Raw genomic sequence first — 57,671 nt, 5'->3', positions numbered from 1 at the left:
ATCTGCAGGAAGATAACGGTATACAAATTCCGGTTGTGATCTGGAATGATACCACTGTTGGTATTGAAGTAAATACCGAGGTAAGCAGCTGGTTTTCTGATTTCCTGAAATTTAAAGTAAAACTGGTAAAAATGCCAGTGGCAGAAAAAAGAATGGTAGACCCAAGATATGCATCGAATAATGAAGTAGTAAGTTTTGCTGATGGTTATCCTTGTCTGCTGATTGGTCAGTCTTCTTTAGATGGATTGAATGAAAAGCTTCAAAGCTCCATCAAGATGGACCGTTTCCGCCCTAATTTTGTATTTACTGGCGGCACACCACATATTGAAGACCGTTTTAATACTTTTTATATTGGCGAAACCTTATTTTCTGCTGTGAAACCCTGTTCCAGATGTGTACTCATTACCATTGATCAGCAAACAGGCGAAAAAGGACAGGAGCCGCTGAGAACTTTGGCCGGCTACCGCACCATTAATAAAAAAATCCTGTTCGGGCAAAATTTGTTGCACCAGTCTTCAGGAATTATTAGTGTTGGCGATGAACTAAAGATTGTTGATTGGAGGATCGAAGATCAATAAGATTCCCGATTACGCTTAATGTTTTATCCTTAACGCTTTAAAGAAATAAAACAATCTAAGGTTACAAACTTTTTAGTGAACCATGCGTTTACTAGCTGCGCTCTCCATCATTACAGGGGCAAAATAATTTAACGTATACTTAATTATTGTTCTATGACAAAAAAAATCATCATTGCAGTTCTCGCAGTCTTTATTATTTTATCCGGCGTAACCTTTTGGATTTTCAACACTTTCGATCAAACCACCAACGAAGCAAATACACGTACAGAAGCTGATTTTACCACGAAAAAATTTTTGGTGAAAGAACTTTGGGTAATGGAAAAAAAACAGAACGACCGCGTTTTGATTTCCTATCTGTTTATTAAACCCGAAAAAGAAGAAATTAGCCTCCGCTTACCATGGCAGGGCAATACTGATGATGAAAAAGCATTGGCTGAGAAAATTAAGCAAGGAGATACGGTAGAGGTAAAAGTATTAAAATCGCAACTTTCAGCGGCACGTGAGGGTGGTGTAGGCAAAGCCATATCCCGTTTTATAATGGGCGACAAACGAGAAGTAACCATTTTTAAACTGACTTTAAAAAATGAACTTTTGGTCGAAAAAGACATCCACGATTGGGACGATGCCAAAATCACACTGTTGGGGAGATTAAGCGATAATCCGTGGATACTGCTTATACCGTTCTTTATCCTGATGTACATTATTGGTGTTGTTAAAAGAAAAAGGGCAAAGCAACAGCGCTTATAAGTTATGGCAAAGTATTATCATATCGATAAACAATCCATTACGGTTAAGCCATTTGCATTTTTAATTCCTGTTGGCCTGTCCGTTGTTGCGCTGTTACTGGCAATGCCCTTAACTATAATCCTAATTATGGTTAAAGGTAATATTGGGGACATCGAGACTCAATATTTTGCAGGCTACATTATTATGCTACCACTGATCCTGGCATGTATCCCATTTTTTACCTATGGTAAAAGAAAAGTGATTTTCGATGCTTTTAACCAAGCTGTTTATCTTAAAACCATTTATAGCAAAAAGCAGTTGATGAGCTTTGATCAGGTGGCCTCAATTGATCCACAAGTCCGTTTCGGACTGGCTTATTACCTCAAAAGTAAAGATGACCGCTTTGGTAAGGGTTACCGCATTTCCCCATCATTCAGCAATGAAGGCGATAAGGATAAAAAGCATTACGATAGCCTGATACTAAGCGCCATAAAAAACATGATCAGTTTAAAAGCTGTAAAACAGGTAATTGTGCAACCTAATCCGATTGATTTGGGCATATTGACTTATTACATTGCTGATCATAATAATTTTCGTTTAAAGCATGGTGGCAGTGTAAAATATTTGCCTGCGCTTATATTTTTCGGCTTTTTTGCCTGTTATTTTTGGTATAACCTCTTTACCAAAATGCAACTAACTGACAGCGACCGGCAACTGTCTGTTATTGTGTTAATTCCTATTATGCTCTTCGTGCTCACCATCACCAAAAGAATTGTTTTCGATGTAGATACGCAAAAGATTAAGGTATACCGGATTGGATTATTGTTTAAAAGCTATACTTTCGATAAGTTCGCAGGATTCAGTATTGTACGCAAAACTTATAACGGGCTTTATAACGGTACTGATGTGCGCTTAAAGTTTAAAAAACCATCAGGCACTTCCGAACTCACTTTAGCCGACTTTGGCAAGACCAATCCGATAGAAAATTTTATTGCTGAAACTGAATATATATTAGATAGAATGAAAAACCATGAAAGAAGTGTTAATTGAACCGGCGGGCAAAAAACAGTACGAAAAACTGATTACATTGTGGGAAAGTTCGGTTAGGGCAACACATCATTTTCTCTCTGAAAGTGATATTATTACCTACCGCTCGTTGATTTTAACTGAATATTTTGATCAGGTACAACTGTACGGTATTAAAGTTGAAGAAGAGATCATGGGTTTTATAGGTTTAAATGGTAAATTTATCCAGATGCTTTTTATCCATCCCGATGCCAGGGGGAAAGGACTCGGCAAAACGCTGATTGATTTTGCCAAAAAGGCACATGGTGCCAACACGGTTGATGTAAATGAGCAGAATGACCAGGCGGTAGGTTTTTATGAAAAACTTGGTTTTGCAACCATCGAACGAAGTGAGCGGGATGGGGCAGGAAAACCTTTTCCTATACTTTCGATGGCTTTACAGATGTAAAATTCAATAATCGCTAACAAGCAGCTTTTATCTAAATTATGCTCGAAAATATCACAGGAAAACTGTTAATGGCCATAGCAATAGGTGCTGCATTTGGATTATTTTACACCCAACTGCTCAACATGCATGGATTTACCAAAATCAAATATAAACATGTAGCGCTTAGCATTGGGGCAGTTATTTTTCTACTGGGGCTATACAGCTTTGAGGCCGCAGGTATTGCCTGTTTTATCATCGGTATCGGAATTTTTGTGCTTGCCATTGCGCTTATAGCAAGGGGTACCGCCGATTCGCTTAAATCACTATCTGCTAAATTCTCATCAGGTAACAAACAGCAGACTACCGAAGTCCAGCAACTAAACAAACCCGGTTTAAGTAATTATGCTGGCTTCATATTTCACCTTGTGGTTATTATACTTATCTCGTTATCGATATTTACCTATTCGAACGATACCTTACTTAATCAGGAAAAAATGGAGCGGCTGATCAATGATGCCATTTTTCAATTTATGAGTACGATTATGCTTATACTTTTAGGCATGTTCAATCCCTTTGTACCTCCATCTGCTAAATTATTGGGAATCGCTAACCATGTTGACAGCGTTAAATACCCTAAATTATACCTGCTACTTTCAGGCGAAAAATTCTGGATAGTTTTTAAAACCCTGATCTGCCTCGGAATCATTGCTTATTTTGGATCCAAAGGATATTTCAACCTATTGAAATGGGATAATGCCACGCCCTATATGAACGTTTACGTGCTGCTTATCGGCTTTTTCATTATGGTCAATCTGGCACAGATGATCCGCAACCCCGAATATTTCTTTCAGGCTAACCTATTCAGGATCACAATGTTACTACGCTCGGCCTTTATCAGTATATTTTTGAGCGCAATACTGGTTTTCTCTACGCTGTTTATTTCTTCTATTTTAGGAGTTGATATCAATAGATTGAAAGTGAGTTCGGAGACGATCATTCTCCTCGGATTTAATATTATAATGTGTTATAATGAGTTTAGGCTGGCGAGGGCATAGTTTTGCTGGAATAATTTATCTCCTCATAATCAATAAGAGATCATTTGTTTATTTTTAAATCGGGGATTTCATTTTTCATCGGATTCTTCATTCTCGCTTATTTTGCTTCTTGTACGCTTCATCAGATAACGATCGGATCTATGTGGGGCAGCCTATACGAAGATTATGGGCTGGCATTTAAAGCATGAAGGAGGGTTTAGGGTTTTGTGCAACAACGCTTGTTCAATAAACCCGGTAGTAGCGGGCATCCCGATTATTTCTATCGGGATAAAGCGAATAACGGGGCCGCTGTTCCCGAAGTACTACTAAACACTCATTTCTAAAAAGAATAGAAAGGATTTTAAATTAGCTTGTCGCCAGCTTTTACAGCAATCAATACTTTAATCCAAAAGAGGAAAAATCAGCATATTGATTAACACTTCCATTAAAATGAAGACCAATACGCGGGCATCTATCCCATTGTGGTAAAAAGTTAACTGTAATTTTTTCCTTGGCCGGCATATTTTTCCATTCCTGGTTTCCCTGCTTAAAAAACACCATTAAGCTTAAATCTTCTGCGGTTTTCATTTTAAGCTCAACCGGAACTTTTGTTGATACTTGTAGCTTTGAAAGCACTGTTCTGGCTTTATTTTCAACTTTCCAAAATTCTATTTCATTCCCGGATATGCCAATGCCTATAGCCGAGCCTGCATCGCCATAATACACTAAACCTTTTAAAGCGTTATTGGTATTTGTTACGGCAGTAGTTGCTTCAAAAATCCCGGATACGGGCCTTAGGGTTAATGCAATACCTGAAAGGTTATCTTTATTGATACGCCCAGATAAATGAAGCTGACCGTTTTGCTGCAGAATTTTGGGAGTTGAATTTCTAAAATCCCACTGCCATCTTTTATTGATTTCAGGCCTGGTGAAGTTCAATTTCAAATCCCGGTTAAGGGTTGGTCCGGATTGTTCTTTTAAAACCGGCCATCCACCTTTCGCTGGCCAGCTCAATTGGGCCAACATGCCCTGTCTGCCCGAGAAAACATTGGTCTTTTTGTTGTAGGCATGGTAGAGGTAATAATCTTTTCCATCTGTGGCTTTTACAAACGTGCCGTGCCCTGAACATTTCCAGTATTCATTTTCCATTAACAGGGGGTTGGCAGCATAAAGCTCGTAAGGTCCGGCAAAAGATTTTGATCTGGCCACCCTTACATTATAATCGCATTGCGTTCCACAGCAGTTTCCGGCAGAATAAAAAAGATAATAATAGCCATCTTTTTTTAGAATACTCTGTCCTTCTAAGCCTATCTTTTGATTGTCTTTAAGCAAAGGGAAAGGCTTTCCCTTAATTGTAAGTCCGTTTCTGGCTAGCTTATAGGCTAAAATTTCAATTGGTCGTTTGTCCAAACCATAAGCTTTAAAAGTAATGTAACGCGTATTACCCTCAAGGTAAACAAAAGCATCAATTGCTTCTTTTCCATAATCGATAATAATACCCTGATCAACAAAACCTCTATCTGGATATTTCGAGGTAGCCACCCCAATGCAAGAAACATTGTCTTTTTTTCTTCTCGCGGTGTAATAAATGAAATAGGTTTTATCATGATAATCAAACTCAGGCGCCCAGAAAGAACCCGAAGTCCATGCTGGTGCCTTGGCAAAAACATAACCTGTCTGTTTCCAGTTCAGCAGATCTTTTGAACTATAGATAGGAAAATGAGGTGCCCACTCCGAAGAGGTGCCCACAGCATAATATTGATTATTGGCCCGGATAATAGATGGATCGGCAAAGTCTCCGGCAATTACAGACTCTATTATAGTTTGTGCCGATAAAATATTCGTAATCAAGAGCAGTTTAGCGATTACCGCCAAGGCAGCATACCACGAAAGGTTTATTTTTTTTCTCATCAATATCATTAATAAATCTATTCAAAAAAAATCGTCATTCAGAGTGGTAATTTATTGTATAAAAATCAATATGAGTGACAGCTTTTTTACTCAGAATTTTAGACTGCAAGAGATCGTCATTTGCAACCCGATAGCCTAGCTATCGGGTCGATTGGGACCACGGAGTGCTCATGAATGCCTCTGAGTAAAAAGGAAAACTGATAAATAATCGTAATGCAAGCGCTTTAAGATTCCCGCATGCGCGAGAATGACGACCACACTAGTGGATGCTGTCAATAGAGCGAAGAGCAGCACAGTTGATATGACGATTTTATAGCATTTTATTTCTGCACCGGTACGTTAATCTGATATAATTTATCATGCAAAGCTTTCATCTGTGCTTCTGAAAATTTGATGTCTTTCCTATCGTAGGTCATTAATCCGTTGGTTTCTACCTCCACATCAGTAGTCTGGGTGTAAACTCCGGCCGAAAGTCCTAGCGGGATCAATTGCTCCAAACGTTTGGCAAACTCTGCGTATTTGTTAAATAAATCAGTCTTATTTTTGAAACTTTGATAACCCCAGTTATTTTTCTGTTGCCACACATGCCCGTCGATAGGAAGACCAAGACCTCCAAACTCACCTAACACCAACGCATATTCTTTTCCAAAATAATCAGGACTTGGCATTGCAGGATGTGGGTAGTTATGCAGATCGATAATGTCGCCTATTGGATGGAAATTACCCCCACTGGCCGTATTTACCAATCTGGTAGGATCTTTCTCCTTGGTCCATTTGGCAATTTCTACGGTTTTAAACTGCCCCCAGGCTTCATTAAAAGGTGTCCACACTACGATAGAAGGCACATTATAAAGTGCATCAATAATGGCGTTCCATTCTTTTTTGTAATAACCTTCTGATTCAGCAGTCCTGTTTTGATCCGAGCCATGGTCTAAAATACCCGGACGGTTTTCCCAGCCATTACCCAGATCGCCGCTCGGCATATCCTGCCAAACCAGCATTCCGGCTTTATCGCAATAATAGTACCAACGGGCTGGTTCTACCTTAATGTGTTTCCTAATCATATTGAAGCCCATTTCTTTGGTTTTATCCACATCGAATTTCAAAGCAGCATCGGTCGGTGCGGTGTACAGACCGTCCGGCCACCATCCCTGATCAAGCGGACCGTACTGAAAAACAAATTCGTTGTTCAATAACATTCGCTGTATGCCATTCTTGTCTTTCCCGATCGAGCTTTTACGCATGGCGAAATAGCTTTTCACCTCATCAACTTTTTTGTTTTTAGCCAGTAGCTCTACTTTTAAATCGTATAAAAACGGGCTCCTGGGACTCCATAACTTTGGATTAGCAATTTTTAAGGTAATTGCGGCATTGCCATCACCGGTTTGTTCGGCAACCTTTGTTGTGCCATCCCAGGCCGAAACTTTTACCTGGTCACCTGAAGCAGCCCCCGTTAAAACTGATGTAACAGCCAATGATTGATGATCAATGTCAGGGGTTATTTTAATGTGATCGATATGTGATTTGTTTACCGCTTCGATCCATACCGTTTGCCAGATACCGGTTACCGGAGTGTACCAGATGCCTTCAGGTCTTTTAACCTGTTTGCCCCTCGGTTGAGGTCCTTCATCTGTCGGATCCCAAACTTCTACAGTTAAGGTTTGGCTACCACTTTTATTTAAAAATGGCGTAATATTAAAACTAAAAGGATCAAAACCACCTTCATGTTTCCCCACCTCTTTGCCGTTAAGGCTTACAGTTGTTCTCCAGTCAACAGCACCGAAATGAAGTAAAATTTCTTTGCCTTTCATATTTGAAGGAACCGTAAATGTGGTTTTGTACCATAACAAACTGTCTTTCCCGACAGTTTTACCCACCCCCGAAAGTGCTGATTCTACCGCAAATGGAACAAGTATTTTACCCTGATTAATGGCCAGACGCTGCGATTTTTCAGAAATGGCATAATCCCAAAGGCCGTTCAGGTTTTTCCAGTTACCAGTGCGCTCAAGCTGAGGGCGGGGATATTCTGGTAATACATCCTTAGGGTTAACTTCCTGTGCCCATGGTGAAGAGATTTTTCCTTTCACCATCGACCACGATTTGTCTTGCTGCTGTGCGGACAGGGAAAGCGAAAGCCCCATCAGCGATAAGAAAATAGATACTTTTTTATTCATTGGTTTAAAATTTGAGTGTTGAGGTTGGGTAATGTTGCTAATTTGAGCAGAGAATAGTTTCCTGAGGGTTTACTTATTTCGTAAAAACCAATATAAATCACATTTTTTGAATTGATAGGCTGCGAGGAGTCGTCATTCCCAACCCGATTGGGAATCTTAATGCAATAAGCTTTAAGATTCCCGCCTACGCGAGAATGACGAACCCTATAGTGAAACCTGTCAATGGCAGCCTGTAGAAGGACTTTTTTTTCAACTAAGGGTCTTCGACTCCGCTCAGACTGACAATAATTTTTATAAAGTTCTTCTTCTGATCACCCTACTGATAATATTTATTTGTTATTGAGTTTTTTGATCAGATTAACTTCTTCCTGGCGGTAAGGCGTACCATCAGGCTGAAAAATTTCGTGGAACCATTCAATCGGATCAGATCCATCGGCAAGTGGGGTATCCCAGGCATATTTGGTATTGGTTTTACCTGCGGCAAAACCCCAGTTGATAGCGCCAACATTCTCGTTTTTAAGCATTGGGAGGATATTGGAAAAACGGCTGTTACGTGATCGCGCCATATATTCGGTACAGATCAATGGTCTTCCATTGGCCTTCAGCAGGTCGATGGTACGTTGGTGCCATTCTGGTGCCTCGTAATTATGGTAGGTGATGATATCCGAATTGGCGAGTTGTATGGCATTCAGTTTTTCGAAACCCCAGCTCCACAACCCAATGGAAATAGGCTGATCGGGATTAACTGCGCGTGCCCAGCTGATGGTTTTATTTAACAAAGGAATAGTTGCTTCCAATTTTCCGCTGTTTCCGGGTTCGTTATATAAATCCCAAAGTAAAATTCTTTTGTCGTGTGCAAAATGGGTAAGCACGTCTTTTACATATTTTTCCAGTTCGGGGAAGTTAGCTTCTTCTTTGAAAGCCGGATCGCCAGGATCCTGTAACCAGCCCGAATTATGGATGCCTGTTTTTGGTTCAGGTTGTTTGCCAATGGCCGAAGTTTTGTTCCAGCAATCATCAAAGAACACAAACATGGGCTTGATGCCATGTTTTTGGGTAATGGCTACAAACTGGTCTATGCGTTTTTTGAAACCTGTCGGATCCTGGCTCCAGGCTTTACTGTATAAAAACACACGAAGCGTATTAAAGCCGATACTTTCTGCCCAGCCCAGCTCTTTGTCGATCAGATCGGGGGAAAAAGTATCTGCCTGCCACATCTCCAACTGGTTGATGGCATTAGATGGAATGTAATTTGCGCCGGTTAACCATTTGTGCTCGCTATACCAGGCATTGGCTTTTTCTACTGACCAAACCTTTGCAGGTTCGGTGCTTTTTTTTGTTTTTTGTGCAAAGCCCGTGCTGATGCTTAGGCTCATTACAGCAAGGACAACATAGTTTTTTAGGTTCATATCGGTTATATCTGATTAGTTATTATGGTGGTTTGATGGTGAGGTTAAACTTTCGCCCGGTTTTACCGGAGTTCCAAAATTTGGTGTACCATCAGCATTCCAGGTAAATTTTTGTGCCCTTGGAGAACGGAAGCCACCACAGCCCTGCCCTGGTTTATCGTTTGCATGGTAAAGGATCCAGTCTTCTTTCCCATCAGGAGATTTAAAAAACGAATTGTGCCCCGGAGCGTAAACACCATCTTTTGGTGATTGTTGAAAAACAGGCTGATCGGCTTTCGTCCAGGATTTTGGGTCGAGCAGGTTGCTTTTTCCTGAAGCTGAAAGCATGCCCAGTGCATAAAAATCAGTCCAGCAGCCGCTGGCTGAATAGACGATAAAAATTTTACTGTCATGTACCAGAAACTGTGGCCCCTCGTTTACATCAACGTGGGCACCACCGCCCAGGTCGCCTATTTTTTCCCAGTCAAATTTTGGGGTAGAAATTTTTACGCGGTTCCCATCAACCGTCCATGGATTTTTAAGTTTGGCGATAAAAATTTCCTGCTTACCGTTCTGGTCTCCTTCCCATCCGGACCAGATCATGTATAACTGGCCTTTAAAATCGATTACATCGCCATCTATGGCCCATTTATTGGTAGGATCGGCAATCTTGCCTTTAAATACCCACTCCCCCTTCATCGGATCGATGGAAGCGTTTTCCAATACGTACATGCGGTGGTTTTCATTTTTGCCATCATCTGCAGCAAAATAAGCATACCATTTTCCCCTCAAAAACATCACTTCAGGTGCCCATATTTCTTTACTGTACATCGTGCCGGCAGGTGCTTTCCAGATGGTTTTCCGCTCGGCATTTTTAAGGCCATCAAGGGTTTTGGTTTTCCAAAGGTCTACGCGGTTACCAGTGGTATGGGTATAATAGTAATAACCATCTTTATAATAGCTATAAGGATCGGCACCGGATGGCAACAGGGGATTGGTAAATGTTTGTGCATTTAACCCTTCCATTACCAACAGGCACAGTACGAACAGTAATTTTATTTTCAATTTATTCATTTTTAACGCTTTACACCTGCTGTTTTTTTTTCAGACTACTGTATTTTCTCAATCTTTAAAAAAAGTGATTTCTTTTCTGAAACCCGCATTCTTTTGTTTCAATATTTCTACAAAAGCAATCAATTTACGCCCTGCATTAAAAAGCGAAAACTTTTAGGGTCGACCTGCATCTGTTCAGTACCATTTTTATCTTTCGCAAAAGCAGCCTTTATAATAGCTGTAGCCCTCGGCGATACTTTTTGATTGTTATGATGAGTGTGAAATACATACTGCATAGCCCCATTTTTATCGGTAAAAAAATCGCCATGACCAGTACCGTTTATTTTCAATAATTTTTTACTGATGATCGGGTTACCTGCATATTTTATCCAAGGCCCTGTGGGCGAACTTGAAGTGGCATAACCTACAGCATAATCGGGATTTCTAAAATCGTTTGCTGAATAAAAAAGGTAATAAAGCTGATCTTTTTTGAGTACCGTTGGACCTTCAGTTACCGGCCAATCGGTTTTTGGGGTATTTTCCCAAAATTCGGTTCCTGATAAACATTCTTTTGCGGTGTTTGGGATGACATCCGAAAAATCGGCCTTCAGTTCGGATACATAAATCCGGTTACCATTTGCCAGTTTTACATGATAAAGATAATTTTTCCCATCAGCATCGGTAAATACAAAGGGATCGATCTGTTTTCCCGTGCCAGAAATGGCTTTTAACGTTTCCTGTTTAAATGGACCTAAAGGACTTTTGCTCCAGGCAATAGCAATCTGTTCATCGGCGGTGTAGGCCATATAATAAGTATTTCCTCTTTTAAATACCTGTGGTGCCCAAAAATCTTTGCTCCCAAATGCATCGCCCTTTTTTAAAGCAAATCCATTATTTTCTGCCTTTTTACTCCAGGTTTTAAGGTCTTTTGAAAAATAAACCAAAAAACCCTGATCACTACTGGTACCATATAGATAATAATTGCCTTTATCAACAAAAATGGTCGGATCGGCTAGATAAAGGGTATCATTTAGCGGTTTTGCAAGTATTTCTTTGCTAATGGAACAGAGTGAGAAGCATAAAAAAAGGGCGTAAATATATTTCATTTAATATGATCTGCTAAGGGTAAGATACTGATTATTAAGACATATATGATATTCAAAAAGTATTATATCCAATTTTAGGATAGAATAGTATTTCGATAGTTCGTCATTCCCAACCTGATTGGGAATGACGACCGACCTCGCAAATAGGTCACGTTGAGCCCGTCGAAATGCCTCGCCTATAAGGAAGGTCCTTCGCCAGGCTCAGGATGACAATTCTACATTTACAATACGCTTACTCTTTTAACTAAAAACCTATTTTACTTACAGGTGTAAAAATCAAATCGTCAACACCGGCAATTTTAACGCCTATCCGGGCAAAAACATAATTTTGACTGGGTGTAATGTCTGGGATCGTAACACTCATGTTCAGGTTATTGAGGTCGGCGATGGCTGCACCACTGATCTGCTGGGTAGCAATATTATTGCTGCCATCAACAAATTGTGTTTTATTAATATACAACGATACGTTTTCTATATCCTTCCCATCGGCATTGGTAATGATTTTTTCGAGCTTGCAAAAAGCATTTATTTTGCCTGCTGCAGCGGTAATTGCGGCTCCGCGGATCATGTAGTAAGGCATTACCTCGATATCCATGATTTTACTGCCGCTAATGTTTACCGCAATGGTATCCTGTCTTCCGGCAGCATTCTTTTTCCATAAAAAAGGTCCCTGATTCGGCGAAAAAACCAATTTATAATCTCCACTGAATAATTTGGCAGAATAGGCTCCATCCTGGCTCACATTAACGTTCAGTGCAGAATAGTTACCAAAACCCGACTGCCAGAGTTCGAAATTAACCTGACCATACTGGACACTGATGGGTTCTCCTTTATAAACAATCCGTCCGGTAAAATCGGCTTCAGGTGCATCGTAGTTGTCTTTTTTACATGAAGCAAAAAGCACTGCAATAATTGCCCCTATCATGAAATAAAATCTAATTTTCATATCTATATCTGCTTATTGGTTAGGGTTTCTTACAATTTTAGGGTTTCCGTTAAGTACATCCTGCCCGATTGAAGAATAGTAATTTCCGATACGGAAACGGTGTGCAGCGGTTACACGGCTTGGTTTAATCACCTTAAAAACATATTTCAAATGGTTTGCGTTGCCAGGGTTATAATATTTGTACGGCCACAAACCAAATACCTGTGTACTGGTGCGTGTTGCGCTGCCAATATTGTTTGCATTAATGAAATCGGCTGCTGACATATTATTGCCGTTCCAAACTTTATCAGCCAGTCTCCAGCGTTTCATATCCCAAAGTTCATGTCCTTCAAAAGCTAATTCTACTTTACGCTCGTGTACAATACGGTCGAAAGTGATCTGCGCCGGGGTTAAAGCAACAGTTAATCCTGCACGGTCTCTCACTTGTTTAATGTAGTTAGCTGCTGTAGTGGGATCGCCCAGTTCAAAAGCTGCTTCGGCTGCATTTAGCAATACCTCGGCATAACGGTAGCGGATCCACCAAACATCACTCCGGGTACCGATCTGGCCTGAACCTGTTGCCGGATCTAAATATTTGCGTACATAAAAACCTGATTGTGCACTGAATTCGAGTCCATCTACAGGACCATCGGCACCAACCACCTGTACCGAACCTGCATTGCCCGGAAGTACATTTGTTTTGGTCTGTCCAAAATTATCACCTGTTACGATAGAGCCATCGGCTAATTGATAGCCAGCCCAGATATCAACGGTTTTACCTTTAAACTGCGTTCCCGGAAGAATCACGGTTCCAGCCAAACGTGCATCACGACCTACAAAAATATCAGTAATACCACTGTAATAAACTGGGTTACCACTTCCATCAACCGAAGCCAGCGATGCATAAGTGTTATCCAGTTTTTCGAAAGACTGCACCAGGTTTAAAGATGGGTTTAACCGCCCGCCCTGCGCTTCCTCTGCAGAAGAACGTGGCTGGTTATCGATGGTAAAACCATGAGCTTTATTGGTTTTCAATTTAAAATCTTTTGCAAAAATCACTTCCGGATTACTGCCTTTATCAGTAAAAAGCGCGGCGAAATTTTCAGATAGATTAGGGTTCTTTTTGTAAAGCGAATATTTGCCGCCATCGATAATCTCTTTTGCGGCAGCTAAGGATTTGGTAAAATAAGCATTGGCCAGACCCGATGATATACCCACTTCTCCACCTGGCAGGCTTAACTGTGAGTTGCTGTATTTGGCGATTGAACCCGCATATAATGCTGCTCTCGATTCCATGGCTAGTGCCGCAGCTTTTGTAGCCCTGCTCTGTACAGTCGGATTATCGGGCAGTATGGTTTTTACAGCTTCAAGTTCTGAAATTACAAAATCATAAATTTCGGTTTCTTTTGCCCTTGGAAACTGAAGGTAACTTGGATCGCCGCTGTAATTATAATCTAAAACGGTTGTGATTAACGGTACACCGCCCATTCTTTTTACCATTTCGAAATATACCCCCGCCCTGATAAAGCGCGCTTCAGCCAGGAAACGATCGCGGTCTTCTGCTTTCAAAGCGGTAGATTCCTGCCCACGTTTAATAAACATATTCAAGTCGCGGACATAACCATAAACACCCATATCCCAGTATCTCCAGGCATCATAACCATACTCTAAATTCTGGTGGCGAAAATAGTCACCACTAGCAGAGGCAAAACCTTCATCAAAATCTGTAAAAGCCCACCACCCCTCGATGGTCTGGTAATCCGGGTAACGATCGTAAAGATCGCCAACAACGGTTAGTACCAAATTAGGATCTTTCCATACCGCATCAATGGGCAAGGTACTGGTTGGTTGTTTATCTAAAAATTCTGAATCTTTTTTACAAGACTGCGCAAAACTCAAAAAGGCAATGGCAGCAAATGCATATATAATTTTTTTCATCTGATTAGTCTTTTTCATGTTACAGCGTTAGTTTAAGACCGATATTAAAGAACTTGTTCTGTGGATATTGTAGGCCGTTATCGTCTGCAATTTCCGGATCCACGCCATAATCGCTCAGGTTATCGATAGAAAAGAGGTTATATCCGTTTACATATACCCTGGCATTCTGGATCTTGATTTTCTCAGCCCATCTTTTGGGTATGGTATAACCAATCTCAAGCGTACGGGCACGCAGATACCTTACATTGTGTAGCCAAAAAGTGGAGTTTTTATTATAATTGCTGTGTCCGCCATCATTGAAGCGTAATGCAGGGTATTTCCCAGGGATCCATGCGCTGTTCAGGTCGTATGGGTTAGTACGGTGCCAGCTGTCATCAGCAAAACTCTGCAACAAAGCACCTGTATTCTGAAATGCCCAGCGCTGTTCCCAGTTCTGGTTCCAGGAGTACATCGCACCGCCAGAAAAATCGGCTGTAAAATCAAAGCTTTTGTAAGAACCACCAATGGTAAAACCAAAGCCGATGTTTGGCTGTCCTGTTGTGGTATATCCGATCGGTCTTTGATCCAGGTCGTTGATCACACCGTCACCGTTTTGATCCTTATAAATTAAATCGCCCGGCAATAAAGAGCGGTTTCCCTGCCCATCGATGTTTACTTTGTAGTTATTGATCTCGTCAATATTCTGGAACTGTCCGGTTACCTCATAGCCCCAAAAAATATCTGTATAACGCTGGTTATAGCTATTTCTGTAATTGTCCCACGAGTTGCCGTAACGCGGTTTATACTGATCTAAAAACTTTCTTCGGCTAATGGAAATGTTTCCTCCTACATTGTAGTTGAATTCTCCGATCTTATCCCTGTAATTTAAGGCGAATTCGGCTCCGAACTGAGCGTCACTTTCCAGGTTTTCTGCTGCCAGTGGGTATCCCAGTTCAATTGGCACCACCACATCATTTTTAACCTGCTTTAAACCAGTACGTTTTCTGTAGAAATAATCTGCAGTTCCGCTAAGTTTACTGTTAAACAATGAAAAATCTAAACCGATATCTGTTATTTTGCTTTTCAGCCAGCTCAGGTTATTGATGATCGGTCCTTTATCCCTTGAAGTGGTAATATTCTTCCCATCCAGAATCACAGTGCCTTGGTTATAACGGTACCCCGGGATGTAAGCGAAAGGGTCAATACCCAGATCATCATCTCCAAGTACACCGTAGGAAGCACGGAGTTTCAAATCATTTAAGACCGTGCTTTCACCTAAAAGCGATTTCATAAATTTCTCCTGAGTAATTCTCCAACCAATGGATGCAGAAGGGAAATAACCTACACGCCTATCTGGTGCAAACTTCCATGAGGCATCTCTACGGCCAGAAAGTTCCAGGTAATATTTGTTATCATAGTTATAATTTATCCTTGCAACGTAACCAATACGGGCTTCTTCTTCCTGGATATCGGCGAAATCCTGTCCATCCATATCTGCAAACTGCAAAACAGGCAGAATATTGGTCTGTGGTACGGCATGCTGGAAAGTATAGGTTCTAAAACGGTCTAAACGCTCTGCTACCAAGACACCACCAACGGTATGTTTACCAAAAGTGCGGTTGTAGTTGGCCTGTAACTGGTAGGTATTGGTGTAAATCTTTTCGTTTCTACGTTCCCTGTATGGGTTAGAACTTCCTACTTTTTCTTCGTAAACACCGGTTTCAGGATGATAAGTATACACGTTGTAGGTATACTCATGACCGTTGATTACATTATCGGCGATGTAATAAGAGTATAAACCTTTTATCTCCAAACCTTTAATAGGCGTATCATAACTTGCTGATAAATTGGTCTGTAAAACCCTCCAGTCAGATTTCCAGTAACCGGTTAAGGCCTTGCTCTGTACGGCAAACTGTTCAGTATTGTGTCCGATATCGTTCGGATAATTTGGATTGCCATTGGCATAAGCCTGTTCAGTCGGCCTGTTTCTCAAAAGTGCAAAACGGGCAGCCCAGTAATCATCTCCGCCCGGTACCCCTGGCTGATCGCGGCTTTCGATACGGCCGTTGATCAACATCCCAACTTTAAAACGGTCGGTTATTTTAGCTTCAATATTGCTCTGAATATTGGTCCTGTTGAAATCGAACTCACGTGCCGTTCCATACACCCCTTTCTGATCCAGGTGCGTACCCGAAAAGTAATAATTTACCTTGTCGCTACCACCGGAAGCACTTAAATTAATTGAAGATTGTGGCGCATTGGGCGCGATGATGATATCTCTCCAGTTCTGGCTCTGATAGCCATATTCTGTTCCTGCTTTCCATTTTTCAAGTTCTGCCGGAGTAATATCTGTTTTGCCATTCTGGTTTAGTTCTGCAGTAGCTTTTCCTAACATCCATTGGTAAGCATCAGTCGTTTCAGGGAAACGTACCCAGTTCTGCCATCCGGTATAAGCATCAACACTAAAAGTATTACGCGTACTGTTTTTACCTCTTTTGGTCGTTACCAAAACTACCCCATTAGCGGCCCTGCTACCATAAATAGCGGCCGAAGCGTCTTTAAGTACGCTAATCGTTTCAATATCATTGGGCGAAATATTATTAAACTGCCCTGCATCCTGCTGGATACCATCAATTACGTACAATGGATTACCCATGTTACGGATCTGGATGTTGGCACTCGATCCCGGTCTACCGTCAGGCATCCTGAACGAAACGCCGGGCAGTTTGCCAGCAAGGCCCGTACTTACAGTTGAACCGCCATGTACTTTTTCGAGGTCTTTGCTGCTGATGGAGGAAATGGCACCGGTAATGGCTTCTTTTTTCTGTGTGTTGTAACCCACTACCACCACTTCGCTAAGATCGTTGTTGGAAGGTTTAAGTTTAACATTAACCTGAAAACGTCCTGCCAGGGCGACTTCCTGATTAACATAACCTACATAAATAAAAATCAGGGTTGCATTTTTATCGGCCACCTGGATTTTAAATTTTCCGTCAGCATCAGTGGTTGCCCCCGTGCTGGTTCCCTTGATTTTAATGCTGGCACCTACAACTGTTTCGCCCTTCTCGTCAATAACGGTACCAGTAACGGTACTTTGTTCCTGTGCAATGAGCTGAAATGAAAGTAAGAGTAAGGTGATTGAGGTAAAAATAACAGAGAGAATTTTGCTTTTCAAAAACATCTTTTGAAGCAAGTACCAATCCGTACGTACAAAGCCGCCATAGGAGAATAAACTTCTTTTCATATTTGGTTAGTGATTTGGTTAAATACTAGAAGTAAATGGTTTTAGTTCAATTTAATTCTTGTCAAAGATTCGGTTTTTAGCATTAGCACGGAATACGTATTTGTATCAATCTTTCTCCATTTTGTCTCGATTTGTGTTTAAGGAGTCTGTTAGCCACGGAGGCTCAGAAACACGGAAAATGCCGCTTAATGCGTCATCCTGAGTTCAGCTCAGGATCTTTATAGTGACAGTTTTCTGGAAATGATGGGGCTGGCACATTTCGGTTAGGGAATCCCTGCTATCCCTCCTAGTCCTCACTCATGCTTCGCTCCGGGCTATCCGTTTTATCAGGTTTATTTAACACAGGTCGGTAGTCCTAATTTAGGTCAGACCTCGCAGGTTTAATTCGGCGCTGTATATTTATTTTAATGCCCTCATTGAGGGCTGCGCCGTTTAAAAACCTGCGAGGTTTATAAAACAGTGGGTTTTGCGTTAGGGATTGTAAGGGTTCAGTACCGATCCTTCATCGGTACCGGAGAGAAGCGCAGCCCTGAAAAAGCCCGACCTTTGCGCAGCTTAGGTAACGCCCATATCAGTTTGCAGTTGACAGTTGGCGTTGGCAGTTTCAGGTCTATAAAACTGAGTTTCGATCTTTAAGGCTTTCACAAATAAAAATCGAAAGGTTTCGTTAAGAAACATTATACAAAATAATTTATTTCATTGTTCGTGAACAGTTTTTATATAGATTTGAATAATCTATATAACACCTCTTAGATGAAAAAGTCTTTATTTACATCCTTGTTGATATTGTGGACAATTATTGGCTTTGCACAAAAAACCAGCATTACTGTAAGCATTGCAAATTCGAAAGCAGAAGAATTTTCGTTGCTGGATACCAAGCAAATTTTTCAAGCCGAATTCCCCGAACCCAAGGAGATGGTGGTAAACTTGAATAAGAAAAAATTAGCCAGTTTAAACCTTGAGCTAAAAAGAGCAGGTTTTTTCGGTCTCCGGTGTATGGGCAGGACCGACAGGGAATATTTATTTTATAACTTATATATTGAACCTGGAAACCAGTTAAACATAAAAATAGATTTTAAGCGGCCAGATTTCGGAATCACCGTTATTGGAAAAGGTGCCGAAAATAACCAACCATCAATTGCACTAATCAAAAAAACATTTAGTGTTCAAGAGTTTTATGGCGATACTACGCCTACTCGGGTAATTAGCGCCATCAAAAAAGAAGAAATTAGACTGCAGCAAAATTTCGATAATTATGTTAAAAAGTATAAGCCGACCAAAAAATTTATTGCAGACTGGCGATTAAACCAAAGGTATTTCGCAGCGGAAACCTATTTTTCATTTAAAGAGAATAATAAATTCAAAATTCAGGGTAGCCATAGCAGTACCATGTTAAGCTGGGAAAAAATCCAGGATAGTCTCATCAATGAAAAATCAATCAATAATGAACTGGCTGTTTATACCCCGAATTACCTGAGCCTGATCCAAGAATTTTTATTGCGCAAAAAAGAAAAACTATGGATGATGGCGTCCGATGAACCTGAAAACTTTTTTCGCGAATGGTACAATATGGATCAGAAAGAGGGTATGATTGCCTATTCTGATGATGCCACTAACCTTCTTGAGGAAAAAATAATCAATAAATACTTTTCAGGACAATCGGCAGAAATACTCTACATTACATTGTTTAATGACGCAATCGATGAATCCTATTATAAAAATGTCCCACAGATTTTCGACCGTTTTAAATCCCACTTCCCAAAAAGCAAATATATTAACTGGATTAAACCTTATGTTGAGGCTTATTTGATAAGAGAACAGAAGCCTTTGAATGACAAAATGATCATTGAGAAAAACAATGGATCAGACCTGAATACCTTCGAAGAGGTTTTAGCCATCCATAAAGGCAAAACAATGTTACTGGATATGTGGGGAACCTGGTGCGGCCCATGCAGATCTGAACTCGAAACCAACGGACAGGCCATAAAATACCATTTTAAAGATAAAGGTGTTGATTACCTGTACATTGCCAACCATGATCAAAATAATGAAAGTGACTGGAAAAAACTTATCCCTTATTTTAATATGGAGGGCTTTCATATCCTTGCAAATCTAAAATTAACGAAAGATATTATGCAAAAAGTGAAGGGCAATGGTTTCCCAACTTATGTAATCATTAAAAAGGATGGAACCTATGAGCTATCAAAAGCAGGTTACCCCATGAACAGAGAAATCCTGATTAAACAACTGGAAGAAGCATTAGCGCATTAAACCGATCTGTCTCCATCTTTCTACGTATCGGCTCAAATTCAATTTAGCCTGAAAGCAAAGCATTTCTTTAATATATTTGAAGCTACTGACCAATATATCTTGAAAAAACTCATCATCCTTGTATGTCTGTTACTTTCGGCCAGCCTGCTTTTGGCCCAGCCTTACTATTTCAGGCATTACCAGGTAGAAAACGGGCTTTCTAATAATACGGCCTTTTGCAGTGTGCAAGATGGAAATGGCTTTATGTGGTTTGGCACTAAAGATGGGCTGAACCGGTTTGATGGTTATTCTTTTAAAACCTATCGCCACGATACCGAAAAAGCTGGCAGTTTGGGCAACGATCTGATTTCTGCACTTCACCATGATCACGAACAAACACTTTGGGTTGGTACAAATAACGGTGTGTATCAATACAATCCAAAAAAAGAAAGCTTCGCCATTATTGCAGCAACTAAAGGGATGCGGATTACAGATCTGGCAAGCGATCTGCGTGGAAATTTATGGATTTTATCTTCATTTAAGATATATTTATATCAAAAGCGTACCAGGAAAATACAGGTTTTTGGCCATAATGCACGGTTCGATGCCTCACTGGTAACCATTTTAAAAGATGGCAGTGTATGGATCAGTACCGGAAAGGGAACATTAGAAAAATACAATCCCAAAACGAATAGTTTTCAGCAGTTTAATATTAATGGAAAAAATGCCAAAACCGAATATGGCTGGGTATCCAGAATTGCAGAAACTGAAGATGGAAATTTATTGGTCGGCACGACCAATCAGGGTGTTAAACTTTTCAACCCTGTTACCTTAACATCAAAAAATATACTCAAATTAAACGACGACCAAACGCCAATTTTTGTTCGGGACATTAAAAAAACAGGCCCGCATGAGTTTTGGATTGCTACAGAATCGGGCATTTACATCTATAATGATAAAAGTGGAGCAATTATCCACCTTAAAAAACAATATAATAACGATTATTCTTTAAGCGATAATGCCGTTTATAGCATTTGCCTCGATCGCGAAGGAGGGGTTTGGACCGGCACCTACTTTGGAGGAGTAAATTACTATTCGAGCCATACTTCGCTGTTCACTAAATACTTTCCGCAAAAAGGTACAAATTCCATCAGCGGAAGCGATGTGAGGGAAATTACAAAGGATCAGGATGGTAATTTATGGATTGGTACTGAAGATGCCGGACTGAACAAACTCGACGTAAAAACAGGGGTGTTTAAACACTTTTTACCCGACGGAAAACCCGGAAGCATTGCCTATTCCAATATCCACGGTTTATTGGTTGACGGAGACAAGCTCTGGATTGGCACTTTTGAACATGGATTGGATGTTTTAGACCTGAAAACAGAAAAGGTGATTAAACATTACCAGGCAGGTGTTGGAAATGCCTTACGTACCAATTTTATTGTTACTTTTTGTAAAACGCGGTCGGGTGAAATTTTAGTTGGAACCATTAATGGGATTTATCTTTATAACCGCAAAAGAGATGATTTTGAACCTATTGCAGGCCTCCCTTTTATCTTTTACGATTCGGTTATGGAAGACAGTAAAGGTAATATCTGGGCGGGCAGCTTTAACGACGGTATATTTAAGTTTAATTTATCCAGACCAGGCCATGTGAATTATCGAAATAACCCAACCGATGCGAAAAGTTTAAGCCATAACAGCGTAAACAGTATTTTTGAAGATAGTAAACAGCACATTTGGGTAACTACCGATGGTGGCGGACTTTGCAGGTTTGATCAAAAAATACATCAATTTAAGCGTTACGGAATAAAAAATGGTTTCCCCAGCAATTACCTGTTCCGCATCGAAGAGGATGCAGTGAATAAATTCTGGATTAGTAGTACCAGGGGTCTCATCCATTTTGATCCCGTTACGGGGTTAAGTAAGACCTATTCTAAAGCCAACGGATTGCTTACCGATCAGTTCAACTACAGTTCTGCCTATCAGGATGAAGAAGGCCGAACCTATTTTGGAAGCGTAAAAGGGCTGATAAGCTTTAATCCGGCCAATTTAAAGGCAACAAACTATGAGCCCCCGGTATTTTTAACCGGGTTTCAGATCAACAGTTTGGAAATAGGTTTAAATGGGAAAGATTCTGTTGCTAATACATCGATTGTTTATGCCGATACCATCGAACTTAACCATAACCAATCATCTTTTAGTATCGATTTTGCTGCATTAAGTTATTTATCTCCTGAAATGACGGAGTATGCCTACAAAATGACAGGGCTTTATAAAAACTGGGAGTATTTAAAAACCAACAGGAAGGTTTATTTTACCAAACTTGCCCCGGGCAATTACATTTTTGAAGTGAAAGCTTTGGTTGAAGGAAGCAGCATCTGGAGCACCAAAAATGTTAAACTTCTGATCAAAATAAGTCCTCCTTTTTACCTCAGCCCCCTGGCATATCTGCTTTATTTGATCGCTATAAGCGGAATAATTTTCTCCCTGGTGCGAAGGTACCATCGAAAAATTGCATTAAAGAACAGCAGGCGGATGGAAGTTTTTGAACATGAAAAACAAAAAGAAGTTTATCAGGCGAAGATCGAATTTTTCACCAACGTCGCCCATGAGATCAGGACACCGCTCACCTTGATTATCGGACCGATGGAAAAACTGATTAAACAGGCCGATGCCGTACCCGCAATAGAAAAGAATTTACGCATTATGGGTCGAAATACGGATAGGTTGCTCAAATTAACCAACCAATTATTGGATTTCAGAAAAACCGAAACCAGCGAATTTTCATTAAACTTTGTAAAAGCCGATATTTCTGAAATCTTAAAAGATATATTTTTGCAGTTCCAACCTGCCGCAGAACAGCAGGATATTAGCTACAATCTTCATTTACCTGAAAAAAAAATCCATGCCTATATTGATGTGGAAGCTTTTTACAAAATCATCAGCAATTTGGTAGACAATGCCCTAAAATATGGGAAAGCTAGTGTACAAATTCACTTATCATTACAGGATTACGATAAGTTTGTGGTGATGGTTAAAAACGATGGGAATAGAATCTCTAAAGAGATTAAGGATAAGATATTTGAACCTTTTTTTAGGGGTAAGGAAACCGAAATAAAGGCGGGAACGGGAATAGGTTTATCGATTTCGAAATCACTTGCGCAACTGCATCGCGGTGAACTTTATTTAGATTTTAATGATGGTGATTTTAATATATTTGTATTAGAACTGCCTATCCACCAACTTATAGAATTTAACCTGAACGGAAAATGGAAGAAATTATAGGCACGTTGATCATAAAAGATACTGAAGATATGGACAGATCTGTTGTGTTATTGGTTGATGACAATGAAGATATTCTTGATTTCATTTCGGATGATCTGGATGAAAAATATCATGTACTACAGGCCAGGAATGGGATTGAAGCTTTGGAAATCTTACAGCGTGAAATCGTTCAGCTCATTATCAGCGATGTGATGATGCCTGAGATGGACGGCTTTGAATTTTGTGCAAAAGTAAAATCGACCCTGGAGCTCAGCCATATCCCAGTGATACTGCTTACCGCAAAAAATTCATTACAATCTAAAATTGAAGGTTTAGAGCTTGGCGCCGACGCCTATGTTGAAAAGCCCTTTTCGCCCGAGTTTTTGCAGGTGCAGATTTCCAGTCTGCTTAAAAACAGAAACAAGATCAAAGAATATTTCTCCAATTCTCCCCTCCTCCACCTGAAAAGTATTGCCTATTCTAAAGCAGATGAGCTATTTTTGGAAAAATTACAGGACACCATTAACAAAAACATCAGCAATCAGGATCTGGATGTAGAGCACCTTGCAGAAAAGATGAACATGAGCCGGCCAACCTTATACCGGAAAATTAAATCTATTTCTAACCTCAGCCCCAATGAACTGATTAATTTAGCGAGGTTAAAAAAAGCTGCTGAACTTTTAAACGAAGGGCTATTGAAAATTTACGAAATTTCAGAATTGGTGGGTTATAGCTCCCAATCGCATTTCGGGCGGAATTTTGCCAAACAGTTTGGCATGTCGCCTACTGATTATTTGAACAGCAGGATAACAGAAAAGAAGAAGGGGTAATTTTAAAGGTTTAAAAGCGCGAAGAATCTTAATTGAGGAGGCTTTTTCAGCCGACGAAGCAATCTTAATGCACACGCTAGCAGCGATCGTTGTAAGACTGCTTCGTACCTTATAATGACGTCTATGTAAAAAACTGATATTCATTGTTATTTTTTTTGACTATATAAGACATTTAAGGACCATATAAGCTTACGTTTTCTTATATGGTGTAAAAGCCTAAAGGATTATTTAATGAATTAGATGTTCTTAGGTGTCTAAGGTGGTTCATTAAACAGCGTAGTCTTTAATTTTTACGACCACCTTAGACATCTTAGCTCAATGAGTTTTGCAGGACGCAAAATATTAAACCCAATACGTTAGAAAGCGCATATAGGACGTCATTCCTATTTTTTTCTGGCCACTGAACTGATGGTTACTCCCAATGACGATCTTTCTTTTCGCGCATCAATTCCTTCTATTTTCCATCTCAAAATCAAACATTTAGCCAGCCATTGTTATTATCCTTTATTATGCGTAAATTGTATTAACCAAAATATATAAGTCATGAATATGCTTAAGAAAATCGAAAACTGGGGCGATCACCACCACCCAAAATGGTTAGACTATTTTAGAATTTTATTAGGCCTCGTTTTAATCTGGAAGGGCATTGATTTTTACATCAATATGCAGACCTTTAGCAATTTAATGAGAGGTGCTTTCTTAGGTACAGCAATAAGCATCAGCTTACTGGCACATTTCATTATCGTATTACACCTAATTGGTGGTTTAGCCATTACCCTGGGCACCTATACGCGTACATTCTGCCTGATTAATTTACCAATACTGATCGGGGCAGTATTCTTTATCAATATTTCGGGAGGCATTTTTAAACCCTACTCAGAATTTTGGTTTTCAGTTTCCGTATTGGTTGGATTAATCTGTTTTGCTATCGAAGGAAATGGAATTTTATCTGTCGAACACGAGAAAATCTTGCCAAAACAGGCCGCTTAATTCAAAATACAAACACAAAATCCCGGTATAAACAGCTTAAATTAGCTGTATATTGATGCTTTTTGATTTTTTTATACCCGCTAACTAAATGATTAGCAAGACTTAAAATATTAATTAAAATATTTGATCAGAAATCGTTTGCAGATTTGCTTCAAATTCCTACTTTTGCAGCGGAGAGCTGGCAGAGTGGTCGAATGCGGCAGTCTTGAAAACTGTTGACTGTAACAGGTCCGGGGGTTCGAATCCCTCGCTCTCCGCCTGAAAAAACTAAAGCCTGAAATCGCATGATTTCAGGCTTTTTTCATTTAAACATCTTGTCCTAAATTCGAATACTGAACATATTCTTTTAAACTAAATGAATCAATTACTCTTGTCATTAACCTCAAATCTACCCGTTTTTAGGTGCAGTACAATTTTGAACACGATAATTTCTTCATCATGCGCATCTGTTTTGCCCGTGCCATGCGATGGCTGCTCTGATGGTGTATTTGTTAAGGGCATCATCCGGTGGATAATTCCCTGCAAAACATTTTGTTTTTCTGAAGTATCGGTGATTTCTTCAAATTTGCCCCAGCACACCACACTTTTCCAGTTGAAGGTGTCACGGATTTGGTCAATCTGGAAGCAAACCTGTGGGTTGCTTTTCATCATCCTGATTTTTTGTCCGGGAGCAGAATGGGCATAAACCGTACCGTTGCGGTACACGTAATTAATGGGCACAATGTAACTAACTCCATGGGCGTGGCAGCCTAAACGACCTATATATTGCTCTTTAAGGAGCTTTTCAACTTCCTCTTCTTCTAGTTTTCCTAACATTTTTCAAAAATTAATGTTGAATATTTATTACTAAGCTGTTCCCGAAATATCTAAAACAACCCTTCCCTCAATCTCTCCCATTTTCATTTGTTCAAATACTTCGTTAATGTCTTCCAGTTTTGCAGACTTAATCTGCGCCTTCACCTTGCCATCTACGGCGAATTCGATAGCCTCCTGCATGTCTTTTCTCGTACCTACAATAGAACCCCTGATGGTTATCCTGTTCAACACGGTATCAAATATGGGAAGGTCGAAACTACCAGGAGGTAATCCATTTAGCGATAAAGTGCCTCTTCTGCGCAATGCGGAAAGCCCCTGACTAAAAGCGATAGGCGATACTGCAGTTACCAATACACCGTGCATTCCCCCGGTTTGTTTTTTAAGAAATTCGCCAGGATCCTGTTCAAGCGCATTGACCACAATGTCGGCACCCAGTTTTCTGGCCATTTCCAATTTATCGTTAGAAACATCAATTGCAGCAACCTGAAAACCCATGGCCTTTGCATATTGAACCCCTAGATGGCCTAATCCGCCAATACCCGATATGGCAACCCATTCGCCTGCTTTTACCTCGGTTTCTTTTAAACCTTTGTAAACGGTAACCCCGGCACAGATAATTGGTGCCATTTCTGCAAAATTTACGTGTGAAGGAAAATGTGCAACATACCTGGAATCTGCAATTACATATTCTGCAAAACCGCCATCAACGCTATAACCACCATTTTGCTGTTCATAGCATAACGTCTCCCAGCCTGTTAAACAAAATTCGCAACATCCACAGGCACTGTACAACCATGGAACGCCAACTACATCGCTTTCTTTAACACTTTTAACATCATGCCCCATGGCGGCTACCAAACCGATGGCTTCGTGACCAGGCACCAATGGCATTTTTGATTTTACCGGCCAGTCTCCATTACAGGCGTGCAGGTCGGTATGGCATACTCCACATGAAATTACTTTCACCAGGATCTCGTATGGGTTGAGCGGTCTGACCTTAAGTTCTTCTATGGCCAGAGGTCCTCCATATTGATGGATAACAGCGGCTTTCATTGTTTTAGGATACATTTTTTTTGTTTAGGGATAGATTGTACAATTAAGTTTTATGCAATGATCGCCTGGCTTTACATCGGAATGCGATGTTCAGGCGGCAAAACCAGAAGCGGGATCTGAATATGATCAGATATGTTCAGTGTATAGCTGCCATTAAACAAGCGATAAAAAAATCCGTGTTTCCGGTGTACCATTGCCAGCATATCGATCTGACCATTTTCTACGATCCAGTCAAGGCCATCCTTAATCCGCTCACTGTTTACGTGCCTGTGGTAGATATTTCTATAGTTGACCCTATCGGCAACCCGGTTTAAAAAACCTTCCATTGTTTCTTTGTAAACTACCTCATCTGATCTTGAATTACCTGTATGCATAATGAGTATATCAGCATTAAAAGGTTTTGCAAACTCGGCAAGCGCACATAAAACAGGGATATCACTATGGCTAAAATCGGTGGCGAAAGCAATTTTTTTAGGCCTCCTGAACGGGTAGCCTGTGGGGATCAATAAAAGCGGTATTTCGCGCTCAATCATTTTTCTGACATTACTTCCAATCAAAATTTTGGAGAACTTGCCTGCACTGTTTAATCCCATTACCACAAGGTTCATTTTACATTCGGTAAAATATTTATAAACCTCATCATCCACTTCTCCGCGAACAGATCTCGCATATAATTCTGGCTTAAGGCTATAGTCATGATAGGCTGCTTCATATTTCTTTTCGACCTTATGAAGCAATTTCTCCAATGCTGTTTTAGCATCATCTTCCATCTGGCTATACGCTTCATAAGGCCATACCATTGATGCTGCAGCGGGAGACACCACAGGATCCTGAAAAACATGGAATAGTTCTATCCTTGCCCCAATGTTGTAGGCCAGATCAGTTGCATAATTAGCTGCGTTCTCTGCTGCTGGAGAGAAATCAACAGGTACCAGGATCTTTTTCATATTGCGCTCTGTTTATTAAGCATAAAGTTTATAAAAAACCCATGTTAAAAATGTGAGCAGCATCAGCTATTTAAATGATTTTCAACTAAATGTAGCGAGGAATAGTGATTACCAACACTCGCTTTTAATAAAAAAAGCATTTATTACAATGAAAGATATAGTTGGATCGTCATTTCCTTTGCCTGATCAAAAGGACTACAGATGTTTTAGTTTTTTAATTTGAACGATTAATGAGTTTAAAGAAAGTACAAGTCAGGCCCTGCCGGGGCTAAGTAATAAGACTTACAATCCTCAGTTGTTAAGTATTTATTTGTAGCCGACATACAACATTGGGTTGACGAACTTGTCATAGTAAGTAGTGCTATCAAAGTATTCCGCCAGAGTACATAAACGTACAATAAAATCAATTAAATGAAAAAATCTATTTTAATTCTAAGCTCAATGTTTTTAACATTCTCAATCATTACATCTTGTAAGAAGGAGATTACTAAAGATGATCTGATGTCAAAATCAGCTAATGTATCTTCCAAAAGCTCTACAAAAATTTCTAAGAAAGATTATGAATTGCTCAAATCTAATCCTGAAAACAATAAACTATTTGATAGTTTATTGCAAGCTAACAAATTAAAAATCCCTAAAATTGCCAGTACTTCATCGGTAGCCAATGCAGATGATGACTCCGGATTTTATGATGATAGTGATGACGATGTTTATTATCTTTTCGATAATCCAGGTAATATTATTTTTGCAAACGAATGGTATGGAGCGAGATATGATGTGACTGCAGACTTTTATTTTGTTAAACGGAAAAATAGACTTACCGTAAAAATACCCCTTAGCTGGGGTCCAAATGTGAGCCATCTTGACCCAACGGTGAGTGGTCCTGTTACAGCCTAATTAAGCGGCCCAGCGGTAGGTGAAATGGAAAGACCTGCTTAGCCTTACGCAAATGTCTTTGCTATATATTCAGAGATCCGGGGCAATGCTGCAGGTGATATTTTGTAAAAAAGAACTATAATCAGAACAACAGATGGCAAAACCTTAGTTAAAGGCGGCTTAAAGTCTGAACTTTATGAAGCAGGCACCGAAATATCACTTGGTATTTCTGTAGAGTGGGCACGTAATCAAATCTCTTTATATCGTTTTGACCTTACTTTTAACATAGATTATTGGCAGAATAACAATGCTGCTGATCCAAGAACCCGTTTAAACGGTAGAGCCACATGTACAGGTCTTCAATCCAATTAAAATGATAAAACATATCTTATCAACATTCGTTCTTTTTGTGATTTGGCAGGGAACATATGGACAGGTTTCGGCACCATATCTCTCTATGAGTTTGGAAGCTAAGGACAATAGAGCCTATTGGCAGCCTATGCATAAAATGCCGGCTGGCAATTTCACTTTGGAATGGTTAAAGTCTGGTGACATTCTTGTTTCATACAATAGAAATGAGGCTCCAACCAAGTACTTAAAGGAAACCAATTTTAGCTCCAAAGATCTACAAAAACTTGATAAAAAGATTTCGGGTTTTAGCTTAAAAGGAATTTATCTGGATCCTGAACAGCCACCGGAATTTTATTATGTAATCTATTTTAATCCGAAAATGAAAAACTCTATTTTACTTGAATTGCATGCCGTACTTGGGCATGTTGTCTCTGCCACTTATTATTCAGATAAAAAGATAAATCCATTTCAGAACAGGATTTACAGCACTCTTAAATAAACAACACTCTGGCGCAGTATAATTATTGGGAATGTCACTAAAAATGTTTGTTTCCTGCTTTTGGTGATTTATTGTGTATTTCAGTGAATGTGGCTGTTCCTTAATTTGATAGTAGGCCCAGCGTCTACCAATAGGCTTATTGTTAAAACCGAAGCAGGATCGCATATTAACACGTTGAGAATTATGGAAAGCAGTGAGGATAAACTTATACTCATAAGCGGTTCGCGAACAGGTGCTCTCAATGATCCACAATTCCTTAAATATACCCTTTTTAATGAGAAGTTATCCAAAAGAAGATGCCTTTAACCTCACCACATTTACAAGTTTTAACAAAACGATAAAACAATTTGCAATATCTTTATGCCATGAAAATCCACATCCTTGGTGCATCCTGTGCAGGCTCTACCACTTTGGGCGAAACTTTATCTGCCCGGTTAAATATCCCTTATTTTGATACGGATAGTTTTTTCTGGGAAAAATCTGCTGTTCCATATACCGTAAAGAGAGAAGCCGAATTACGGAGCAGGTTGCTTAAGGACGAATTAAGAAAATCAGAAAACTATATTGTGGGCGGCTCGCTGGTAAGCTGGGGAGAGGAATGGAAACAAATGTTCGACCTTGCGGTTTTCCTTTACCTGCCAAAAGAAATCAGGATGGAACGCCTGGTGCAAAGGGAAATAGAACGTTATGGAAATCAGATTTATGAAGATGCGCAACGGCACAAATTATTCCTGGAATTTATAGATTGGGCATCAAAATACGACGACCGTTCTTTTACAGGCCGAAATATCAGGATCCACGAACGTTGGCTGGAAAGCCTGAACTGCCCTGTAATAAAAATTGTTGGCGATACAACGGTATCGGAACGGTTAAGACGTATTTTAGAGGTTGTTAATCGTGTTTAAAAATCATGCAATCAATATTTATTATCCCGAGGTTTTGTTTTCGGGAAAGGCTTTTTTCAAAATATTGTTTCGCCCTTCTTTTATTGAATCTACCTGGCACTTATCCTAACTGCTGCAGAAACAGGTTCAAATCCTCTTCTTTTCCCAAACCCAATTTTTGTTTAATCCGGTAACGGCTCATACGCACACTTTTCGGTTCGATACCTAAACGGATGGAAACCTCTTTATTGGTTAAACCCATCAACATATAAGAACAATATTTTAAATCAAGCCGCGTAAGTGTCTGGTTTGCTTTCTCTTGCAGGCGTTCAAAAAAAGCAGGATTAGTATCAAAAAAATCTGTCTTATGTTCCTCAAATTCTTTATCCATCCTTTTCTGCTGATTCACAATCCGTTTAATCTGTTCATCAAGCGAAAGATGGCTTTCAATATTTACCTTCTCTGGTATAAGCTCCAGTAGTTCATTTTTTTCTTCAATTTGTAAATTACTGGCCAATACCTCTTTCTCCAATCGCTCCTGACGCTCTTTAAGCAAAACCTGCTCAGTTTGAAGATGCATAGCTTCCGCCTCTTTTAGCTGTGCCCTTAATTCTGCAGCCTTCTTTTCCTGGTCGATCAGCTCTTGTTTTCTAATCGATGCTTTGAGCTTATAATTATAAGACATGAGCAGTAAAAGCAATGCGGCAATCCCCGTCAAACCTGAAATAATGTAATAAACATTCAGTTTTTTAGTATACTTGGTCTGTTGGTGTAAGTAGGCAATCTCCTGAGCCTTTTTTTCGGACTGATACTGTGCTTCTATCCTAATGGTGCTGTTAATTTTTTCTTCATCAAAAGCCTTTTTATAATAATTAAAATACTGCTTCAAATAGTTTAAGGCAGCCTGCTGATTACCTTTTTTTTCGGCAATACTTGCGAGCCCCTGATATATCCTGGCCTGAGTTAGCGGCATTTTTACTACGCCACCAGAAATTTTAGCCAATCCGGTGAGTAATAGTTTTTCTGCTTCATCATAGTTTCCGTCGCGCAGTGCATATTCGCTCCTTAAGCCGTAGCAGTTTAATAAAACTTCCAGTAAATTTGTTTTTGTAGCAATACCCATTGCGATATCGACATATTTTTCGGCACTATCGCGGTATGAAGGCGGAAAGTATTGAAAATATACATTGGCAGTATTTAAAGCTGCCGCAGCAGTATTACTGTAAATGAGCATGCGGCCCTCCTGCTTTTTTGAAAGCTGGAGTGATTTTTTATAGGTAAACAATGCCGAGTCGAGCAAATTGCGTTTCAGCGTATCAAGCTTAAATCGGTCAAAATAAGTTTGCCCGATAGTAAGATAAGCGTTGTTCAACAGGTCAATCTGTTTACTTTCAATTGCACTTAAATAACATAAACGGGCATATTTCTGTTGTTTTGACGGATCATTGCCATAGCCATAAAAACTGGCCAGATAATGGTATATCGTACTTTCATATTCATCTGCATGCTGGCCCTTTAAAAAATCCAGGGCTTTAAGCAGCTTTGCTATTGATTTATCATTATCATCGTTCACCAGGTCTAACCAACCACTTCTGAACCATACAAAACCAAGTGCAACGCGATCTTTTGTTTTATGAGCGTAGTACATGGCGCTATCTAAACTTGCATAGGCACTTTTCAAGTCCTTTTTCCACACATACAAATGAACCCGTGTCGCATAGGCCATGGCTTTACTTTTTCCGTCCCTTAACCCTTCTCCAACCTTAAGGGCCTCATTGGCTTGTTGAAAAGAAAGCTGAAGGTTTTTTTCAAAATTTGCCTTAGCCAGTTTGCAGAGCAGATTAACCTTTTCTTCTTTAGAAATGCTGTTCTGCGCCAGCAAATGATTTAAGGAATCGATATAGATCTTTTGTGCTTCAGCACTTTTAAAAAAAAGTAAAAGACAAAGTAGGAGATTTAATATTTTTTTCAGTGGTAGCTGCATAATCAAAAATAAAAAAGAAACATTTTACAGGAACAGAATTACAACAAATAATTAAAATTAAACCGTTTTAAAGGATTTTGTAGTCTCCTTGTAGACACCATTTCAAAAATTGGTAGTCGCAGTGTAGGGTCCCTTTTCTTGGTGGAGCACAAAGGCTCCAGTAATTTTGTATTGTTCAATTCATTAAAATTTAAACCTATGAAACAGAAAACAATTGCAGTAGTTGCCTACATTACGCTCATCGGATGGATCATTTCTTACCTGGAATTTAAAAAATCGACCGAAAAAAGCTCCCTGGCCAGTTATCATTTGGGTCAGTCGCTTGGGATTATTATTACCTCCATCCTCTTGAGTGTCCTGAGCAGTATAATTCTGGCCATAATCCCTTCCTTAGGTTTTGTATTTTACCTTATTTTATTGGTCCCTTTTATCTTAATGTTATTAGGCATAGTAACCGCCAATAATGGTTTAGAGAAGCCTGTTCCATTAATTGGAAAAGTATTTGAAAGGAAATTCAACTTTACTGCCTGAACTTAAACATCTTTAAAAAGAAAATGGTATTTCAGACAGTAGCTTTTTTGTTATCGGTGTGCAGATTTAAAACTGCAGCAGCCCCATATAAAATTAAAATGGCAAAATCTTTGAAAGCATTTTAAAATTTAATCAACCTTATGATGACCATTGAAAAATACAGACAACAGTTTACAACCGATGATACCCCTGGATGGCAGGCAATAGATGATCAACTTGAAAAAATTTATGGCACTTCCGAAGCACGCCACTACCCGCCTTTGTGTGGAATCCATTATGTGGCTGGCGGAACCGACCCGATAGATGGGGCCAGTATTTACGATAGCAACCACCAAAGCTTTCACCGCCATATCATCAGCTATGGCATGAGCGAATTGTATTATAATGAAGAAAAGGCAGGTGGTGAATTTAGCAAGTGGGGTTTTGAATTTACCTTTAGGTTAGCGCCATTTAAAGATGATGAAAACGATCCCATCTGGGCCATACAGGTGATGAATAATTTAGCCAGGTATGTGTTTTCGAGTGGTAAATGGTTCGAGGAGAACCATTTCATCCCTGCCAATGGACCAATAAGATTAAATACTGATACCCAAATAACGGGCTTTGTTTTTGCATTGGATCCGGAACTGGGAAAAATTGAAACCCCTCATGGCGAACTCAGTTTTCTCCAATTGGTTGGCGTTACCGATGCTGAGGTAGAAGAACTAAAAAAAAATCCCACCATTGGGGCTGTGGAGGAACTGATCGAAAACCTGAAAAAGGATAATCCCCTGCTAATTACCGACCTGAACCGGAAATAATATTCAAAATTTAGGATTGGTAAATCATATCCGGAATTTTTGAATACTTAATCATTTAAAAGCTATGATAAGAAGAAATATCCTTTTAGCGCTGCTGATTTTAAGTTTAATCTCTTGTCAGTCAAAAAAAGCAAAACATCTAAATACAGTCCTTGGATCAGCCGAAAGGGCTGAATTTAATATGATGGCGGGCAAAAACGGCCTTAACGAAAAAAAACTCAAATGTGTAATTGATGGCGATTTTAAATGCGCCCTTCAGGTGGTTGACGAAGAGGAACGGGCTTTTAATCAGATTATCAATAAAATAAATGCTGTAGAAACAAATGATATCAAATATGGCAATGCTTTAAAAAAAGCAGCAATCAGCTATTACGAAGCGGTTAAACAGCTGGAAATTTTTGATCGCCATGAAATCGCCATACAGCAGTTAAGTCAGAATAAAGCAAATACGGTGCAGTTGAGGGATAATGCGATAGCAAAACAGGGGCAATTATTAAAGTACAAATCGGAAATGCATAAACTAATTAATAAAAGAGAAAAGCAATTATCCGAAATACAAAAACGGTTTAATTCGGTCAACCACTTGGATTAATGCCCTAAAGTGCATGCTAGCCCATATCCTGCAAGAACAGCTTCAGGTCTTCATCCTTACCCAAACCCAACTTTTGCTTTATCCGGTAGCGGCTCATACGCACGCTTTTGGCTTCGATATGCATGAGCTGGGCAATTTTTTTGGTGTCCATTTTTAAATGGAGGTAAGCACAAAGTTTTAGATCAAGCGCGGTAAGTTTTTGTTGCGCCCTTTGGTTCAACAAAGAGAAAAATTCGGGGTGTACCTGCTGGATCTGAAATTTAGCTTCTTCGAAGTCGTTATCCAAAAGCAGTTCTTCGTTCCAGATTTTATTGATGTTGAGCTGATGGTTATCGCTCAGTTTTTCCTTGATTTGAAAAAGCATTTCCTTTTTATGTTCCAGCTGTAACTGGTTGGCCATAACTTCTTTCTGCAATTGTTGCTGCTGGCTTTCCAATAACAGCTGTTCTGCCTTTAGCCTCGCCTGCTCTTCTTTTTCGAATTTCATCTGCAGTTCAGCGTCCTGTTTTTCCAAATGCAATTGCTTTTCGCGCTGTAATGAATACCTTAACCTAAAGTGGTAAGAACGGAACATAAATATCAGACCCAGTACCGAAGCAACTGCAATACCGATATAAAGGTACTTTTGCTGCCTCGCATATTGCTCACTCTGCTTTAATAGCTTAACCTCATTGTTTTTTTTTTCAGTTTCGTACTGTACCTCCAGTTTCTGGGCATTTAAGGTCTTTTTTTCATCAAATAGTTTATTACTGTATTCTGTTGTTTTTTTCTGGAATTCGAGCGCTTTTTCATAGTTCCCCCTTTGCTCATAAAAACTGGAGAGCGCAGTTACTATATTAATTAAAGTATAATAATAAGGTACCTTTTTACTGATCATTACGCTGTAAGCCTCTTGCAAATAAGCTTCCGCCATTACAAAGTTTTTATCTCTCTTGGCATATTCGCTTAAAATCCCCAAACTGCTTGCTCTGATCTCCTCACCATTTATTGCCCCTTTCATTACTTCATTCGCCATACCGGCATAACGGATGGCATTGTTTTTTGCCTGCTGATCTGTATCAGAGAAATATCTTAAATAATAATCGGCAACGTTGATACAGGCAATGCCATACGTTTTTCTGGCAACGTATTTAGGATACTGCTCATAAAGGCTTTGTGCTTTATTTAAATAATAGAGGACGCTATCCCGGACAACTTCTTTTTTAGTACCGGCATAATTATAATCGGCAGCAACTGATAAAGCGATATAACAGTTGCTCAACAGGTTGTAATCGGTAGTTTGTAAGGCATTATCAGTTGCAGCCTGTGCATATTTGTTCACATTTTTAACGTCATCCCGACGTGAGTTGAGCATATATAACTGATAGTATATCTTGGCACTAAGGTAAGGATCAGGTTCTTTTCCCAATGATTTCAGTGCCAGCTGACAGTATTTGGTAATCTGCTCGCTATTATCAATGGCATTATAGAATAAGGCCTGCGCATAGTAAGCGTAGGCTAGTGCAATGGGCTTGCGCGATTGTTGTGCGAGGGACAAAGTACTATCACTTGCTTTTTTTGACAATATAAATTGTTTAGTAGTGGCGTACACACTCACCTTAACGGTATAAGCCTTTGTGGCTTCGGTGAAGTTTTTAAACTTTAAAGCTATAGCAACTCCTTGTTGCGCCTTTGCGATAGCACCCATATAATCGCCATTGATCCTGCTCCGCTCTGCCAGCTGGGAGAGCAGGGCAGGTTTATCCTTTTCACTAAGGTTACCGAGCGCTGTACTATCCAATATAGTCTGCGCACCAGCTTTAAAACAGCAAAAAAATATGCCTGTTAAGAATATTATGTTTTTCAGCGCCAGGTATTTCATATCGTAAAATTAGCATAAAGATTGAAGGCAGAATATAGTTGTAGACGAAAAACAAAAATAAAACAAATCAACAAAACACTGTAAAACAAGATATTAAGCAAACCTGTAGATGTATTGTAGACGTTTTTATAAAATGCAGTAGATGCTCTGTAGGCGGCAAAAGCTTTAAAAACCTAAGGATTAGCCTCAACTTTGAATCAAATAATTTTCAATCTAAAAAACAGAAATCATGGACAACAAAACCCTTTCAATCGTTTCTTACATTACCATTATTGGTTGGTTAGTAGCTTATTTTATTGGAAAAGATAAAGCTGACACTTTGCTTAAATACCACTTAAGACAGTCATTAGGCCTTGCTATTGTCAGCATTATTTTCAATATAGCCTTTACCATAGTTGCCAGTATCGTACCTGCCTTATCTTTTTTAGGATTTGTGGGTTATGCATTTATCATTCTTTGGATCATAGGGATTATCAATGCCGCCAATGGTGCATTAAAACCTATTCCACTTATTGGTAAATGGTTTGAAGACAAGTCTTCATTCGTTAGTAAATATTAATAAGAAGTTTATGCGCCTCAAATTCAAAAATGTCATGCTAATGGTGATGGTTTTAACCATCACCGCATGCGAATTTTCATTAAACACACCCGAAGAATATTTTGACCGGGTAGCATTGAATACCAATTCCATATCGCGTTTTGGCGGGCAATATTTCAATACTTATCTAAGATATGTTAAGGGAGGCGCAAACACGCCAGATTTTAACACCTGTGAGAAATATCTTCGAAATAACTCAATCGCAACAGTAGTGGCTAATGTTAAAAAGATAAAAGATCTACAGCCCACTAAAAAAACAAAACCAATGATTGATGCGGCGCTTGATCTTTATGCCTTTGTGTTAAGAAGCTATGAAACCGACCACCTGATGGTTGCAAAAATGATCGATAGCCATGCACCGGAAAACGATATTAGTGTGGCCATAACCGAAATGGATAACAAAAGTTATGATGCCTTTGTACAAAAATACAATACGCTTTGGGACATTGCAGAAGCTTATGCAAAGGATAATGGCATTGAGGTAAAAAAGATGCCTTTTTAGTTGTTAATGCTTCACTCATTCTTTCATTCAATAACTCTATCATTAACTAACCTACCATGATCAACATCACCGATTTCAAACAAAATTTAGGATTAACAGAAATCCCTGTCGAACTTGAAAAACTGATTTATTTCCAGAATAATATCTCCTCTTTTGAAAATTATTCGAATGGTTTTGGTGTTTTTATCGACGATAAATCAGGACTACGTAGCTGGAGCGAAGATGCAGATTTTTTAAACCGATTATTCCCTTTTGCCCAGGCCAATGGTACAGGCTCATTTTATGCCATTTGGAACGATGGAACGAACAACCCCTTAAACCAGATGCCTATCGTAGTTTTTGGCGATGAAGGTGGTGTTCATGTTGTTGCGGAAAACATTTTACAGCTTTTGCACCTGCTCACCTACGGTACCGAAATCTGGGTGGAATATGATCAAACTTATTTCTATAAAGATGACAACAGCTATGAAGAGCCTGAAGATTTAGGCGAATATTTAAAATGGATGAAAGGCGATTATAACCTCGGGCAGGTTGAAGAACCTGACAGTCTGATTAAAACAGCCCAGGAAAAATACAAAGAAAAATTTGATAAATGGTTTGGACAGTATTTTAATGTAGACTAAAAAGAACGATCGATATTACAGAATATCAAATTCATTTTCAAGCAATTAAACCAACATGCAAACATTTAAATATTTCGAACAAGAAGGTAATACTTATAAACTAAAAGTACAAAAAGGACTTTTTTACACCATTACTTTTGGTTGTGTTGCGGCCATAATAGCCATATTGATATACAGCGCCAGCAGGGCAACATTTTTATATGTTACTTTCTTCGCCCTTATAGGCCTATTGGGTATATTACGTACAACAGGCGTTATTGCTTTTGATCAGCACAACCGTGAGATACAACGTAAGTGTTTTTTCTTTAGCGCCCCGGTCAGTTATAGTTTTGATGATTTTGACCATTTCCTCATCTCAAAACAAAAAAGCTATTTCATTACCGTAAGTATTCAGGCCATTATGGTAATGAGAAAGGGCAATAAAATCAGACATATTTTACTGGCACAAACTTTATTTACCGCAAAACCCCTGCAAAAACTTAGTGAAGAAGTAAGTACGATAATGGGCTCGTCACAAAATTAAAATTGCAACACTAATTATGACAGGATATAACCAAAAAATAGAAAGTGGCCGTCTAAGTTTTCAGCCTGAACGAGATTACAAAGGCAAAATTTTGTTTTTTACTTTCCTTGCGGTAGGAATATTTGTGGTAACCCCAATGCTTCATCTCTACCATGATACTCACTGGGCTGTAATGGCCATTGGTTTAGTATCGGCGCTAACAGCACTTTATGACTTCATATTCCATTTTAATGTTACCTATATTTTTGATCAATACACAAGACAGGTATCTAAAAAAATCCCTGGATTATTTACCCGTAAAATTATGGCTTTTGAAGACGTGCATATCCTTCAGGTACAAGAAGATGGCCTTCTACATTATGCCTTATCGCATAAACAGAATAAATATGGCAAAAGCTTCGCTATTAGTCAACCCTTTGGCAGTAACCGAAAAAGCCAGATAAGACAAGAGACATTTGAAACAGAGATTTTAACGGAAATAGAAAAAATAATCCACCATAGCGTATGATAAACTAAGAAACCTAACATCCATTCCATGACACAAAAAAGCTCCTATCAATACTCGGTATACACGTAACAGATCCAAAAATCATCGATTTCTTCTATGGACCAAGTTTTGAACAATACAAAATATTAAAATTAAATAAGCAGTAATGAACTACAACATCAGTAAAGGACTTTCGATATTCTCGATCATTTACATGTTTTTTTTCGCTTTCCCATTCCCCATGTTTTTATATTACATGATCAAAAGCGAAAACATGCCCAACCTGATGGACAGCAATCCATGGTATTCGCTTGCTTTGCTTGCCATATCTATCCTGTTCTGGACTGTATTGTTAATTGGTTATTACCGGAAATGGGTAGTCCGCAACTTTTTGATCAAACGGAACATAGAAAAACTTAAAACCACCGGCGAACCACGTGAGGCCAAAATATTAAAATCGGCAAAAATTTCGAAACCGGGAGCAGCTTACGATAACTATGAACTTACGCTGCAGTTTAAAAATCTGGTGGGCAGTACTATTACTGTAAAAACTTCGGTAAAAGATGCAAACCCCTACGAACGCCGTTACGAAGTTGGCAAAACCGTCGGTATTTTGTTAGATAAAGAGGTAAAAAATGCTCCTTATTTTATTTTTGCCTCTACAGAGGTAAGCATGAGGAAGGTGATTATTGTTCTTACTAACCTGGCTTGGCTAAGCTTTGCTGTCATTGTTGTTGCTTATTATGTTTATTCTTATGATTCGGAAAGTGAGGGTATGGGCTGGCGTTTTATGTGTATTGGCCATCCTTTATTAACCTGTGCATTTACGCTTCTTCTTTACCGTGGTTTCGGAACTTTTATCCTCAGAAAGTTTAACGGCAAACCTGATAAATTTTTCCAGATTAAATTTAGAGGTACACAAACTAACGCCAGATTGTTAAAAGCCAGCCAAAATGGAACCTACATCAACGAGCAGCCCATGATCAATTTTGAGCTCGAATTTACAGATCAGTTTTACCAAAAACACAGGGTAAATATCAGAAGGATTGTAAATCTGCTCGATCTGGATATCACCAGGCAGGAATATGTTTCTATTTTTTACCTCAAAGAGGATCCACAGCAAGCTGCTTTCGAGAAAGATTTAAATCAAGTTGAAGGAGAATTCTGATGAAAAACATAAAGCAATTTTATAGCCTGATTGTACTCTTCAGCTTGCTTACTTTGAGCTGCAGACAGATCACCAAAAGTGTAGATGAGACCTTTCATCCTAACGATTCTTTAGCCAAAAAATATAATAAAGAAAATCACTTTGGTACAAATGGCGAGTATACAGGAACTACTAAAACCAGTACAACCACTTCTGTACAGCGCCGGCAGGAAAAAACGATAGTGATAAACGGCAACACCGTTAATACACCCGAAATGGAGCTCAAAGCAAAAGAGATGTTCCAGGACATTGAATTACTCAAGCAAAAGAATGATCCCTCGGCAGCCAAAGAAATACAAAAAAGGGTAAACAAGTTTCTAAAAGAAATGAAGATGCCACAAGGCGGCCTCAAAAGTATTGATACAGATAAACCGCTGGTAAAGGTTAAAAAGGGAATATTAGGTGCTGCAGCACTAGAAAAGGCAGAAGATCAACTGAAAAAATTGCCCCAGTACCGAAATAAAGGAATTTTGGTATATCAATCCATTCACTTTTATGAGGATGGATCCATAAACCTGATGTTGCAACATCCCATAAACCCTAAATATATTGATGCTTACGAATATCGGAAGGGAGCATGGTCTGCGCCTAAACCCGTGTTGGCCACAGATATCGAACGGCGGATATTTCCTTTAAGCGAAATTCATTTTGCAGACGCACGTAAAGTCATACAGATTTATAATGCTAAAACTGATCAGATTGAAGGTGCAAAGCCAAAATCAAATGCTTATATCACCATTTGGGATAATCGCATGCGCTGGGCACCAAGAACAATAAACGGCACCCGTGAGCGATATGATATCCAGTTTAATAATAATGGCACGTTAAAAAGTTTTAGACAGGAGTGAGAATATGAATAAGCTAATTGTAGCCATTATCGGTCGTCACCCTGAATTTATTTCAGGGTCTTTATGGCAGGAAAGATGCTGAAATAAATTCAGCATGACGCTCAGTCTAAATTATTGCACCCAACTCAGCGTACTTTGCGCCCTTTCTCCGCGGCCTCCTGTGGTTAAAAAAACAAGAAAACTACAACAACCCTTTCAATACTACCCAAACATTCTCTGCCAAAATCTTATCCCCTTCTGCTGTTGGGTGTATACCATCTGCCTGGTTTAATTTCGGCACACCGCCAACTTTATCCAGTAAAAATGGAATCAAAGCCATTTGGTTTTTCTTGGCCAAATCAGGAAATATGTTTTTAAAGTCAGAAGCATATTTAGCGCCCATATTAGGTGGCACCTGCATACCCGCTATTACCAGTTTTACATTTGGGTATTTGGCTTTTACGCGATCGATGATATCCTGTAAATTTTTGATGGTTTGTGCCACTGGCAAACCCCGTAACCCATCATTAGCACCCAGTTCGAGTACAAAAATATCAACAGGTTGTTTAAGCAGCCAATCTATCCTTCCTTTGCCACCTGCAGAAGTTTCGCCACTTAAACCGCCGTTAATTACGTTGTATGGCATTTTTAAAGAATCAATCCTATTCTGGATCAATGCCGGGTAAGCTTCCGTTGGATCGAGTCCATAACCTGCTGTTAAGCTCGTGCCAAAAAAGAGGATATTTTTCCTTTTAGCAACTGCAACCGATGTTTTTTGGTCAGCCGAATCTAAAGTTTTATCTGTATTGCTTTTACTTTGTTGGTTTCCACAGCTTAAGAGGATCAGGCTCAAAACAAATAGGCCCATTAATCGTTTTCGTAACATATCTAATAAATCTATATCTAATTATCGTTAACCATTATCTAACAGGTAGCTCCCTGTTATGTTTGGCCAAAATCTATACGCAAACCCTAAAAAAATCAGCTATTGGAAAGCATACTGAACATCCGAAATGTAAGCAAAATTTACCAAAGTGCCGGGCGGGAACTCACCGTTTTGGATAACATCAATTTTTCTATCACGGCAGGATCAACCGTGGCTATTACAGGCCCCTCGGGAAGTGGTAAAACCACCTTGCTCGGTTTATGTGCGGGTTTAGACCGGGCCAGTAGCGGAACTGTTGAACTCAATGGAATTGCTTTGGAAAAACTTAATGAAGATCAGCGCGCTGCTGTGAGGAATCAATATGTTGGTTTTATTTTCCAGAATTTTCAGCTGCTGCCTACTTTAACCGCATTAGAAAATGTAATGGTTCCTTTAGAATTAAGAGGCGCAAAAAATATTAAAGCTCATGCTCTGGAACTGCTGGATAAAGTTGGCCTGGCAGACCGTTCGCATCATTATCCGATCCAATTATCGGGTGGAGAGCAGCAGCGCGTTTCGTTAGCAAGGGCATTTTCCAACCAACCTGCCATTCTCTTTGCAGATGAACCTACTGGAAACCTTGATGCCGAAACCAGCGAAAAAGTAATCAAACTGCTTTTTGATTTAAATAAAGATGCCGGAACCACTTTGATCATCGTAACGCACGACCTTGAACTGGCAGCCAGAACCTCAAGAAGCATCAAAATTAAAGGTGGAGTAATCATTTCAGACGAAAATCCTACTTATGCTTAATAGCCTCCCGAAACAAAGCATTAAATTTTTGTGGCTGTTCAAAATGGCCTGGCGGGATAGCAGGAAAAACCGTGCGCGTTTATTGCTCTTTATCTCGTCCATCGTTTTGGGCATTGCCGCCCTTGTTGCCGTTTACTCATTTAAAGATAACCTGCAAAAGGATATCGATGCACAAGCCAAAGAACTTACGGGTGCTGATCTGGTATTGGATAGCCGCAAAGGGATAAGCAAAGCGATGCAAAAAATGCTCGATACCCTTGGTGATGAGCGCTCGCAGGAGAAAACATTTGCCTCCATGATCTATTTCCAGAAAAGTGGAGGTAGCCGTTTGGTACAGATGAAAGCCCTTGAAGGCAATTACCCATATTATGGCACGATTGAAACCATTCCGCTGGCAGCTGCAAAAAACTTTCAAACCGGAAGAAACGCCCTGGTTGATCAAACTTTGATGTTACAGTTTAATGCCAAAGTAGGCGATTCAGTCAAAGTCGGCGATCTAAATTTTAAAATACTGGGTACACTCACCAAGGCACCGGGACAAACCGGGATCGGCGCCAGCATTGCCCCAACAGTATATATTCCACTGCAACTGCTCGATAAAACCAACCTGATTAAAACCGGAAGCCGCATCAATAATAAATTTTATTTCAGGTATAACGATCCGTCTGGCGTTGATGCCTGGGTAAAAAAACAGGATGCGCAGCTGGAAAAAGAGGGTTTTGATGCCGATACAGTTGAGTCGAGAAAAGAACAGACCGGAAGATCGTTTAAAGATGTAAACCGATTTCTTGCCTTGTCAGGATTTATTGCTTTGCTGTTAGGCTGCGTTGGTGTTGGCAGTGCTATCCATGTTTACATTCAGGAGAAATTAAGCGCCATTGCCACATTACGGTGTTTAGGTTTAAAATCAAGGCATGCCTTTTTAATCTACCTCATCCAGGTGTTTTTCATCGGGTTAATCGCCTCGGTTTTGGGCGCCATTTTGGGTACAGGCATTCAATTTTTATTGCCCCTGGTGCTGAAAGATTTTCTGCCGGTAGAAATTACCATGCAAGTTTCTTGGCCAGCCGTTGGTCAGGGAATTTTACTGGGATTGATTATTTCGATCCTATTTGCGCTCCCCTCACTCCTATCTGTCAGAAAAATTTCTCCATTAAATGCCATCAGGATATCTTTCGAAAAAGCAGGGGGCAAAAGAGATCCGCTCACCTGGTTGGTGTACCTGCTAATGGCGGCCTTTATTACCGGCTTTACCCATTTGCAGATGAAAACCTGGATACAAACACTGGCTTTTACGTTGAGCATAGCCATTGCTTTTGTGCTGTTAATTGTGCTGTCTAAATTATTGATGTTCCTGGTGAGAAAACTCTTACCTGATTCATCCAGTTATTTATGGCGACAGGGATTTGCTAACCTTTACCGTCCGAATAACCAAACCTTAATGCTTACGGTTTCCATAGGTTTATCAACAGCATTTATCTGCACCCTGTTTTTTGTTCAGGGCATATTGATGAGTCGCGTTACGCTTTCATCAGGTGCTAACCAGCCCAATATGGTGATGTTTGATATCCAAAATACCCAAAAAGAAGGATTGGACAGTTTAACCAAAGCTTTCAAGCTACCGTTAATGAACCAGGTACCGGTAATTACCATGAGGATAGAAGAAATCAATGGAAAGAAAGCCAGTGCCGATACCAATAACAGAAGAGCTTACCGCAATGAGATCAGGGCTACTTACCAGGATACTTTAACGGCAGCAGAGAAAATTACAGCAGGCAAATGGACCGGAAAAATAAAACCGAATGAAACGGTTTATATTTCTCTTGATCAGCGTTATGCCCAATCCATTAATGTTGGTCTGAATGATAAAATCCTTTTTAATGTTCAGGGCATGATGATCCCGACGGTTGTGGGAAGTTTAAGGGAAGTAAACTGGAGCCGGATGCAAACTAATTTCAGGGTAGTTTTTCCGGCTGGAGTATTGGAAGAAGCACCACAGTTCCATGTATTGATGACCAGGGTACCATCGGGCGAAGTTTCAGCACATTTCCAGGGAGAGGTAGTCCAAAAATTCCCCAATGTTTCGTTGATTGATCTAGACCTTGTGTTAAAATTACTGGATGAATTACTGAGCAAAATCGGTTTCGTAATCCAGTTCATGGCAGGCTTTAGTATGGTAACCGGATGGATTGTCTTAATATCTTCAGTGCTAACCAGTAAAAATCAGCGTATAAAAGAAAGCATTTTATTGCGGACCATGGGTGCGAGCAGAAAGCAGATTTTAGCGATAAACGCGATCGAGTATTTCTTTTTAGGAGCTTTTGCAGCAGGTGCGGGATTAATTTTAGCCATAAGCGGAAGCTGGGCATTGGCTAAATTCACTTTCGATGCGGCTTTTGTACCTCCGTTTCTGCCAACCTTATTGTTGTTTGGTTCAATTGTATTGCTTGTGGTGATTACGGGCGTGTTAAGTACAAGAAGTATCCTGAACCAACCTCCTTTGAAGATTTTAAGGACTGAAAGTTAAACGAATTGCGTTTAGCGCTACGCGAAAAGCGCGAAGGATTTAAGTTTTAATGAAGATACGCGTGATGAATCGCAAACACACCATCCGCCAAAAGCTATCCGCTTTTCAATTCATTTAAGCTATCTTACAGTTTTATTAATAATTGGTATTTTACATCATGATCAGATTAAACAACGATACGCCAAACGATATTCTTCAGGATGTAAAAATTGGTGATATGGTAACCGATACATTCAGCAAAACCGGCCTGGTAGAAAATATAGAGATTAGTGATGATGGCCTCTACAGGGTTTACGAGTTTCATCTTGTTACCGGAAGGACCATTACTGTAAAAAAGTAAATTACCCTAAAATGAAAAATTAACAACAGATAAAAGGATAGACACAGATAAAATATATCAAAAATCTATGTTTATCTGTGGTAAAACCTACATTTAATCACATTTACCTAAACCCTAACCAAATGTCATTACTTATCCTACTCTTCGGCATCCTGTTGCTTTTCGTGATGATCTTGAAAAAGATTAACCCAATGATTGCCCTGATTGCTGTGGCGATTATTACAGGGCTTTTATTGGGGATGCCTGCTACAAAGGTAATGAACTCCATTAGCAATGGTATAGGTTCCACACTGGGCAGCATGGTAATGGTTTTGGCACTAGGCGCAATGATGGGCAAATTGATTGAAGACAGCGGATCGGCAAAAAAAATCGTTTTCATATTAATTGGGGCCTTTGGCAAAAAGAACATTCAATGGGCTGTGCTGTTAACCGGCTTATTAGTGGGGATTCCTTTATTTTACAATGCCGGTTTCGTGGTGTTAATCCCGTTGGTTTTTGCCATTTCAGCCACAACAGGGCTATCAAAATTATACATTGGTATCCCAATGGCTACTGCCCTTTCGGTCACACATGGTTTTTTACCCCCTCACCCCGGACCTGTTGCTTTAGCCGGAATTTTTCATGCCGATATTGGTAAAACATTAATTTACGGCTTAACTTTAAGCGTACCTATTGCGGTTATTGCCGGAATCTATTTTCCACGATTGATTCTCAAACGAAATCAGTCGGGAACAGTTAACAACTTTAACATTGAAGCAGAAGAAAACCTTCCTTCGGCTTCAAGGAGTTTTATTACGGCATTGCTGCCAGTATTCTTAATCATCGCCGGAACCATTGGGAACAGCATCAGGATAGATTATATCGGTAAACCATTATTTATATTTTTAGCCGATCCTACCGCAGCCCTATTAATTTCGGTTATTATTGCATTGGCACTCCAAAAAACTTCTATTGCAAAAGCCATGGAATCTTGTGCCGAAGGCGTTAAAAGTATTGCGATGATTATCCTTATTATTGGAGCTGGCGGTGCCTTTAAACAGATTTTGATCGATAGTGGTATGGGCGAAACGGTTAAACAACTTACTGGCAGCCTAAATTTATCTCCATTATTACTGGCATGGTTAATTACCGCATCACTGAGGGTAACATTAGGTTCGGCAACAGTAGCCGCCTTAACTGCTTCAGGAATGGTACTCCCGTTAATTGGCCCCGGAGCACCGCCGGAGTTAATGGTATTATCAGTCGGTGCCGGAAGTTTAATGTTTTCTCACGTAAACGATACCGGTTTCTGGATGTTTAAAGAATATTTTAACCTGAACCTGAAAGAAACTTTTAGCACCTGGAGCATGATGGAAAGTTTGGTTTCTGTTTTGGGCCTTGTTGGGGTATTGGTATTGAATCAGTTTGTTTAGAAAATTGGATCTGGTATTTAGAGAAGCATGTACCCACCATTGCTCGATGCAAGCTAATATTTTAATCTTTTTGGAAAAGCAATTACAGAAATTCTTTGGCTAAAACAGTCCCGCTCCCGCTTCTGCCGATTGAAGAAATCGGCATCCCGCTCCGATCGGGTTTAAAGGGCTTAAACAGTACTACTGTCTAGGGTGAAATAAACCCGACCGACAGCGTTATTCCGTCCTTCACGGAATTAAGAAAAGGGCGGGACTAGCATAACCTAAGCACCACAGACATTGCTTTCCAAAAAAAGCCAATGAAAAATTGGCTTTACAATCACAATTTTTCGTCTGCAGCCATGGTTCGTATCCCCACGAACCATTCTTATTTTTTACCACGGGGCCCCGGAGAATATGGAAATTGATTGTTCTTGATTTGTCCTATTTTCGAGTTAAACTTAGCTTCCCTCAAGTGGCTTAGGTGGTCAAAACAACAAGAAACTGGTACAAATCGCAGCAGATCCATAACGCTACGCTCCATGCAATAGCTATCGCATCGGGATGACGATCTATTTAGTTAATTCTTTACCCTGTTCTTTTCTGCATCTGCACCAGAAGATTCGTGTTTTGCCGGCGAAGAAAAAGCCTTACCAAAACGGTAACTATAACTCACCACAACCAATCTCGAATCCTGACGGTTAACCCAGTTTGCTTCTGTATTTGCCAGGTTATTAATTACCCCATTGTAAACCCTGGTCCTGAATATATCGTTCGCGGTTAACTTCAATGTGCTTTTTGATGAGAGTTTTTTCTGCACCGCTGCGCCAAACTCATGCACTTCTCCCAAAAAGAACTGTACGTTAGATAGCTTACTTTGATAACGCATATTGACCTCAGCATTCCATGTTGGACTGATTTTGAACTGCAGATTTGGATTTGCCTTTAAGTAACTTCCATAGGTAACCAGAAAGCCCGTATAAAAATCTGTTTTCGAAACTATTTTTGCATACTCCACATAGGCATTCAGTTTAACCCATTTGGTAAGGTCGATCTCTGCATTTACCGAAATATTGGCTACCGTGGTTTTGCCCACGTTAGCTGGCCTGCTGTAATACGTACCATCTACAATCTCTATGGTTTCGTTCACCTCATCCCTCACCCAGCCGTAACCTAAAGTGGTGGTGATTTTATTTTTATAGGTGTGCGAAAGCTCTAAACTTTGTGTAAATGATGGCTTTAAGAATGGATTTCCAACATAATAAGTAAATTTATCCAATGGAGAGAAAAATGGGTTCAGATCCTGGTAATACGGACGATCGATCCTACGTCCATAATTTAAGCCCAACTCATTATTTCCGGCAGTATCCAGTTTATAAGAAAAATAAACCGTCGGGAACAAACTGTTATAGGTTCTTTTAAAACTCGAATCAGGTTTGATCAGATTGCCTAATTGACGCCCGTTAGAAACCGTATTTTCATACCTTAGGCCAGCCTGGAGTGAAAACCGCTTCCCTTCCCGGCTCATATTCAGGTAAACCGCATTGATATTCTCCTCATATAAAAAGTGATTGCTCTTTTCGTAATCGGCACTGGTTTTTCCATTTGAGGTATTAAAGTAATCGGCTATATTATCCGTTTTGGTATAAGCTGTTTTAACACCCGCATCCAGCTTCCACTTATTTTCCAAAGGATGCGAATAATCCATTTTAGCCGTATAGATATCAATATTAGAAGGCAGGTTACCCGTTAATACGTCCTGATATTTTAATGCGCCATTCGGCAGGTAACTGAAATTGTAATAGGTCTGATCTGTTTGGTTGCTGTAAAGCAGGTAATCCGCATCAAATGTAAGTTCCCTGCCGGCCTGTTTAAACTTATGCCTGTAATTTAAGTTTATCCCCGCATTCTGGTATTTAATCTGGTCAATATTTTCGGCCCTGATTACCGAATCGAGCTGCATTGATGCATTGGATAAATTACTGGTATTGTTGTTTACCTGTTTAGAAATCCGGTTCATACCTGTCAACACCACACCCCAGGTCGTATTATCTGAAGCATAATAATCAAGTCCTGTTTTCAGGTTTAGCATATTGCCATGCCTGCGAAAATAAGAATTCTGATTAAAGTAGGATTTGGCACTACCATCCTCATTTTTATATTTTCGGTTCAGGTCCAGATCGGTAAAACTGTTGTTGAGGTTATAACTTAAATTCCCAAAAACATTGATTTTATCCTTACGGTAATTAAAGTTAAAACTGTTGTTCGAACGGCTTAATTCGCCCTGGTTTAAACTCAGATTAATGCCTCCGTTAAACCCAGCAGTTTTGGTTTTTTTAGTCTTGATATTGATTACCCCCCCATTCCCTGCAGCATCATATTTGGCAGGCGGATTCGTCATCAGTTCAATCTGATCAAGCGATGAGGAAGGCAAAGAACGCAAGTAACTCTCCAGGTCTGCACCCGAAAGGTAAGTTGGTTTATCATCAATAAAGATGGCTACCCCGTTTTTCCCTTTAAGCGAAATTACTCCGTTCTGATCCACATTTACACCGGGCGATTTGCTCAGCACATCCAGGGCCGTTGTTCCCGCATTAGAAATCAGCGCATCAACATTTACCACAGTCCGATCTATTTTCCGTTCAACAAAAGCTTTTTGCCCCGAGATATTGACCTCCTTTAAATTATTGGCGCCCGTGCTCATTTTAATATCCTGCAAGGCTACAACCTGATGGTTCGCATCTAAAACCAATGTATCGGTTTTATAAATCGGCGCACCAACCACCGATATTTTAATCAGGTATTTCCCATAAGCCAGTTGATCAAAACTGAACAGGCCATCCTTTTCAGTGAAAGTGGTTTTGAGCAATACCGAATCTTTTAGCAAGGCTACAGTAGCAAAGTCGATATTTTTTCCTTCAGCATCTAATACACGTCCATAAATTCTGGATGTAGGTGGTTGAGCTTGAGCAAAAGTAAGGGCAATATTCATCCATACGGCTAAAAAAGCCATGAGTGTAAATTTCATGATGTGGGATTGGATTAGCGCTTTGAGAATTTAGTTTTTATTGTTTTCGATCAGGAAATTATACATCAGCGAGTGACTGTCATTTTTCAAAAACCTCTTTTTGTATTTTTTCTGAATGTCGGTATTTTGTTTCACACCGTTTACAATCAGCTCATCTTTATTGAGTTTGTATGATAGTTTATTGGTGCTGCTGATGATGCCGTCTTTCATTAATTCCCGATTGATATCGTTGGTATAATCATGTCCATCACCATTGGTTACGGTTTTTGAGGTCACTATACGCTGTGAACCGGTCCTCGTACTGCCGTTTTCGCCATAAACAGGTGGAGTAGGCGGCGTCGGAGGAGTTGGTGGAGTTGGAGCGCTTGCTGGTGTAGCAGGTACAGCAGAAACTGCCGGCACAGCAACTGCAGCTTTCGGTGCTTTTGGCGCCTTTGGTGGACGAGGTGCCGTTTGTATTATTCCATAACCTTTCGATTTATATTCTTTTGCCCATTTCCTGTATTCTTTTGCATCTTCAGCAGCTTGTTTAGCATCAGCAATGGCTTGTTTCGAATCATTTTCGGCAATTTTAGCATCGGCAATAGCCTGCCTACGGTCCAGTTCGGCTTGCTTAGCATCAATAACAGCTTGCTTAGCGTCTTCCTTGGCCTGTTTTACATCGTCCAGCCTTGCTTTTTCATCTGCTTGTATTGCCTTTATGTCTTCTTTCGTTTGTTGTTGCTTTTCATTCAGTTTTTTCAGCTGACTGTCCAATTTTGCATTGATCTCCCGTTCCAGTTGATCTGCAGATTTTCCTTCAGCAGACCTGGCTTTTTTCTTTGTCGTATCCTGTAAAGCTATAATTGAAGTGCTTATTTCATTTTTGGCAACTGTTTTTGCATTACCAACGCTTTTAAAAGCGGCAGTACAAACCACAACCGATACCAAAGCGATGGTTAATATTGTTTTTTCCATTTTGTTTAAAGTTGAATTGGTGTTGAATAACATCCTGCTTGCTCTGTGCAGCAGGCTACCTTTGTTCCCGCTCATGGCCATGGCATAAGCAGGTGCACGCTGCTTAAATTCCTGGCACACAATAAGGGCCTGAACGTAGTTTTTACGATCGTTTACACAGGCGATGGCCAAATCATCGCAGCAGTGCTCACGCTCTGTTTTTATTAATTGCGATACCCAAAGTACCGCTGGGTTAAAAAAGAATACAATTTCGATAAAGCTCTGCAATAAGTTTACCAGGTAATCTTTGCGTTTAATGTGTGCCAGTTCATGAGAGAAGATGGCTTCTACTTCTGCATTTGATAAACCATTGAGTAAACCCAAAGGGATGAGGATTAAAGGCTTAAAATGTCCCACTACCATGGGTACCCGGGCAATACCCGATTGCATCACCTTAACCTGTTGGCTTAAACCCAGTTTTTGAGCCAGTTCATTTAATTTCTCGTCCCATTTTTTACCTGCTGCATAAGTTTTATGATTACGCAAGTGATACACGCCATTTAAACCAACCATTAATTGGATACTTTTCCCACAGATGATCAGGAACCACACCAATACAATCTGATAGGCATAAGCATTCCATAAGGAAAGGATTCTGTTCAGTCCGGAATACATATCTTGCTGTACATTTGTAACTGCTTGCTGTTCTCCAATAGCCTTTGGCAGGTTAATTCCGATTTGATGAACAGTCTGCGACTGCCCATGGTTAGCCTGTTGTTGAAGCTCCTGACAAAAAGTGATACCTATTGCAATAACAAATAAAGCTAAACATACCGTAAGCAGGTTATAACGCCATGTAGCACTTGCCTTACGGGTAGTAAACATGACCAAACCGGCCAGCAGAGCTAAAATTACACCAAGCCACAAAGAATGGAACAAGGTAGCGCCAAGGGCATGAAGCCAGTTTTCAGGCAGGAGGTTGATTAATTTAAATTCCATTATTATAGTTCTTTAGCATCTGTTCTGGTTGATTAGTCCATGCCATCCAATAGCCGCTTAATCTCTTCGATTTCCTTTTTTGATGTTTTCTCATTCCCCAAAAGCTGCATCATCAACTGAGATGCAGAACCTTTGTATAAGGTATTTACGAAACGGTCCAACAATTGAACTTTAGTTTTCTCCTCAGCCTCAACAGGAATATAAATGTGTTTCATTTGGCTTTCATCACGTTTTAATATCCCTTTTTCGGTTAAAATCTGCATTTGCTTTAAGGTTGAGGTATAATTTACCTCGCGCTGTTCGTTCAATTTATCATTTACAAACCGAACTGTAGATGGACCGAACTCCCATAACACCTGAAGAATTTCTAATTCAGCTTTGGTAGGTTCAGGCAGATTATTTTCAGTTTGATTACTTTTCATATTTTAAAGGTACGATATTTTTCGTACGATACAAATATTAGGTTATTTATTTTTTATAAACATTATTAAAACACTGATTTTAAGTCAATTAAAACAATTTAGTATTCTTCTTTAAAACACTGCATTATTCCTTGTATCTTCAAAAGCATGCCATTTACTAATCCAGTTTGATACAAAAGGCTGAAAAGAAACATTTTTTTATCACAATCATCAAACTATTTTATTCAGATCAGCGGAGATCCCATTCAAAACAAAATGATATTGATGAGACACAAAACATCTGATGTTATAAATAAACATCGTATGTTTGTACTGTTGATTCAAAACCATGAAAAAAGAAAGCAGACTTTTCGAACAGATATCCATCAAAATCAGGAATGATATTAATAAAGGTAAATTTAAAGTCGGAGAGAAAATTCCTTCAGAGCCAGCCTTGATGGAATTATATGGTGTTGGCCGCTCTACCATTCGGGAGGCAATAAAATCGCTAACCTTATCAGGAATCCTCACTGTGCAGCAAGGTTTTGGAACAAAAGTTAATGCCACCCCTAACGAGCCTATTGAGCAACGTTTACGCAGTTCTGACTTTGAAGAAATTAACCAGGTACGGGCTTTGCTCGAGCAGGAAATTGTTCGTTTAGCCACTAAAAACCGTACAGAATCAGACTTAGAGACAATTAGTAAGGCACTTGAAAAAAGAAAATTAGCCATTGAAAGTGAATCAAGAACTGAATGTGCCAATGCCGATATCGAATTTCACCTGGCTATTGCCAGTGCATCCGGGAACCGTGTACTGGCCGATCTTTATGGAAGTTTCACCGTAATTATCCGCGATTTTTTTGCCAAACGTGCACCTTCTGGTATTGCACATTTTGCAATGAGCCATTATTTACACCAGGCGTTATTTGAGGCCATCAATAACAGGAATGCTAATGCTGCCCGCGAAATCATCACGACCATATTGAACAACAATCATTAAATTATAAAATCATGTCAATTTTAACTTTTACCCTGATCTTACTCCTCGGGGCATACCTTGCAGGTCTTGTGGGCTCCTTAACCGGGCTCGGCGGTGGAGTAGTTGTAATTCCCCTGCTTACACTTGTTTTTCATGTTGATATTCGCTATGCCATCGGTGCAGCATTACTTGCTTCTATTGCCAATTCATCAGGTGCTGCAAGCGCGTATATAAAAGAAGGTATTACCAATATCCGATTAGGTATGTTTTTGGAAATTGCAACAACCGTAGGCGCAGTAGTTGGTGCATTAATCGCCATTTATACCCCTACAAATACTATAGCCATTCTTTTTGGCTGCGTTTTGCTTTTCTCAGCAGCTATGACTTTAAGAAAAAAGAACCAGGAAGCGTTAACAGAGGGCAGTAAACTTTCAGCGGTATTGAAACTCAATAGCAGCTACCCAACACCAACCGGACCGGTTGAGTATAAGCTTAAAAATGTAGGCGCTGGCTTTTCTATCATGACGGTAGCCGGCGTAATGTCGGGTTTATTGGGGATTGGTTCGGGTGCATTAAAGGTGCTGGCGATGGATACTGCAATGAAAATTCCTTTTAAGGTAAGTACAACCACCAGCAATTTCATGATCGGTGTAACCGCGGCCGCCAGTGCTGTAGTTTACCTGCAACGCGGTTATATGGATCCGGGAATCGCTTTACCCGTAGTGCTAGGTGTATTGGGAGGAGCATTTACAGGAGCCAAATTATTGACCAAAATTAATCCTTCAACCTTGAGGATTATTTTCTGTATCGCCATCACTTTCGTTGCACTCGAAATGATTTACAATGGTTATCACCACAAATTTTAATTTAAATGAAAATGAAAAATATCATCTCAACTCACCCTATACAAGACCGCGATGTAGAAAAAATTGTGGGCAAATTATTGAGGTTTGGTGTAATTACGGCAAGCCTGGTTGTTTTGTTAGGCGGCATACTTTTTTTAGTACAAAATGGTACACAAGTGCGGCCCGATTACCATATCTTTAAAGGTGAAGAAAATGAATTCATCACTTTCGATGGGATTTTTATCGGGCTTTTTACTTTTAAGCCAATGGCCATTATCCAGTTCGGCGTATTGCTATTGATCATTACCCCTATCATGCGCATTGTATTCTCTTTGTTTGCTTTTATACTTGAAAAGGATAAACTATATATTGTAATCACCTTAATTGTACTAGCCATAATTTTAGGCAGCACTCTTGGCGGATTAAAAATATAATCGCTCATTTTTTTTATACGATATACATGAAACTTTAAATATCCCATAAACAAATAACCATAAGAAAGCATCAAAACCTCCTATGGTTATTCCTTTAGTATTAAAAAGATCTCTTTATTCTTTAACATGTTTAATTACGGCAATCAGATCTTCCTCTCCATATTTGGCGGTTGCTGCCTCAAAAGTATTTAATGCGGTTTTGGCCAAAGGTGAATCAAGTCCGATTGCTTTGGCCAGGTTTAAATCTTTTACAATATGTTTAAGGGCAAAAGCAGGCTTATAGTTATCGGCTATAATGGCATCGCCTTTAATTTTGGTGAAGGTGTTAGCTATAGCTCCATTATTGAGCAGATTAAGCAGGTCTTCAGTTTCAATTCCCTGTTGATTGGCAAATACTACTGTTTCAGCCAAACCTTGGGTATATAGGGCCAGTAATGAATTAATGGCCAGTTTAGCCACATTACCAGCACCTGTATTACCCAGGCGTACTGCCATTTTACCTATTTTTTCTAGTATGGGTTTCACCTGTTCGAAAGCAGTTTCATCGCCACCCACCATAATCACCAATTGTCCTGTTTCTGCCTGTTTTACACTTCCAGAAACCGGTGAATCTAAATATTGTGCTCCTTTTTCTTTACACAGCGTGTCCATTTTTTTTGAAATAGCAGGAGAAACGGTACTCATATTAATTATGATTTTACCTGAAATTCCTGCGCTGAAAAGGCCTTCTGGTCCGTTAAAAATCTGCTCAATTGCAGCATCATCAGATACCATTAATATTACTACCTCTGTTTGGCTAATCAGATTTTTGGGCGTTTCGGCAATCAATGCACCCATTTCTTTCAAAGCGGTTTCTTTATCCTTACTCCTGTTATAAACGGTAACTGCGTAATCAGCTTTTATCAATTGTTCTGCCATTGGAATCCCCATATTGCCCAAGCCAATCCAACCTATTTTTATTGTGTTCATGTCGTTGTTTTTATGATAAACAAATGTGGTAAAGAAAAAGCTGAAATTATTTAGCAGTTGGTAAAAATACTACCGCAAAATGAAAAATCAGTAAATTAGTAGCTAATAAAATTTGATAGCACAAAAGCAATTCCAAATATGGCCAGCCTACTGAAAGATTTATACTCTCCTGCTTTTTATGATCGTTTAAGCAATGCCTTAGCGATTTGCATTCCAAAATTTGATAAAGGGAAATTTATTAAAGCGGTTTTTATTCCTGAATTTGAATCAAAGGAACTTAAAGAGCGGATGAAACATACCTCGAAGGTTTTGCATGGTTTTTTACCGGATGATTACCCACAAAGTATTGAACTGATCAAAAAAATAATTACACAATTAAGAACACAGGGAATCGGGGAAGATGGACTGGCTTATATGTTCCTGCCAGATTATATTGAAACTTATGGCATAAACGATTTTGAAAACTCAGTTGAGGCACTTGAGTTTGTCACCCAGTTCGTAAGCTGTGAATTTGCAGTGCGTCCTTTTATATTAAAGTACGAAAATCAAATGATTTTAAGGATGCAGCAATGGTCGCTGCACGAAAGCCATAGAGTGAGAAGGCTCGCCAGCGAAGGCAGCCGTCCGAGATTACCATGGGCCATGGGTATTCCGTTTCTGAAAAAAGACCCGATATCCATTTTACCGATACTGGAAAATCTTAAAACAGATCCATCAGAATATGTAAGACGGAGTGTTGCCAACAGCTTAAATGATATTGCAAAAGATCATCCCCAGGTTGTTTTAAATATGGCCAAAAAATGGTCGGGTTTGGGTGCCGAAACAGATGCTATTATTAAACATGGCAGTCGTACATTACTTAAACAGGGCCATGCCGATATCCTTAAACATTATGGTTTAGATGATGCAGGGATTTTATTAAAAGATTTCAAAATCTTAACGCCCAAGATCAGGATTGGCGAAAGCCTGGAGTTTTCGTTTGCTATCCTCAATGAAAACACCTCCAAACAAAAAGTAAGATTGGAATACGCCATTTATTATAAAAAACAAAATGGGCAGAACACCAAAAAAGTATATAAAATTTCAGAAAGGATTTATCCTGCGGGTGCAACAATAAACGTCATCAGAAAACAAAAATTTGTACTGATTACCACACGTAAATTTCATTTAGGCGACCACCAGATTTCGATGATTATCAATGGTGCCGAAAAGGAAATCTCGCATTTTGAATTAACGGCTTAACTTTAATTTTAATTCATCAAGTAAAGCGATTTGTTTTTCGTTAATGTGCGTAACGGCATCAGCATAAGCAAACCAATTGGCTTTGTCTATTTCTGCAAAACTTTGCTTTTTACCAGATCGTGGCGGCCATTCTATTTCGAAGGTATTGCTAACAATTGTTGAAGGATCGAGATCTCCTTCCACTGCCCAGCATAATACTTTTTTACCTCCCTTTTGTATAATAGAGGTTAATTCAATGAAATTCCCGGTTAAGCTTTGGCCTGTTTCCTCTTTAAATTCGCGGATGGCAGCCGTTAAAGATTCTTCGTCTTCATTTAATTCTCCTTTTGGCACAGTCCAAAAACCAAGATCCTTTTTGGCAAAGAATGGCCCACCGGGATGAACCAGAAAAAATTCGACCTGCTGATCTTTTCTTCTGAAGAGTAATATTCCGGCGCTTTGTTTCATAAGGGTAAGGTAGGAATTGTATCCAAAGAAGTCAAGTTTTAAAAAACTTGACTTCTTTCAAATCAATAAAAAAAGCAGCCAAATTTTGAAAAATTTGGCTGCTTTATATAATCTGGTATGATGAGATTTTTGGGAGACGTTTTTTACAACAATCCGTACAAACCGTGAGCATAGTTCCTTAATGATGACGATACCGTCTTCATCTTGTCAGGTGATGGGCCCTTTACTTTATACGCTTCGGGATGAAGTTCTAAAGGCTGTTCATTAACTTGTTCTAAGGTGTTTTTGTTGCCTAGTGTTGCATTTTGTTCTTCGCTTAATTTTAAAGGTGCCATGATCTTGAATTTATACTAGAACAACAGAAATATCAGGAATTAGTTTGCCCTTTTTTATTAATTTTTTAAAATTGTTTTTCAAGATCCGAAACCCAGTTTTCGGTATCCGAAATTTTAACCGGAACAGCCGAAGCAACCATTTTCAATATTCCTCCGGAATTAATCTCTTCCTGGGTGATAAAGTTCTTTTTAAAAGGCTTTCCGTTGAGAAAAACAACCTTGATATATTTATTTTTCAAGCTAAAATTTTCAGTTTCGATCGTAAAAGTCTTTCCATTCGGCAGGTTATAGCTTAACGATGGAAATAAAG

Annotated in this window: 51 protein-coding genes and 1 tRNA gene (2 of these 52 running past the window's edge); 31 read left to right on the top strand and 21 right to left on the bottom strand. The window is 39.5% G+C overall.

All coding sequences use genetic code 11. The annotated features are described in order from the left end of the window. The 5 genes from FFJ24_RS01435 to FFJ24_RS01415 all read left to right on the top strand — a co-directional run. Positions 1 to 578, top strand: partial view of an MOSC domain-containing protein gene (locus tag FFJ24_RS01435; RefSeq protein ID WP_138820466.1) — the 3' portion only. 247 nt of this gene lie to the left of the window's left edge; only the last 578 of its 825 coding nucleotides appear in the window; its start codon lies beyond the left edge, outside the window; it ends in the stop codon at positions 576 to 578. A gap of 153 nt (positions 579 to 731) precedes the next feature. Beyond that, positions 732 to 1,325 (top strand): hypothetical protein, encoded by a 594-nt coding sequence (locus tag FFJ24_RS01430; RefSeq protein WP_138820465.1) that lies wholly within the window; start codon positions 732 to 734, stop codon positions 1,323 to 1,325. Positions 1,326 to 1,328: 3 nt separating this feature from the next. Beyond that, positions 1,329 to 2,354 carry a hypothetical protein gene (locus FFJ24_RS01425; protein WP_138820464.1) on the top strand — a complete coding sequence of 342 codons (1,026 nt, stop codon included), beginning with the start codon at positions 1,329 to 1,331 and terminating at the stop codon, positions 2,352 to 2,354. Beyond that, entirely contained in the window at positions 2,335 to 2,778 is a 444-nt protein-coding gene (locus FFJ24_RS01420) for a GNAT family N-acetyltransferase (RefSeq protein ID WP_138820463.1), read from the top strand. The genes FFJ24_RS01425 and FFJ24_RS01420 overlap by 20 nt, the downstream gene beginning before the upstream one ends. Before the next feature lie 38 nt (positions 2,779 to 2,816). Next, complete coding sequence (locus FFJ24_RS01415) at positions 2,817 to 3,812, top strand: hypothetical protein (RefSeq protein ID WP_138820462.1); 996 nt, start codon at positions 2,817 to 2,819, stop codon at positions 3,810 to 3,812. Positions 3,813 to 4,184: 372 nt separating this feature from the next. Here FFJ24_RS01415 and FFJ24_RS01410 read toward each other — a convergent pair whose 3' ends face one another. From FFJ24_RS01410 to FFJ24_RS01375, 8 genes are all read right to left on the bottom strand, one after another. Next, positions 4,185 to 5,702: a glycoside hydrolase family 43 protein gene (locus FFJ24_RS01410; protein ID WP_168202355.1), complete on the bottom strand. Its 1,518-nt coding sequence runs from the start codon at positions 5,700 to 5,702 to the stop codon at positions 4,185 to 4,187. A gap of 320 nt (positions 5,703 to 6,022) precedes the next feature. Then, a complete protein-coding gene (locus FFJ24_RS01405) occupies positions 6,023 to 7,876 on the bottom strand; it encodes a glycoside hydrolase family 2 protein (RefSeq protein WP_138820460.1) in 1,854 nt (617 codons plus the stop codon). A 329-nt stretch (positions 7,877 to 8,205) separates the two neighbouring features. Next, positions 8,206 to 9,285, bottom strand: a complete 1,080-nt coding sequence (locus FFJ24_RS01400) for a cellulase family glycosylhydrolase (protein ID WP_246862715.1) — start codon at positions 9,283 to 9,285, stop codon at positions 8,206 to 8,208. Between the two features lie 15 nt (positions 9,286 to 9,300). Then, the gene (locus FFJ24_RS01395; protein WP_138820459.1) at positions 9,301 to 10,338 is read right to left on the bottom strand and encodes a family 43 glycosylhydrolase; all 1,038 of its coding nucleotides are present in this window, start codon (positions 10,336 to 10,338) and stop codon (positions 9,301 to 9,303) included. A gap of 119 nt (positions 10,339 to 10,457) precedes the next feature. After that, positions 10,458 to 11,423, bottom strand: a complete 966-nt coding sequence (locus tag FFJ24_RS01390; RefSeq protein ID WP_138820458.1) for a glycoside hydrolase family 43 protein — start codon at positions 11,421 to 11,423, stop codon at positions 10,458 to 10,460. Between the two features lie 244 nt (positions 11,424 to 11,667). Beyond that, the gene (locus FFJ24_RS01385) at positions 11,668 to 12,369 is read right to left on the bottom strand and encodes a DUF3823 domain-containing protein (RefSeq protein ID WP_138820457.1); all 702 of its coding nucleotides are present in this window, start codon (positions 12,367 to 12,369) and stop codon (positions 11,668 to 11,670) included. Positions 12,370 to 12,381: 12 nt separating this feature from the next. Further along, positions 12,382 to 14,286, bottom strand: a complete 1,905-nt coding sequence (locus tag FFJ24_RS01380) for a RagB/SusD family nutrient uptake outer membrane protein (protein ID WP_138820456.1) — start codon at positions 14,284 to 14,286, stop codon at positions 12,382 to 12,384. Between the two features lie 19 nt (positions 14,287 to 14,305). Further along, a complete protein-coding gene (locus FFJ24_RS01375) occupies positions 14,306 to 17,509 on the bottom strand; it encodes a TonB-dependent receptor (protein WP_138820455.1) in 3,204 nt (1,067 codons plus the stop codon). 753 nt (positions 17,510 to 18,262) lie between these two features. Here FFJ24_RS01375 and FFJ24_RS01370 point away from each other — a divergent pair. The 5 genes from FFJ24_RS01370 to FFJ24_RS01350 all read left to right on the top strand — a co-directional run bounded on the left by FFJ24_RS01370 (position 18,263) and on the right by FFJ24_RS01350 (position 25,106). Then, positions 18,263 to 19,780: a TlpA disulfide reductase family protein gene (locus FFJ24_RS01370; RefSeq protein ID WP_138820454.1), complete on the top strand. Its 1,518-nt coding sequence runs from the start codon at positions 18,263 to 18,265 to the stop codon at positions 19,778 to 19,780. A gap of 99 nt (positions 19,781 to 19,879) precedes the next feature. Continuing rightward, a complete protein-coding gene (locus tag FFJ24_RS01365; RefSeq protein WP_138820453.1) occupies positions 19,880 to 23,050 on the top strand; it encodes a two-component regulator propeller domain-containing protein in 3,171 nt (1,056 codons plus the stop codon). After that, the gene (locus tag FFJ24_RS01360; RefSeq protein ID WP_138820452.1) at positions 23,035 to 23,859 is read left to right on the top strand and encodes a response regulator; all 825 of its coding nucleotides are present in this window, start codon (positions 23,035 to 23,037) and stop codon (positions 23,857 to 23,859) included. Before FFJ24_RS01365 ends, FFJ24_RS01360 begins: the two co-directional genes overlap by 16 nt. Before the next feature lie 549 nt (positions 23,860 to 24,408). Beyond that, on the top strand, positions 24,409 to 24,849 hold the full coding sequence (locus FFJ24_RS01355) for a DoxX family protein (RefSeq protein ID WP_246862714.1): 441 nt from the start codon (positions 24,409 to 24,411) through the stop codon (positions 24,847 to 24,849). 172 nt (positions 24,850 to 25,021) lie between these two features. Further along, positions 25,022 to 25,106 (top strand) — tRNA-Ser (locus tag FFJ24_RS01350). Positions 25,107 to 25,209: 103 nt separating this feature from the next. Here FFJ24_RS01350 and FFJ24_RS01345 read toward each other — a convergent pair. The 3 genes from FFJ24_RS01345 to FFJ24_RS01335 are packed head-to-tail and all read right to left on the bottom strand — an operon-like array spanning position 25,210 to position 27,665. After that, a complete protein-coding gene (locus FFJ24_RS01345; protein ID WP_138820450.1) occupies positions 25,210 to 25,665 on the bottom strand; it encodes a pyridoxamine 5'-phosphate oxidase family protein in 456 nt (151 codons plus the stop codon). A 30-nt stretch (positions 25,666 to 25,695) separates the two neighbouring features. Beyond that, positions 25,696 to 26,733 carry an alcohol dehydrogenase AdhP gene (gene adhP / locus FFJ24_RS01340; protein ID WP_138820449.1) on the bottom strand — a complete coding sequence of 346 codons (1,038 nt, stop codon included), beginning with the start codon at positions 26,731 to 26,733 and terminating at the stop codon, positions 25,696 to 25,698. Between the two features lie 56 nt (positions 26,734 to 26,789). Beyond that, positions 26,790 to 27,665, bottom strand: a complete 876-nt coding sequence (locus FFJ24_RS01335; protein ID WP_138820448.1) for a universal stress protein — start codon at positions 27,663 to 27,665, stop codon at positions 26,790 to 26,792. 411 nt (positions 27,666 to 28,076) lie between these two features. On the opposite strand from FFJ24_RS01335, the gene FFJ24_RS01330 reads away from it, so the two are divergent. The 3 genes from FFJ24_RS01330 (at position 28,077) to FFJ24_RS01320 (ending at position 30,296) form a co-directional block, all read left to right on the top strand. After that, positions 28,077 to 28,562, top strand: coding sequence for a hypothetical protein (locus tag FFJ24_RS01330; protein WP_138820447.1), 486 nt, complete (start codon positions 28,077 to 28,079; stop codon positions 28,560 to 28,562). Between the two features lie 352 nt (positions 28,563 to 28,914). Then, positions 28,915 to 29,391: a hypothetical protein gene (locus FFJ24_RS01325; RefSeq protein ID WP_138820446.1), complete on the top strand. Its 477-nt coding sequence runs from the start codon at positions 28,915 to 28,917 to the stop codon at positions 29,389 to 29,391. Between the two features lie 365 nt (positions 29,392 to 29,756). Next, entirely contained in the window at positions 29,757 to 30,296 is a 540-nt protein-coding gene (locus FFJ24_RS01320; RefSeq protein WP_138820445.1) for an AAA family ATPase, read from the top strand. A gap of 100 nt (positions 30,297 to 30,396) precedes the next feature. On the opposite strand, the gene FFJ24_RS01315 is transcribed toward FFJ24_RS01320, so the two are convergent. Then, positions 30,397 to 32,259 carry a LuxR C-terminal-related transcriptional regulator gene (locus tag FFJ24_RS01315; RefSeq protein WP_138820444.1) on the bottom strand — a complete coding sequence of 621 codons (1,863 nt, stop codon included), beginning with the start codon at positions 32,257 to 32,259 and terminating at the stop codon, positions 30,397 to 30,399. A gap of 198 nt (positions 32,260 to 32,457) precedes the next feature. On the opposite strand from FFJ24_RS01315, the gene FFJ24_RS01310 reads away from it, so the two are divergent. The 3 genes from FFJ24_RS01310 to FFJ24_RS01300 all read left to right on the top strand — a co-directional run bounded on the left by FFJ24_RS01310 (position 32,458) and on the right by FFJ24_RS01300 (position 34,182). After that, a complete protein-coding gene (locus FFJ24_RS01310; protein ID WP_138820443.1) occupies positions 32,458 to 32,790 on the top strand; it encodes a DUF4870 domain-containing protein in 333 nt (110 codons plus the stop codon). A 140-nt stretch (positions 32,791 to 32,930) separates the two neighbouring features. Continuing rightward, positions 32,931 to 33,590 (top strand): suppressor of fused domain protein, encoded by a 660-nt coding sequence (locus FFJ24_RS01305; protein ID WP_246862713.1) that lies wholly within the window; start codon positions 32,931 to 32,933, stop codon positions 33,588 to 33,590. 64 nt (positions 33,591 to 33,654) lie between these two features. Further along, positions 33,655 to 34,182 carry a hypothetical protein gene (locus tag FFJ24_RS01300; RefSeq protein WP_138820442.1) on the top strand — a complete coding sequence of 176 codons (528 nt, stop codon included), beginning with the start codon at positions 33,655 to 33,657 and terminating at the stop codon, positions 34,180 to 34,182. A gap of 16 nt (positions 34,183 to 34,198) precedes the next feature. Here the strand turns inward: FFJ24_RS01300 and FFJ24_RS01295 are convergent, their stop codons facing one another. Further along, positions 34,199 to 36,043, bottom strand: coding sequence for a hypothetical protein (locus FFJ24_RS01295; RefSeq protein WP_138820441.1), 1,845 nt, complete (start codon positions 36,041 to 36,043; stop codon positions 34,199 to 34,201). 229 nt (positions 36,044 to 36,272) lie between these two features. Here FFJ24_RS01295 and FFJ24_RS01290 point away from each other — a divergent pair, with 229 nt between their 5' ends. The 7 genes from FFJ24_RS01290 (at position 36,273) to FFJ24_RS01260 (ending at position 40,831) form a co-directional block, all read left to right on the top strand. Further along, positions 36,273 to 36,602 carry a DUF4870 domain-containing protein gene (locus FFJ24_RS01290; RefSeq protein ID WP_132400116.1) on the top strand — a complete coding sequence of 110 codons (330 nt, stop codon included), beginning with the start codon at positions 36,273 to 36,275 and terminating at the stop codon, positions 36,600 to 36,602. A 10-nt stretch (positions 36,603 to 36,612) separates the two neighbouring features. Then, positions 36,613 to 37,143 (top strand): hypothetical protein, encoded by a 531-nt coding sequence (locus tag FFJ24_RS01285; RefSeq protein ID WP_138820440.1) that lies wholly within the window; start codon positions 36,613 to 36,615, stop codon positions 37,141 to 37,143. A 56-nt stretch (positions 37,144 to 37,199) separates the two neighbouring features. After that, positions 37,200 to 37,766: a hypothetical protein gene (locus FFJ24_RS01280; RefSeq protein WP_138820439.1), complete on the top strand. Its 567-nt coding sequence runs from the start codon at positions 37,200 to 37,202 to the stop codon at positions 37,764 to 37,766. Positions 37,767 to 37,821: 55 nt separating this feature from the next. Further along, positions 37,822 to 38,289 (top strand): hypothetical protein, encoded by a 468-nt coding sequence (locus tag FFJ24_RS01275; RefSeq protein WP_138820438.1) that lies wholly within the window; start codon positions 37,822 to 37,824, stop codon positions 38,287 to 38,289. 16 nt (positions 38,290 to 38,305) lie between these two features. After that, the gene (locus tag FFJ24_RS01270; RefSeq protein ID WP_138820437.1) at positions 38,306 to 38,797 is read left to right on the top strand and encodes a hypothetical protein; all 492 of its coding nucleotides are present in this window, start codon (positions 38,306 to 38,308) and stop codon (positions 38,795 to 38,797) included. 145 nt (positions 38,798 to 38,942) lie between these two features. Continuing rightward, positions 38,943 to 39,944 (top strand): hypothetical protein, encoded by a 1,002-nt coding sequence (locus FFJ24_RS01265; RefSeq protein ID WP_210419442.1) that lies wholly within the window; start codon positions 38,943 to 38,945, stop codon positions 39,942 to 39,944. Next, the gene (locus FFJ24_RS01260) at positions 39,944 to 40,831 is read left to right on the top strand and encodes a hypothetical protein (RefSeq protein ID WP_138820436.1); all 888 of its coding nucleotides are present in this window, start codon (positions 39,944 to 39,946) and stop codon (positions 40,829 to 40,831) included. Before FFJ24_RS01265 ends, FFJ24_RS01260 begins: the two co-directional genes overlap by 1 nt. Before the next feature lie 181 nt (positions 40,832 to 41,012). On the opposite strand, the gene FFJ24_RS01255 is transcribed toward FFJ24_RS01260, so the two are convergent. After that, on the bottom strand, positions 41,013 to 41,696 hold the full coding sequence (locus FFJ24_RS01255) for an arylesterase (RefSeq protein WP_138820435.1): 684 nt from the start codon (positions 41,694 to 41,696) through the stop codon (positions 41,013 to 41,015). A gap of 102 nt (positions 41,697 to 41,798) precedes the next feature. Between FFJ24_RS01255 and FFJ24_RS01250 the strand changes: the two genes are divergently transcribed. The 4 genes from FFJ24_RS01250 to FFJ24_RS01235 all read left to right on the top strand — a co-directional run bounded on the left by FFJ24_RS01250 (position 41,799) and on the right by FFJ24_RS01235 (position 46,767). Next, positions 41,799 to 42,488: an ABC transporter ATP-binding protein gene (locus tag FFJ24_RS01250; protein WP_138820434.1), complete on the top strand. Its 690-nt coding sequence runs from the start codon at positions 41,799 to 41,801 to the stop codon at positions 42,486 to 42,488. Beyond that, positions 42,481 to 45,015 (top strand): ABC transporter permease, encoded by a 2,535-nt coding sequence (locus tag FFJ24_RS01245; RefSeq protein ID WP_138820433.1) that lies wholly within the window; start codon positions 42,481 to 42,483, stop codon positions 45,013 to 45,015. Before FFJ24_RS01250 ends, FFJ24_RS01245 begins: the two co-directional genes overlap by 8 nt. 157 nt (positions 45,016 to 45,172) lie before the next feature. After that, positions 45,173 to 45,355, top strand: coding sequence for a hypothetical protein (locus FFJ24_RS01240; protein ID WP_121282208.1), 183 nt, complete (start codon positions 45,173 to 45,175; stop codon positions 45,353 to 45,355). 122 nt (positions 45,356 to 45,477) lie between these two features. After that, complete coding sequence (locus FFJ24_RS01235; protein ID WP_138820432.1) at positions 45,478 to 46,767, top strand: gluconate:H+ symporter; 1,290 nt, start codon at positions 45,478 to 45,480, stop codon at positions 46,765 to 46,767. Between the two features lie 559 nt (positions 46,768 to 47,326). On the opposite strand, the gene FFJ24_RS01230 is transcribed toward FFJ24_RS01235, so the two are convergent. The 3 genes from FFJ24_RS01230 to FFJ24_RS01220 are packed head-to-tail and all read right to left on the bottom strand — an operon-like array spanning position 47,327 to position 52,131. Next, positions 47,327 to 49,774: an outer membrane beta-barrel family protein gene (locus FFJ24_RS01230; RefSeq protein ID WP_138820431.1), complete on the bottom strand. Its 2,448-nt coding sequence runs from the start codon at positions 49,772 to 49,774 to the stop codon at positions 47,327 to 47,329. Positions 49,775 to 49,804: 30 nt separating this feature from the next. Then, the gene (locus FFJ24_RS01225; protein WP_138820430.1) at positions 49,805 to 51,709 is read right to left on the bottom strand and encodes a M56 family metallopeptidase; all 1,905 of its coding nucleotides are present in this window, start codon (positions 51,707 to 51,709) and stop codon (positions 49,805 to 49,807) included. Between the two features lie 32 nt (positions 51,710 to 51,741). Next, on the bottom strand, positions 51,742 to 52,131 hold the full coding sequence (locus FFJ24_RS01220) for a BlaI/MecI/CopY family transcriptional regulator (RefSeq protein WP_138820429.1): 390 nt from the start codon (positions 52,129 to 52,131) through the stop codon (positions 51,742 to 51,744). 328 nt (positions 52,132 to 52,459) lie between these two features. Here FFJ24_RS01220 and FFJ24_RS01215 point away from each other — a divergent pair, with 328 nt between their 5' ends. The 3 genes from FFJ24_RS01215 to FFJ24_RS01205 are packed head-to-tail and all read left to right on the top strand — an operon-like array spanning position 52,460 to position 54,368. Next, a complete protein-coding gene (locus FFJ24_RS01215; RefSeq protein WP_138820428.1) occupies positions 52,460 to 53,110 on the top strand; it encodes a FadR/GntR family transcriptional regulator in 651 nt (216 codons plus the stop codon). Positions 53,111 to 53,121: 11 nt separating this feature from the next. After that, positions 53,122 to 53,955, top strand: a complete 834-nt coding sequence (locus tag FFJ24_RS01210; RefSeq protein ID WP_138820427.1) for a sulfite exporter TauE/SafE family protein — start codon at positions 53,122 to 53,124, stop codon at positions 53,953 to 53,955. A gap of 11 nt (positions 53,956 to 53,966) precedes the next feature. Next, complete coding sequence (locus FFJ24_RS01205; RefSeq protein WP_138820426.1) at positions 53,967 to 54,368, top strand: DUF1634 domain-containing protein; 402 nt, start codon at positions 53,967 to 53,969, stop codon at positions 54,366 to 54,368. Between the two features lie 114 nt (positions 54,369 to 54,482). On the opposite strand, the gene FFJ24_RS01200 is transcribed toward FFJ24_RS01205, so the two are convergent. Continuing rightward, a complete protein-coding gene (locus FFJ24_RS01200; RefSeq protein WP_138820425.1) occupies positions 54,483 to 55,337 on the bottom strand; it encodes an NAD(P)-dependent oxidoreductase in 855 nt (284 codons plus the stop codon). A 138-nt stretch (positions 55,338 to 55,475) separates the two neighbouring features. On the opposite strand from FFJ24_RS01200, the gene FFJ24_RS01195 reads away from it, so the two are divergent. Beyond that, positions 55,476 to 56,579 carry a DNA alkylation repair protein gene (locus FFJ24_RS01195; RefSeq protein WP_138820424.1) on the top strand — a complete coding sequence of 368 codons (1,104 nt, stop codon included), beginning with the start codon at positions 55,476 to 55,478 and terminating at the stop codon, positions 56,577 to 56,579. Here FFJ24_RS01195 and FFJ24_RS01190 read toward each other — a convergent pair. From FFJ24_RS01190 to FFJ24_RS01180, 3 genes are all read right to left on the bottom strand, one after another. Next, entirely contained in the window at positions 56,568 to 57,026 is a 459-nt protein-coding gene (locus FFJ24_RS01190; RefSeq protein ID WP_138820423.1) for an NUDIX domain-containing protein, read from the bottom strand. The genes FFJ24_RS01195 and FFJ24_RS01190 overlap by 12 nt on opposite strands. A 143-nt stretch (positions 57,027 to 57,169) precedes the next feature. After that, positions 57,170 to 57,361: a hypothetical protein gene (locus FFJ24_RS01185; RefSeq protein WP_138820422.1), complete on the bottom strand. Its 192-nt coding sequence runs from the start codon at positions 57,359 to 57,361 to the stop codon at positions 57,170 to 57,172. A 65-nt stretch (positions 57,362 to 57,426) separates the two neighbouring features. After that, a protein-coding gene (locus FFJ24_RS01180; RefSeq protein WP_138820421.1) for a glycoside hydrolase domain-containing protein crosses the window boundary here: on the bottom strand, positions 57,427 to 57,671 show its end. The gene runs 1,846 nt beyond the window's last position; 245 of the gene's 2,091 nt are visible here — the last part of the coding sequence; its start codon lies off the right edge, out of view; it ends in the stop codon at positions 57,427 to 57,429.

This window comes from Pedobacter sp. KBS0701, assembly GCF_005938645.2.
GTDB lineage: Bacteria > Bacteroidota > Bacteroidia > Sphingobacteriales > Sphingobacteriaceae > Pedobacter.
This window is presented reverse-complemented; position numbering and strand designations above follow the sequence as displayed.

Excerpts from the sequence above, each read along its gene's own strand:
- FFJ24_RS01310 (WP_138820443.1), top strand. The coding sequence starts at position 32,458 with ATGAAACAGAAAACAATTGCAGTAGTTGCCTACATTACGCTCATCGGA.
- FFJ24_RS01315 (WP_138820444.1), bottom strand. The coding sequence starts at position 32,259 with ATGCAGCTACCACTGAAAAAAATATTAAATCTCCTACTTTGTCTTTTA.
- FFJ24_RS01255 (WP_138820435.1), bottom strand. The coding sequence starts at position 41,696 with ATGTTACGAAAACGATTAATGGGCCTATTTGTTTTGAGCCTGATCCTC.
- FFJ24_RS01240 (WP_121282208.1), top strand. The coding sequence starts at position 45,173 with ATGATCAGATTAAACAACGATACGCCAAACGATATTCTTCAGGATGTA.
- adhP (WP_138820449.1), bottom strand. The coding sequence starts at position 26,733 with ATGTATCCTAAAACAATGAAAGCCGCTGTTATCCATCAATATGGAGGA.
- FFJ24_RS01195 (WP_138820424.1), top strand. The coding sequence starts at position 55,476 with ATGGCCAGCCTACTGAAAGATTTATACTCTCCTGCTTTTTATGATCGT.
- FFJ24_RS01290 (WP_132400116.1), top strand. The coding sequence starts at position 36,273 with ATGGACAACAAAACCCTTTCAATCGTTTCTTACATTACCATTATTGGT.
- FFJ24_RS01280 (WP_138820439.1), top strand. The coding sequence starts at position 37,200 with ATGATCAACATCACCGATTTCAAACAAAATTTAGGATTAACAGAAATC.
- FFJ24_RS01360 (WP_138820452.1), top strand. The coding sequence starts at position 23,035 with ATGGAAGAAATTATAGGCACGTTGATCATAAAAGATACTGAAGATATG.
- FFJ24_RS01430 (WP_138820465.1), top strand. The coding sequence starts at position 732 with ATGACAAAAAAAATCATCATTGCAGTTCTCGCAGTCTTTATTATTTTA.
- FFJ24_RS01305 (WP_246862713.1), top strand. The coding sequence starts at position 32,931 with ATGATGACCATTGAAAAATACAGACAACAGTTTACAACCGATGATACC.
- FFJ24_RS01260 (WP_138820436.1), top strand. The coding sequence starts at position 39,944 with ATGAAAAACATAAAGCAATTTTATAGCCTGATTGTACTCTTCAGCTTG.
- FFJ24_RS01420 (WP_138820463.1), top strand. The coding sequence starts at position 2,335 with ATGAAAGAAGTGTTAATTGAACCGGCGGGCAAAAAACAGTACGAAAAA.
- FFJ24_RS01220 (WP_138820429.1), bottom strand. The coding sequence starts at position 52,131 with ATGAAAAGTAATCAAACTGAAAATAATCTGCCTGAACCTACCAAAGCT.
- FFJ24_RS01370 (WP_138820454.1), top strand. The coding sequence starts at position 18,263 with ATGAAAAAGTCTTTATTTACATCCTTGTTGATATTGTGGACAATTATT.
- FFJ24_RS01385 (WP_138820457.1), bottom strand. The coding sequence starts at position 12,369 with ATGAAAATTAGATTTTATTTCATGATAGGGGCAATTATTGCAGTGCTT.
- FFJ24_RS01425 (WP_138820464.1), top strand. The coding sequence starts at position 1,329 with ATGGCAAAGTATTATCATATCGATAAACAATCCATTACGGTTAAGCCA.
- FFJ24_RS01380 (WP_138820456.1), bottom strand. The coding sequence starts at position 14,286 with ATGAAAAAAATTATATATGCATTTGCTGCCATTGCCTTTTTGAGTTTT.
- FFJ24_RS01300 (WP_138820442.1), top strand. The coding sequence starts at position 33,655 with ATGATAAGAAGAAATATCCTTTTAGCGCTGCTGATTTTAAGTTTAATC.
- FFJ24_RS01215 (WP_138820428.1), top strand. The coding sequence starts at position 52,460 with ATGAAAAAAGAAAGCAGACTTTTCGAACAGATATCCATCAAAATCAGG.
- FFJ24_RS01345 (WP_138820450.1), bottom strand. The coding sequence starts at position 25,665 with ATGTTAGGAAAACTAGAAGAAGAGGAAGTTGAAAAGCTCCTTAAAGAG.
- FFJ24_RS01330 (WP_138820447.1), top strand. The coding sequence starts at position 28,077 with ATGAAAAAATCTATTTTAATTCTAAGCTCAATGTTTTTAACATTCTCA.
- FFJ24_RS01210 (WP_138820427.1), top strand. The coding sequence starts at position 53,122 with ATGTCAATTTTAACTTTTACCCTGATCTTACTCCTCGGGGCATACCTT.
- FFJ24_RS01200 (WP_138820425.1), bottom strand. The coding sequence starts at position 55,337 with ATGAACACAATAAAAATAGGTTGGATTGGCTTGGGCAATATGGGGATT.
- FFJ24_RS01415 (WP_138820462.1), top strand. The coding sequence starts at position 2,817 with ATGCTCGAAAATATCACAGGAAAACTGTTAATGGCCATAGCAATAGGT.
- FFJ24_RS01295 (WP_138820441.1), bottom strand. The coding sequence starts at position 36,043 with ATGAAATACCTGGCGCTGAAAAACATAATATTCTTAACAGGCATATTT.
- FFJ24_RS01270 (WP_138820437.1), top strand. The coding sequence starts at position 38,306 with ATGACAGGATATAACCAAAAAATAGAAAGTGGCCGTCTAAGTTTTCAG.
- FFJ24_RS01395 (WP_138820459.1), bottom strand. The coding sequence starts at position 10,338 with ATGAATAAATTGAAAATAAAATTACTGTTCGTACTGTGCCTGTTGGTA.
- FFJ24_RS01410 (WP_168202355.1), bottom strand. The coding sequence starts at position 5,702 with ATGAGAAAAAAAATAAACCTTTCGTGGTATGCTGCCTTGGCGGTAATC.
- FFJ24_RS01185 (WP_138820422.1), bottom strand. The coding sequence starts at position 57,361 with ATGGCACCTTTAAAATTAAGCGAAGAACAAAATGCAACACTAGGCAAC.
- FFJ24_RS01225 (WP_138820430.1), bottom strand. The coding sequence starts at position 51,709 with ATGGAATTTAAATTAATCAACCTCCTGCCTGAAAACTGGCTTCATGCC.
- FFJ24_RS01355 (WP_246862714.1), top strand. The coding sequence starts at position 24,409 with ATGCTTAAGAAAATCGAAAACTGGGGCGATCACCACCACCCAAAATGG.
- FFJ24_RS01190 (WP_138820423.1), bottom strand. The coding sequence starts at position 57,026 with ATGAAACAAAGCGCCGGAATATTACTCTTCAGAAGAAAAGATCAGCAG.
- FFJ24_RS01245 (WP_138820433.1), top strand. The coding sequence starts at position 42,481 with ATGCTTAATAGCCTCCCGAAACAAAGCATTAAATTTTTGTGGCTGTTC.
- FFJ24_RS01205 (WP_138820426.1), top strand. The coding sequence starts at position 53,967 with ATGAAAAATATCATCTCAACTCACCCTATACAAGACCGCGATGTAGAA.
- FFJ24_RS01335 (WP_138820448.1), bottom strand. The coding sequence starts at position 27,665 with ATGAAAAAGATCCTGGTACCTGTTGATTTCTCTCCAGCAGCAGAGAAC.
- FFJ24_RS01325 (WP_138820446.1), top strand. The coding sequence starts at position 28,915 with ATGATAAAACATATCTTATCAACATTCGTTCTTTTTGTGATTTGGCAG.
- FFJ24_RS01400 (WP_246862715.1), bottom strand. The coding sequence starts at position 9,285 with ATGAACCTAAAAAACTATGTTGTCCTTGCTGTAATGAGCCTAAGCATC.
- FFJ24_RS01285 (WP_138820440.1), top strand. The coding sequence starts at position 36,613 with ATGCGCCTCAAATTCAAAAATGTCATGCTAATGGTGATGGTTTTAACC.
- FFJ24_RS01235 (WP_138820432.1), top strand. The coding sequence starts at position 45,478 with ATGTCATTACTTATCCTACTCTTCGGCATCCTGTTGCTTTTCGTGATG.
- FFJ24_RS01390 (WP_138820458.1), bottom strand. The coding sequence starts at position 11,423 with ATGAAATATATTTACGCCCTTTTTTTATGCTTCTCACTCTGTTCCATT.
- FFJ24_RS01375 (WP_138820455.1), bottom strand. The coding sequence starts at position 17,509 with ATGAAAAGAAGTTTATTCTCCTATGGCGGCTTTGTACGTACGGATTGG.
- FFJ24_RS01275 (WP_138820438.1), top strand. The coding sequence starts at position 37,822 with ATGCAAACATTTAAATATTTCGAACAAGAAGGTAATACTTATAAACTA.
- FFJ24_RS01405 (WP_138820460.1), bottom strand. The coding sequence starts at position 7,876 with ATGAATAAAAAAGTATCTATTTTCTTATCGCTGATGGGGCTTTCGCTT.
- FFJ24_RS01265 (WP_210419442.1), top strand. The coding sequence starts at position 38,943 with ATGAACTACAACATCAGTAAAGGACTTTCGATATTCTCGATCATTTAC.
- FFJ24_RS01230 (WP_138820431.1), bottom strand. The coding sequence starts at position 49,774 with ATGAAATTTACACTCATGGCTTTTTTAGCCGTATGGATGAATATTGCC.
- FFJ24_RS01320 (WP_138820445.1), top strand. The coding sequence starts at position 29,757 with ATGAAAATCCACATCCTTGGTGCATCCTGTGCAGGCTCTACCACTTTG.